Origin of the sequence: Sellimonas sp., assembly GCF_047234585.1 — a bacterium.
GTDB lineage: Bacteria > Bacillota > Clostridia > Lachnospirales > Lachnospiraceae > Sellimonas > Sellimonas caecigallum.
The window spans coordinates 57,672-105,234 of record NZ_JBKSWG010000008.1 but is presented as its reverse complement, the minus strand read 5'-3'; the positions used below and the strand labels follow the sequence as shown (position 1 = coordinate 105,234).

Below are 47,563 nucleotides of genomic sequence, written 5' to 3'. Positions count from 1 at the left end.
AGCGCTTGCTGAACTGCGGAGCGCGACGGGCAGCCTTGAGGCCGTATTTCTTACGTTCTTTCATACGTGGATCACGTGTTAAGAATCCGTTTGCTTTGAGAACCGGTCTGTAATCAGCATCTGCTTCAAGCAGTGCTCTGGAGATTCCGTGACGGATTGCTCCAGCCTGTCCTGTGTATCCGCCGCCGTGTACATTTACAAGTACATCGAATTTGTCTGTTGTCTCTGTTGCTACGAGCGGCTGACGAACTACTACTTTCAATGTTTCAAGTCCGAAGTATTCGTCGATATCTCTTTTATTTATTGTAATTTTACCTGTTCCCGGTACTAAGTATACTCTTGCGATAGATTTTTTTCTTCTTCCTGTTCCGTAGAATTTTGCACTAGCCACTGTAATTTCCTCCTCTCAACCTTTCCTTAAAATGTTAATACTTCCGGTTTCTGAGCTGCATGAGCGTGTTCTGCACCTGCATAAACGTGAAGTTTCTTAATCATTGCTCTTCCTAAAGGTCCTTTCGGAAGCATTCCTTTCACAGCAAGTTCAATCACTTTTTCCGGCTTTTTAGCCATCATTTCTTTTAATGTTGTTTCTTTCATACCACCAACATATTCGGAGTGATTGTAGTAGATCTTCTGATCCATTTTCTTCCCTGTTACTTTTACTTTTTCAGCGTTGATCACGATCACGTAATCACCTGTATCAACGTGCGGTGTAAATTCCGGTTTATTTTTTCCTCTTAATACGTTTGCAATTCCAGAGCAAAGACGGCCTAATGTCTGTCCTTCTGCATCAACTACATACCATTTTCTTTCAATCTTATCTGGATTAGCCATGTAAGTTTTCATTGGTTGACCTCCTGTTTACAATCTTCTACATTAAATAATGAACTTTATTATAATTATGGAAATCAGTCCGCTCCGGGGCTATGGTGCAAACTGTTTTCTTCTCATGTCATACTGTTTTAGTATACGCTTTTGGTCTTTGTCTGTCAACCGTTTTTTATAAAGTTTTTTGCCTTTTTTTGCCGAATTTTTTCTGTTTTTTAGCCATCGGTTCTATATTGAATCTCTGATTGTTACGTGATAAACTATGAATGTTCTGACAATAATAATTGTACGTATAGAAAGGGGATATTTTCATGTGGGCTTACAATGGAATTTTTTATCAGATATATCCGATCGGCTTTTGCGGTGCTCCTGTTCACAATGACGGACAGACGGTTCCTAGAATCCGAAAAATCATCGATTGGGCGGATTACATCCAGAGTCTTGGTGTCGACTCCATCCTTCTGAATCCGATCTTCGAATCCGACAATCATGGATACGACACAAGAGATTTCCTGAAAATCGACTGCCGTCTCGGTACCAATGCGGATTTTGCAGATGTATGCCGCGAGCTTCACAGCCGAGGTGTGCGTGTCGTCCTGGACGGCGTGTTCAACCATGTCGGGAGAGGATTCTGGGCATTTCGCGATGTCCAGGAAAAGAAGTGGGACTCTGCTTACAAAGACTGGTTTCACATCAATTTTGACGGCAACAGCGGATACAATGACGGCTTCTGGTACGAAGGCTGGGAAGGACACTTTGAGCTAGTGAAACTGAATCTTCAGAACCCTCATGTAGTGGACTATCTTCTGAACTGCGTCCGGACATGGATCCAGGAATTTGATATTGATGGACTGCGTCTTGATGTGGCATACAGTCTGGATCACAATTTTATGCGGAAGCTTCGCAGTTTCTGCACGTCTCTGAAACCGGATTTTGTTTTGATCGGAGAAGTCCTTTTCGGGGACTACAATCTGATCGTCAACGACGGCATGCTCCACAGCTGCACAAATTACGAGTGCTACAAAGGTCTTTTTTCCAGCTTTAACGATATGAACTTATTTGAGATCGCACACTCCCTGAACCGTCAGTTCGGACCGGAACAGTGGTGCATCTACCGCGGTAAACATCTCATGACTTTTGTGGATAATCACGATGTCACACGGATCGCCAGCATCTTGAAGTGCCGTGAACACCTTCGTCCGGTTTATGGTACACTCCTTACCATGCCTGGTATACCTTGCATTTATTATGGAAGCGAATGGGGCGAAGAGGGGATCAAGGCGCCTGATAATGACTACGCACTTCGGCCGTGTTTTGAGGCTCCGAAACCAAATGAACTGACAGCGTACATCCGTCAGCTGATCGCTTTTCGGCAAAAGAGTGATGCCCTGTGCAATGGCACATACCGCAATGTCCTGATCATGAACCGTCAGCTGATCTTTGAGCGCAAGACAGACAAAGAACGGATCTTTGTGGCTGTCAATGCGGACAGTACGGACTATCAGGCAAATCACGGGGAACTTCAAGGGGAAGTCAAGGATCTCATTTCGGGAGAGGTGTTTTCCATGAACGGACAGCTTTCCATGCCTCCATACAGCGTCCGGATCCTCGTATTTGATCACAGAAACCACCCAGAGTACGAAGAAGACAGGAACGTATCCGTCCAGTTATCTGAGAATTCCATTTCGGAAGACAGATCTTTTGATGAAAAGGAAGTGCTTTTGCTCCCATCCTTTTCTGATCTGACTTGCATCCTTGCTTCTGCTTCTCCGAGAAGAACGGAGCTTTTATCCCAGGCAGGCATCGTTCACACCGTCATTCCGTCATCCTGTGAAGAACATGCCAATTCCTGTATTCCGGAAGAGGTTGTGAAAGAACTTGCCTCACAGAAGGCTGATGATGTCTTCCACACTTACCGCAAAACACATCCAGACGATGATGTGCTTGTCATCGGCGCAGATACGGTAGTTGCGTTTGACGGACAGATCTTAGGAAAACCTTCCGGAAAGGAAGATGCGTACCGCATGATTTCTTCCTTGCAAGGTCATACCCACCAGGTGTACACCGGAGTTTGTCTGATTCTTTCCTGCGGTTTAGAGAAACGTACCGAGACATTTAGTGTGAAAAGCGATGTAGAAGTGTATCCGATGACAGAACAGGAAATCCAGGCTTATCTTTCTACCGATGAGCCATACGATAAGGCTGGTTCTTACGCAGTCCAAGGGCATTTTGCAGTCCATGTCAAAGGTATCCGGGGCGATTACAACAACATCGTCGGTCTTCCGATTGCAGAAATCTATCAGAAATTGAAAAACTGGATCCAATTTTAACGCCAACACCCCGGTTGGAAAATCAGTAATGCAGAACACTGATCTCAACCGGGGTGTTTTCTATTCCTTCTCATCCCATACTCTCTTATTTTCTTCTATCGCAGTTTCGGGAATCCTCCTGCGGGCACTTCTTCCGACACCGAAAAACTCTGTCCTACTGTTTATACCAGATCATCGATTCATATGGCTTTAAGTTCCATTCCCCATTTTCCGGAGCCGAGTGGTTGTCATAGTTTCCGAGAATGCATTCGTATCCTGTCAGGTCAATATCCGTCTTCCACTGCGTCTCTTTGCCGTAAAAATTATTTACTACCAGCATATGTTCGTCTTTGTATGCTCTTTCATATGCAAAGATGGACGGATGTTCTTCTGCCAGCGGAACGATACTTCCATATGCCACAACATCCAGATCTTTTCTGATCCTGATCAATTGCTTATAATAATGGAAAATGGAATCCTCATCCTCCAGCTGCTGTGCTGCATTGATGGACACATAGTTCGGATTTACAGATATCCATGGCTCAGCTTCTGATCCACCAGCTACAAATCCCGCATGTTTTGTCTCATCCCACTGCATCGGCGTACGGCTGTTGTCTCTGGAATGGATTTGAAGGATCCGATATGCATCGGACTCGGTAAGTCCTTTCTCCTGAAGGATCCGGAAATGGTTTAAGCTTTCCACATCACGATACTGAGAAATATCCGTAAATCCTGCATTGGTCATACCGATCTCCTCTCCCTGATAAATGTACGGCGTTCCCCTCAACATGTGGATGATCGTTGCCAGCATCTTAGCAGATTCTTTCCAGTATGTGCCTTCGTTTCCGAATCTGGAGACGACTCTCGGCTGGTCGTGATTGCACCAGAAAACCGCATTCCACGCATGATGTTCCGCCATTTTCGTCTGCCATTCAAAAAGAATCCGTTTGAGTTTCTGGAAATCTGCAGGTACAAGTACCCATTTTTCATTCCCCATGAAGTCCACTTTCAGATGGTGGAAACTAAATACCATGGACAGCTCCTTCGTATCTTCTCCTGCGTACTGATAACAGTTATCAATGGATGTGCTGGACATTTCTCCAACTGTCACGATCTCTGTGTCATTTCCGAACGTCATTTCGTGAAGCTCTTTTAAATATTTATGGATATTCGGCCCGTCGGTATAAAATCTTCTTCCGTCCCCTTCGTGATCATCTTCAAACCGCTCTTTGCTGATCAGATTGACCACGTCAAACCGAAAACCTTTAACCCCTTTTTCCATCCAGAATCTGACTACTTTCTGTACTTCTTTTCTCACATTTTCATTATCCCAGTTCAGATCCGGCTGGGATACATCAAAAAGATGCAGATAGTATTCATCAAATTTTTCTACATACTCCCAGGCATTTCCTCCGAATTTACTTTCCCAGTTGGTAGGTGGTTCCCCGTTTTCTTTCCCTTTCCGGAAGAAAAAGAAGTCCTTGTAATACGGATCACCCTCAAGTGCCTTCCGAAACCAGATATGATGGCTGGATACATGGTTGAAAACCATGTCAAACATAAGTCTGATTCCTCTTTTATCTGCTTCCCGGATCAGTTCTTCCACATCCTCCATCGTGCCGTAACGCGGATCTATATTATAATAATCCTCCACGTCGTATCCATTGTCATTTTGAGGGGATACGAAGAACGGCGTCATCCAGATATAATCTACGCCCAATTCTTTGATGTAATCAAGCTTCCCGATGATTCCTCTCAGATCGCCGAGTCCATCGCCGTTGCTGTCGTAAAATGATTTCGGGTAAATCTGATACACCGTACTTTTTCTGAAATCTGCAGTTTTCATCTCGTTCTTCCTTTCTTTGTTATGTCCTATTCAAATGAGATGACGGTAGTTTTCGCAGCCTCCGCCGTCATACCTGCTTTCATTTTAATATTCTTGGCACTTCCTTCCCCGGTAACAATGAGCATTGTCGTTGTCGGGTGTCCTGCTGCCCGTATCTTTTCCGGATCAAAACGGATCAGCGGAGTGCCTGCTGATACTTTATCTCCCTGGGATACGAGAAGCTCAAAACCATCTCCTCCCATATCTACGGTATCAATGCCGACATGGATCAATAGTTCCATGCCATTTCCCAGTGTCAGTCCACAGGCGTGTCCTGTATCTGCCATAACGATAGCCACTTCTGCGTCAGATGGCGCCACTACAGTTGTGTCGGTCGGTTCGATGGCAACACCATCGCCCATGATCTTTTGTGAAAATACATTGTCATCTACTTCCTCGATCGGAATCACTTTTCCGCTTAAAATCGCTTTGACTCCCTTTTCCGTTTCAGTATTTTCTGTCTCTATCTGTTCTGTTTCAATTTTTTCTGCTTTGACTTCTGTTTTGCTTTCTGATTTCGCAGTGCCTCGCTCCTTTGCGGAAAGTTTCCTGCTTCCCACGATAAAGGTAAGTGTGAATGGCACTACAATGGCAACTGCCATCGCGATCAAAAACTGTACATAAAACTCCGGTTTGATGGAAATAATACCCGGAAGTCCCCCTACACCGATGCTGAGAGCCATAACACCGGATCCAACGGAGATCATAGCCGCGATCGCAGATCCGGTCATTCCGCAGATGAGCGGAAATACATATTTCAGATTGACACCAAAAAGAGCCGGTTCTGTTACTCCAAGGTAACAAGAGATACATGCTGGTATATTGACCTGCTGTGCTCTTTCATTTTTCTTCTGAAGAATGGACATGGCAAGAACACTGGATCCCTGGGCAATGTTGGAAAGTGCGATCATCGGCCAAAGAATGGTGCCGTCGTAAGTATTTACAAGCTGCGTATCGATGGCATTTGTCATATGATGCAGACCTGTCATAACAACCGGCGCATATAAAAGTCCGAAGACTCCTGCGAACAGCCATCCAAAATCAGACATGAGTCCGCCGTAAACAACACTTGCAATGGCATCGCCGATCTTCCATCCGATCGGTCCTACTACGGTGTGTGCGATAATAACCGCCGGAACAAGGGAACAAAAAGGTACAACGATCATACTGACAACTTCAGGACAATGCTTTTTAAAGAATTTTTCCAGATAGACGAGGACGAATCCTGCCATCATAGCTGCGATGACCTGTCCCTGGTATCCGATCATATCTACCTGCGCAAAGCCAAAATCCCATACCGGAATCTCTGATGCAGGTGTATCTGCCACACTAAACCCGTTGAGGAGCTGCGGAGATACAAGAGTAAGCCCAAGAATAATTCCGAGGATCTGGGTCGTTCCCATCTTCTTTGTGATGGACCATACGATACCTACCGGCAGCAGATGAAATACCGCTTCGCCGATGAGCCACAGGAAATCATATGTCCCCTGCCAGAAAGGATACAAATCCGCAAGACTTTGTTTGCCATTGTTAAAAAAATTGATCTCTCCTATCACGTTCCTAAATCCCAGGATCAAACCTCCGCAGATCAGGGCCGGGATGAGCGGTGCGAAAATCTCGCCAAGCGCACCCATAATTTTCTGTGCAAGATTCTGATTGGTCTTTGCCGCTGCCTTTGCAGCATCTTTGCTTACTCCTTCAATACCTGCATAGGAAGTAAACTCGTTGTAAGAGACAGATACGTCATTCCCAATGATGACCTGATACTGTCCTGCCTGTGTAAATGTCCCTTTCACAGACGGGATCTCCTCGATCGCTTTCTCATCCGCTTTCTTTGGATCAACAAGTACGAAGCGCATTCTCGTCATACAGTGTGATACAGCCTGAATATTTTCTTTTCCGCCGATCAGTGTAAGAAGCTGCTTCACGTCATTTTCGTATTTCGCCATTCTTCTCTCTCCTTTACTCTTTCTTTTTCCGAACTTGTTTGAACAACTTAAATATACCATGCTTGTTTAAACATGTCAAGAAGCTGTGTGAAAATACTTGCTTTCTTTTTTTTTACTCTTTATAATATAAAGAAAAGATGTTTAAACAAGAAGGAGTGGATAGAAATGCCAAAAGCAAAGTACGACTGTATATACAAAGATTTAAAGCGGAAAATAGAAGACGAAACTTTCTCATATCAGGCTCTGCTCCCATCTGAACATATGCTCGTAAAGGAATACAACTGTTCCCGCAACACCATCCGCCGCGCCCTTTCCGAACTCACTGCGGATGGCTATGTAAAGCCCATGCACGGCAAAGGTGTGCGGAATATCTTTCAGCCTATCGAGCAGACAGCATTTACCGTGGGCGGAATCGAATCCTTCCACGAATCCGCCCTTCGGAACAAAAAGAAACCCTTTACAAAAGTACTGCAGTTTTCCGAGCTGACAGCCGATGCCAATATCGCACGTAAAACCGGATTTCCAGAGGGAACGCTTCTTTATTACATTCAGAGGCTTCGTTACCTGGACGATATCCCTCTGATCCTCGACCATAACTATTTCCGTACGGAACTTACAAATGGATTAACACCGGAGATTGCTGCCTCTTCCATCTATGCTTATTTGGAAAATGATCTGCACCTTACTATTTCCACAAGTAAGCGCTCAATAACTGTTGAGAAGATGACCCAGGTAGACGAAAAATATCTGGATCTGAAAGATTACAACTGTCTGGCCGTCGTCACAAGCCAGACATACGATGATAACGGGATCCTGTTTGAATACACACAGTCCCGGCATCGTCCGGACTATTTTCGCTTCCTGGATGTTGCGGCACGCAAAAAAGGATAGGAGATTTTTCTGATCTCCTATCCGGTAACTTAATTATTTACATGATGATGAGGGGCGTAGGAATCTACAGTCAGAGCTTTAAATACATATCCCTGTGCCCTGTAATGCTCGATGATTTTTGGGAGTGCTTTTACAGTCGTATCTTTTGCATCCGTATCGTGCATCAGAATATTAATGTGCTTGCCCTTACCCGATGTGGCATTGGCTACGAGCTTTTCCACCGGAACATGATTGCCGCTCGCATCTGTAGAGTCACAGTTCCAGTCAAAATACTGATATCCTTGTTCCTGGACCTTCTTTGTGATCTCCGTCATGATCCCTTTTGTGTAATGAGCGCTGATAGTGTTGCTGGAGCCTCCCGGGAATCGGATCAGCTTTGATTTCTCTCCGGTCAAACTTTCTACCATATCGGAAATCTTCTGAAGATCTGAAAAGTATGCATCCAAAGAAGAGTACACAGACGCGTAGTCGTGAGTGTATGTATGAAGTCCGATGGCATGTCCTTTCTTGTGCGCTTTCGTGATCAGATCATTTTTCTTTTTGTTGTTTCCTGTCACAAAGAACGTCGCCTTGGCATTGTATTCATCAAGAATATCAATTATCTTTTCTGTATTGTCTGAAGGGCCGTCGTCAAATGTCAGATACACAATCTTTTGATTGAATTCTTTATTTTCCTTTACAACTATCTTACGTTTGATCTCGTTTACATTTCCGGACCGGTCCTTTGCTTTGTAGACTGCCTCATATGTGCCGGGTGTGTTGAAATCTACTGCCGTCTGGTCAACACTCAGTGAAGGATTCGGATCCATATCGTCCTTGACCGTGACGTCTTTCTGAAGATCCAATATCTTTCCCTGCAGGATTTCCACGTCTTCGATGCCCTGTATTTCCGGTTTTGTTTCATCTTTTTTACGGATCAGCTTTGTCTCCTTGACCGTCTGGTTACCGCTTGCATCTTCTGCAACAATGGAAACCGTATACTCCTTTGCCTCCTGAAAATCCGGCTCTTCCTTAAATCGCACTTTTACCTCGGAGAAATCCTTCACTTCCTTTACGAACAGCTCCGGCTTGATCTCTTCTGCCATATCTGTCGTGTAAGGCTGAAGCTCCAGGGATGGCGGTGTTGTATCCTGTACTTTGACAATCGCCTTTTTCTCCTGTCCCCGGAATTTGTAAGTGATCGGATATTCTCCTTCTTTCGACAAATCGGCGTCTGTCTGTATCTCTACCTGAGATTTTTTCCCTCCAAATACAAACCGGACATTTTTTGTCGGATCAAATTCTTCATTCAGTTCTGCCTTGACCACATCGCTTTTCAAAAACAGGGGATGTGTGTAAAGGTAGATCACACCTCCGAGAATCAGAGAGAGAAGCAAAGCAAAACTTCCAAGAAGGATCCTTCTTTGTCTTCTGCGCCTTTTTCTCCGTATTGCCTGCCTTCTTCTCTGTCTTTCACGCTCTTCCATAAGATTTTCCCACATCTCTTTCGTATATATCTAATAACTTTTCCCTTGTGTCCCTATGAGAATATCATCAGACAATACCACGGTCAAGGCCACTTTGTCGAATTTTATCATTATTTGTATTTTATTCAATGAATCTTAAAATTTTTAAATATTGCTTAATAGACTGTAAAACCCAGAAGCTTTTTCTACGCTTCCGGGTTCCCGATTTTTTCAAGTATTCGCTTTTTATACTCCAGGAATTCTCCTGTGAGATTAAAGTCTTTCCGCCTTGGTTTCGGCTCTGTAATGCGGATCTCATCAACGATGCGTCCAGGTTTTCCTCCAAGAATATAGATCCGATCTGACAAAAGCACGGCCTCATCGATATCGTGAGTGATAAAGATGGTAGAAAGGTGGATCTGCTCCATAACATCCAGATACCATTTGTGCATGGCTCCCTTTGTCAAAGTATCCAATGCAGAAAACGGTTCATCCAAAAGAGCCAGTTTATCTGAGAACATATACGTTCTCAGAAGGGCAGCTCTTTGCCTCATTCCACCCGAAAGCTGTGCCGGGTATTTTTTCTGCGTCCCGGAAAGCCCAAATTCCTCGAAATATGGCTGCACTTTTTTTCTTGCTTCTTTCTTGTTCATTCCGGCGATCAGAAGAGGAAGCGCCACATTGTCCTCTACTGTCCGATAGGGAAGAAGAAGATCTTTCTGAAGCATATAACTTACTTTTCCCGGCTGTCCTGTGATCTCCTTGCCATCCAGAAATACTTGTCCTGCATCTGGAAGGATCAGACCGGAAATAACGTTGAAAAGCGTCGTTTTTCCTCCGCCGCTTACTCCCAGAAGGCTTACCAGTTCCCTGTCATGTATCTCTATGGACACATCTTCTATGATCTTTTTTCCGTCAAAAGATTTTGATACATTTGATACGATTAATTCTGCCATCTGTTTTCTCGCTATTTTGGAAGATACTCATTGCTGAATCCTGTATTTTCCGGGATTTCAGTCTCAGTAAGACCGTTTTCATTCAGCCAGTTATAGAAGGAATTCCATCTCTCCGGATCGATATATCCCCAGCTGTCTGCATCTGCGATATACTGATCTTTCAGGTATTCCTGGCTTGCAAGGACAAGATCTTTATCCAGCTCCGGAGATGCTTCACAGAGAATGTCGGCTGCCTCTTTTGGATCCTCTATAGCATCCTCATATCCTTTCTTAACCGCATTCAAAAACTTCTTCGCTGTCTCCGGCTCGTCTTTCAGGAAGTCATTGTTTGCAATAATAACCGGTGTATAGTAATCAAAGGCCGGGTTGATATCTTTGAATGCAAAATAATCAGTCTCAAGTCCTGCCACTTCTGTTGCAATCCCTGCCCATGCATAGAAAATCCAGATAGCATCCACGGACTTGGACTTGAGGGCGGATACCTCATCAGTAACTGTACTCGGGATCAGCTCGACTTTGCTGAAATCTCCTCCGTCCGCCTCCACGACATTTTTCATCATCGCTTTCTCGATAGGGGCATCCCATGTGGCATATTTCTTTCCTTCCAGTCCTTTTGGTCTGTCCATTCCTTCCCCTTTCCGGGAAATGATACCGGAAGTATTATGCTGGACAACCGCTGCCACAGCTGTCGTCGGGAGAGCATCCTCGCCTGTTACGCCCGGCGCCATTGTATCCTGGAAAGAAATTCCAAACTGGGCTTTTCCGGAAGCCACGAGTGCGTCTGCTCCATCCTCCGGCGGCTGTACAATCTCCACTTCCAGTCCTTCTTCGTCAAAGTAGCCTTTCTCCTGAGCCACATACAGACCAGTGTGGTTTGTATTCGGTGTCCAGTCCAGGACAAATGTTACCTTTTCTTTCTTTTCTTTTTTATCCTGACTATTGTTTTGTTCAGAGCCACAAGCTGCCATGGAGAATACCATGCAGCCAGCCAGCACCATTGCAAGTATTTTCTTTTTCATATTTATTTCTCCTTACTTTTTCTGTTCCCAGGACATACAGCGCTTCTGGAGCATATCCACAAGTTTCATGAGAATCAGGCTGATGGCGGAGATCAAAAAGATCACAGCGAACATTTTGTCAAATGAAAACGCCTTCTTTACCCTTGTCATATAAACTCCAAGACCATTGAACCCTCCAAGCCACTCCGAGATGACCGCGCCAACTACCGCGTAAGACGCAGAAATCCGAAGGCTGGAAAAAAACTGTCCCATCGCTCCTGGAAGCTTTATGTACCGGAAAATCTGGAGTCTTCCGGCCCCCATAGACCGCAAAAGATTCATCATATCTCTGTCCGCAGAGCGGAATCCCGTGAGAAGTCCTACTGTGATCGGGAAAAATGTGACGATGACGATCAGAATAACTTTCGGAAGCATTTCGTATCCGAACCAAAGTACGAGAAGCGGCGCGATCGCTACCGTCGGTACTGTCTGCGTCACGACGATCAGCGGATACAGTGCTTTATAAAGCCGGTCAAACCGGTCCATGATCACGGCCATCAAGAAACCAAGCGCCACCCCGCATCCGAGTCCGATAAACGCTTCCATAAGCGTCACTTTCGCATTCTCCATCAGAAGCGGGAACTCGGAGATGAACGCTTTTATCACATCTACCGGCGATGGGAGCATATATCCCGGGACTAACCCTGCCATGGAAACTCCCTGCCATGCTATCAAAATGACAAGAAGCGCTGCCAAAGACCACAATTTACTGGTGATGTTTTGTAACTTTCTTTTCAATAGACAGCACGTCTCCTTCCGGTCTGTAGCTTACCTTGATGTAGGCTGCCACATGAGGTGCACCCGCGCGGACCGCAATATGCTGACATTCTTTTACGATATCCATCAGCTCATCGTAATCTCCCTCGATGGTTGTCTCAAAAGGCCCAACGTAATAATTCAGCCCTGTGCTTTTGATGTAATCGATGACCTCATCTACAATACGGATCAGCTCTTCGTCGTTTGCCGCATCCGGCAATGACTGGATTGCTACACTTGCGTTCATTTTTTTCTCCTCCTTGAATCTGTTTTGCTATAGTCGAGTCTCAAAGACTTTCTATAGAATAAAAAAACCTTCCGTCGGATCTTTCCGACAGAAGGCATCATGTCCTACACAACATATCTTTTTTAAGATATGTAATCCCACTATGATTCCTACGCCGGCATTATCCGGATCAGGTCCAGGGTCTAAGGCGAATCTGTCCTTACTCTCAGCCGGATTCTCTCCAGCTCCCCTTTTCTTATCGTTTTACAGTTTACGCTTTTTTAATTTCGATGTCAAGATATTCTTTTCCTCATGATACATTTCTTTGATTTTTTTACACGAATTCCGGAAATGTTTTCATGGAATACATCGGTATGTAAAGCTCCTCTTTCTCCATCATCTCTTTCAGGACTTCCATGAAAATCCCCGATCTTTCTTTTCTTTTGAGTGTGCCGACTGCTTTTTTTACTCTGTCCATATCCTGGAACTCTCCTCCCCAGTCGCCGTCATACGTAGCGTTTATTCCGCAGCTTGGGCTTCCGTCAATCCCGACAATGCCAATGATTTCAAAGCGGTCTGGAAATGCACTGTATTCCTTCCACTGCATCACAAAAGGCTCCAGCATCTTTTCGCACTCTTTTCGGAAAAACGGAGTGTCAAACTGGCTGGATGCATGCCCCCATCTCCTGCTTCCATAGAGCAAAAATTCCGGGCACGGAAGCTGCATGATCTCCGCTCCCTGTTGGAGAAGCTTCTGCAGAAAAATGCGTTTCTCTTTTCTTTCCGCCTCCTGCTCTTCCCTGTTCTGATGGCTTAGTTTACTTGCGTCATTGAAAAAACAATGGCTTACGATCACTATCTTCTGTTTCATCTTTTTTTCCTCCGGACATAGTATACCATTTTCCCACATGGCCTTGTCATTGCTTTTTTCTATAATTTTGGTTATACATGAAAAATACTGATTTTATCTTCTTTTTTCTATCTGTTAGACTGTCTGTGTACATATACCACAAAGGAGGAACTATGAATAAACAACTTTCCAAAACAACAACACTTTTATTCTGCGCACTTTGTATCGCGCTGAACATCGTACTTGGCATTGTCATGGCGGCAATCAAGTTCCCAGTCTACCTGGACACGATCGGCACTATTTTTACAGCTGTATGCTTCGGCCCGGTATACGGTGTCTGTGTAGGCGCCCTTACCAATTTTTTGACTGCCATTATTTCAGGCTCTCTTGGAGGAATGCCGTTTATGCTTGTCAATATCGCTATCGGTCTTGTCGTAGGTCTGATCTTCCGCAAATTCCGGCTTACACTTGCCTCAGCCATTATTACCGGCATCATCATCGGCATTATCGCACCGGTCATCGGCACACCGATCGGTATCGTCGTTTACGGTGGACTTACCGGTACGGTATCTGATATCGCGGTAGCAGTGTTAAAGCAAAGCGGTATGGGCATTTTTGCCGCTTCTTTCATCCCGAAACTTTTTAACAATCTTCTGGATAAGACGCTTTCCGTTCTGATCGTCTTTTTCCTGATCAAGGCACTTCCGGCATACATGAAGCCTACCTGCCTGAAAGCAAAAGCAAGAAAATAATTTTAAACATATAAACAGGCAGTTCTGTGATGTTTCTTTAGTTAGTTTTTTCTAACCAAAACGATATCACATAAACTGCCTGCTTGTCAATTCCTGTTCTTTTTTCTACGCTTCTTTTAAAAGGATTTTTTCGATAGATCCGATGTACATCGTGTGGTAATCTCTGTCTGCATACCACTTTGCATTGTTTTCTTTCACGTCGAATCCTTCTGGATTCATATACTGATGATACTGTTTCCGACAGACAAGAATCACATCCGCTTCCTCAAAAGCTGCTGTTTTATCCACAGCCATCGGAGTAAGTCCTGCCTCTTTGATTTTATCCCGATCTCTTCCGGAAACCGTTCCGCAAAGGTTCAGCGCATCTCTGTGTGATTTGTCAAAAAACGACAAAGTAAAAAATTCGCTGTTGTCAATGAATTCCTTTGTATAACGTGTCTGACGGACATATGCTGTAGCGGAAGGCTTTCCCCAGATAACACCTACGCCGCCCCAGCTGGCGGTCATCGTGTTGAGATGTTCTTCTGTGCCTGCCGTCACAAGCATCCAATCCTTTCCGATAGCTTCAAACGGGTTTTTGTCCCATTCTTCCGGTTTGATCTCTTTAAAACTCATAAAGCCCCTTCCTTTCTGCTTTGTTCTCTTTTTTACAGGAGAAACATTTTGTCCTTCAGTTCTTTTTCGATGGCATCCAGGATTTCTTCACTGTCCGCCAGAACCGTATGGTAGTGCCTGCCGGATGTAATATTTTTCAGAGGTCCTGATCTTCCGGTTTTGATCTCATTTAGGAATTCCTGCACCTCTCTTCGGGAATGGATATCCAGTACCGCCTTCAATTCTCCGTACACTTCATGTCTGATAAACACATCTTTTATCATCCCCCCGAAATCCACGATGAGATTCAGTTCTTCTTCAATCTCTTCATCTGTATGTGATACAAAAAAGATACGCTCTGCCTTCCTGTCTTCGCGGCAGATATATCCCCGGTATGTCGATACGATATCGTACCCGGATGCCCGCAGGACCGCCATATCCTGCACGATGACCTGTCTGCTGACAGAGCACATCTGTGCAAGCTTTGTCCCGGATATAGGAGTGTCGCTTTCCTGTATCTGCCTTAATATTTCCTGCCTGCGCAATTCTCCGTCCATACATTTCATCCTTTCCACTTTGTCCTTAAACAGTTATATCACATTTCCTCCACTGCGTGAAGATTTTTCAAGGAAATATCAAGAATCGGGGCGGAGTGTGTCAATGCTCCACTGGAGATATAGTCGACACCGATCTCGGAAAGCATCTTGATCTTCTCTTTTGTCACATTGCCCGAGCACTCTGTCTGGGCTCTCCCTGCAATGAAATTTACCGCTTCTTTCATCTGATCCGGAGACATATTGTCAAGCATAATAATGTCGGCTCCTGCCTCAACCGCTTCTTTTACCATCTCAAGATTCTCCGTCTCAACCTCTATCTTGCGGACAAACGGGGCGTATTCTTTTGCCATCTCTACCGCCTTCTTTACACTTCCCGCAGCTCCGATGTGATTGTCTTTCAGAAGGATCCCGTCAGACAGATTGTATCTGTGATTGTATCCTCCTCCCGCTTTCACTGCATATTTTTCAAAAATACGCATGTTCGGCGTCGTCTTTCTTGTATCGAGAAGCTTTGTCTTCGTCCCTTTCAGCAAATCGGCTGCCTGTCTTGTGTACGTGGCGATCCCGCTCATCCTCTGAAGATAGTTCAAAGCCGTCCGCTCCCCTGATAAAAGAACACGGATATCCCCTCTTACAACTCCCATAAGCTGGCCGCTCCTTACCTTCTCTCCATCTTCTACATAAAACTCTGTCTTCGTCTCCGGATCCAGCAGGGTAAACACGCGCTCAAACACCCAGAGTCCTGCGATGATTCCGTCCTGCTTACAGATGAGTTCCACTTCTCCTTGCTTTTTTTCAGGCATTACCGCATTTGTCGTGATATCCTCACTTGTAATATCTTCCCGGAGTGCCTGCATGATCAGCTCATCGGCCTGTATTTTCATCGTGATCTCATTCATCTTGCTTTTCTCTCCTTTTCAATTTCTTCTAACACCTGCATTTTGTAAATGTGTGAAAGATCCGTCCTGTCTTTTTCCAGTTCCCGCAATGTCTCTTCTGCCAGACAGTCGACCTCACAGTCTTCTCCATCTTCTTCCGTGAATGTCGCTGCAATCTCCTGTGCTGCCCTCTTTGCAAATACAAGGCTTTCCAAAAGAGAATTGCTGGCCAGCCTGTTCGCCCCGTGAACGCCATTGCAGCTCGTCTCTCCTGCTGCGTAAAGACGCTCCATCGTCGTCTTGCTGTTCTTGTCCACGTGGATCCCGCCCATGAAATAATGCTGTGCCGGCACGACAGGAATCCAATCTTTTGTCACATCGTACCCTTCTTCGAGACATCTCTCGTAAATATGAGGGAAATGCGCCTGGATCTCATCGTTTCCAAGCATCGTCATATCCAGCCATACATACGGTTTTTGATCTTTTTCCATCTGTTTTTTGATCTCTTCAGTCAAAAGATCTCTCGGGAGCACCTCATCGGCAAACCGTTTCCCGTCTGCTCCATAAAGCTTTGCCCCTTCTCCCCTCACAGACTCAGAGATGAGGAACCTGCGGCCCGGTTTTTTCGAATACAGCGTCGTTGGGTGGATCTGTATATAATCAATATTTTCCAGCTGCACACCATGCTTCAGCGCAATGGCAAGGGCATCTCCCGTAAGATGCGGGTAATTGGTAGAATGCGTATACAATCCCCCGATTCCTCCGGTAGCCAGGATCGTGTACGGTGCTTTTAAAAAGCAGACTTCCCCATCTTTTCCTGAAGCCATGACCCCATAACAGCAATTTTCTTTTTCGACAATATCGATCATTGTCGTATATTCCAAAAGTTTTATGTTTTTCCTCTTTCTCACTTCCAAAAGAAGACGGCTTGTAATCTCCTGACCGGTAATATCTTCGTGGAAAAGGATCCTTGGTTTTGAATGGCATCCTTCTCTTGTGTAATCCAGCTCGCCATTCTTTTTCGCAAAATCAACCCCGTATCCGATCAGCTCATCGATGACTTCTCTGGAAGACCGTATCATGATATCTACGGACTCTCTTCTGTTTTCATAGTGCCCTGCCTTTAGTGTATCTTCCATAAAACTGTCATAGTCTTTTTCATCGCGCAGTACGCAGATCCCTCCCTGTGCCAGAAAGGAATCACTGTGTTCCGCACAATCTTTCGTGATCATTACGATCTTTTTGTCTTCCGGAAGATGCAAAGCCGCAAACAGACCGCTGGCCCCGGTCCCCACGATTACGATATCTGCCTGTATTGTATCCATACTCTTTTCCTCCGTTTATTTTGCAAGCTCCAGCATCCGTTCCATGGCCTTTGCCGCCTTTTTGCTTACCTCTTCCGGCACGTGTACTTCATTGCTTTCATCTCTTAAACAATCCCGGATCTTTTCAAGAGTCACTTTTTTCATATCATAGCAGCACTGTTCCGGCGTGACGAGATGGAATATCTTGTCCGGATTGTTCTTTTTCAGCTCATACAGGACGCCTGCCTCTGTTCCGATCAGAAATTCTTTCGCATCAGACTGTTCCACCGCTTTTATGATTCCGGATGTACTTCCGGCATAATCCGAGAGCGCTACTACTTCTTCCGGACATTCCGGGTGTACAAAACAAAGCGCTTCCGGATGCGCCGCTTTCGCCCATCTCACATCTTCCGGCGTGATCTTATGATGCACTGGACAATACCCGTCATTTAGAAATATCTGCTTCTCCGGCACTTGCTCAGCGACAAAACTTCCAAGGTGTCTGTCCGGTATAAAAAAGATCTCCTTGTTCGGCAGCGCCTTTACGACCTTGACTGCATTGGCTGATGTCACGCAGACATCCGAGTATGTCTTAAGCTCTGCTGTCGAATTGATGTAGCAGACTACCGCCAGATCCGGATGTGCTTCCTTCATCTCCTGTATCTTTTTCGGATCCGCCATATGTGCCATGGCACAGTCTGCCGTCGGATCCGGCAAAAGGACTTTCTTTCCCGGATTCAGGATCTTGGCGCTCTCTCCCATAAAAGAGACGCCTGCAAATACAATGATCTGGGCATCTGTTTCCTTTGCAGCCTTGCTCAGATAAAAGGAATCTCCTATGCAGTCGGCGATTTCCTGTACATCATCCGGCACATAATAGTGCGCAAGGATAACAGCCTTTTTTTCTTTTTTTAATGTCTCTATCTCTCTTTTCAAAGAATGCATTGCGGTTTCCCCCTGTTTGTTTACTCATTTACACCGCATTATACACCTGTTTCTTACATGTGACAAGACACCTGTTTATCTTTTTGCTTTATAGGAGAGTCCAGAGAACTTTTCTACACAAGAAAGAAGTTTCCTATGACATAAAACATCCCTGCCGGACGATCTTCCAGCAGGGACATTCCCTTTACGCGCTTATTTCTTTTTCTTAATGTGCATGCATGAACATCATGCCCAGCAAAATGCCAAGAACCGTGAAGAATGCCGGCATCTTCCCCCTGTAGAGGGCATTGGCTTCCGGAAGGATCTCCCCAAAATTCACGTAGAGCATGGCGCCGGATGCAAAACTCAGGCTGATCGCAAGTCCCATCTGCCCCATATCTCCGATCCAGTATCCGAGAAGACCGCCCACGATGATGGCTGCTCCGCTCAAGGCTGTGAGAAGAACTGCCTTCCCTTTTTTCATCCCTGCTGCAAGAAGAGGCGCACAGATGGCCATCCCTTCCGGTACATTGTGGATACCGATGAAGATCGCAAGTGTGAGCGCCGGACTTCCCCAAAGTGTTTCGTGGGTTACTGAAGATGCTCCGATAGTCATCCCTACCGGAATGTTATGACACGCCACGGCAAACATCATTGCCACACCTGCCATCATCATCTTCCTGCTCATCCTGTTTCTGGCCTGCTCAGCCTTCTTGTCCATCACTCTCTCCAACAGATATACCGTCAGAAAGCCGATGATCACAAATAAAGCGATTCCTTCTTTTGCCATCCCGGTCTCCAGCGCATCGTGGAACAAATCCAGACAGACGATACTGATCATCGTCCCGGAAGCAAAGCTTAAGAGAAGGCTCATAGCCTTGTCGGATCCCTTTCGCACTGTCGTACTGATGGCCGCTCCGATTCCGGTTCCTCCGATTCCGGACAATGCTGTCAACACAATAATCGTAATAAGCAGATTCATACTATTTCACCACGATCTTTCGGAAGTTCTTCTTCCCACGTTTCAATACAAAATCTTTTTCGAAATCTTCCTTAGTGTAAGATGTGTAGGTATCCGTCACTTTTTCGCCATTTACAGTCGCCCCGCCCTGCTGCACGGCACGTCTCGCCTCGGATTTGGACGGCACGAGTCCGCTCTTAAATAGAATGGTAAGAATGTCGATTTTCCCATCTGTGAAATCTTCTTCAGCAAGTTCATATGTCGGCATATCTGCCGCGTTTCCGCTTGTAAACAGTGCTCTTGCGCTGTCCTGCGCTTTTCTTGCTTCCTCTTCTCCGTGTACCAGCTTCGTAAGTTCAAATGCGAGAATCTCTTTTGCCTGATTAAGCTGGCTTCCTTCCCATTTATCCATGGCGTCGATCTCCTCCAGCGGAAGGAATGTCAGCATACGGATACATTTCAGCACGTCCGCATCTGCAATGTTTCTCCAGTACTGGTAGAATTCAAACGGAGACGTTTTCTCCGGATCAAGCCACACAGCTCCGGACTGTGTCTTTCCCATCTTCTTTCCTTCGGAATTCAGAAGGAGAGTGATCGTCATGGCACATGCGTTCTTTCCTAATTTTCGGCGGATCAGCTCGGTACCGCCAAGCATATTGGACCACTGATCGTCTCCGCCGAACTGCATGTTGCATCCGTATTTCTGGAATAACATGTAAAAATCGTAGCTCTGCATGATCATGTAGTTAAATTCAAGGAAGCTGAGTCCTTTCTCCATCCTCTGTTTGTAACACTCTGCACGGAGCATGTTATTGACGCTGAAATGCGGTCCCACTTCTCTTAAGAAATCTACATAGTTGAGATCTAAAAGCCAATCCGCATTGTTGACCATCAGAGCTTTTCCCTCAGAAAAATCAATGAATTTGCTCATTTGTTCTTTGAAACGGTCACAGTTGTGCTGGATCTGTTCCGGCGTCATCATGGAACGCATATCTGTCCGGCCGGACGGATCTCCGATATAGCCGGTTCCTCCGCCGATCAGGGCGATTGGTCTGTTTCCTGCCATCTGGAGACGTTTCATCAGGCAAAGCGCCATGAAATGCCCCACGTGAAGGCTGTCTGCGGTTGGGTCAAATCCGATGTAAAATGTAGCTTTTCCATTGTTGATCAGTTCTCTGATCTCTTCTTCGTCCGTAACCTGTGCGATCAGGCCGCGGGCTTTCAATTCTTCGTAAATCTGCATCTTTCTCTCCTCTTCTTTCTCTTTATTTTTTCTTCTGCTTTTTGTAGTTTCCTTCGACAAAACGGCCTTCCTTTTCCACTTTTTCTAAAAAGCGGCCGACTTCCCGTCTTGACTTCAGAACGATCAGCTTCGTGTCACTCAATGTTTCCATGTATCCATAGTAGTGCGCTTTGCTCCGCCTGTCAAAATTCCAGATCCTCTTAAGGAATGACGGATCGAACTTCTCCGGGCAGCCGGGATTCATGCTTTCCCTCGGTTTTCCGTAGTTTTTGATCACTCTTTTCAGAACGCTCAGAATACAAAACCACCTTTTGAAATCCAGATAGATGACCGTATCGCATTCATCCATGCGGTGTTCTACAGTCCTTGGAAAATTCCCGTCGATGATCCACTCCTCTTTCCGGATCTCTGCTTCTGCAAGCCGGTCAAACTCTTCAAAAGGCTTCCTCTTCCATCCTGCATCCCAGGAAAGCGCATCCAGATAGACGACTGGAAGGGACAGCTGTTTCCCAAGCTTGGCAGCCAATGTGGACTTTCCGCTTCCGCTGCATCCAAGAATGATGATTTTTCTGGATTCCGACACCTTGCGGATCCCAAGAAATTTTATAAGTTTTGGAGCAAGTGTACGCATACGGCGATAGATAGGCGGGGCAATCTCTCCGCATCTTCCCATCTCAAGCATCTCCCGGAATGTGACCCATCTGGCATCTGTCGTCTCTCCCTTCTGAAGAACAATTTCTTCCAGAGGAACATCCTTTTTTACTATATAAAAATCAATGAACGCGTATTCTTCTTTTTGAGAATCCAGCATAGTCAGGTCATCTTGTGCCACTTTGATGCCAGTCTCCTCAAAAAGTTCTCGGACTGCTGCCTCCCTGCTGCTCTCTCCTGCCTGCAGAGCTCCTCCCGTATTCTCCCATGTCCCCGGATACTTTACTTTATTTCGGTCCCGGAGTGTCAGAAGGATCTGATTTTTAGAATTGACGACACAGGCTACCACAACAATATGGTATTCTCCTTTTTTCACAGGCGCTGCCCTGCTCTCGGTCCTCCCAAGCGGTATTCTGTTCTCATCAAATAAATCCCAAACTTCCATCTGTTTTACCTTTAGAATGTAGAATCAAGAAAGAAGCCTGCTTTTCAGGCTTCGCCGCCTGCGGCAAGTCGCTCCAGCGACATCTTCCGCTTTGCCGCAGTTCGATCCTCGCGGAGCATTTTTTATGTCACAGGAAGGAAGTTTCCTATGACATAAAAAAGCCCCGTCCTTCATAAAGGACGAGGCAAAATCCCGTGGTACCACCTTTTTTCCCGGAACTGATCCGGCTCAGCAAAATCTCCGTCTGTCTCTCACAGATGGAAATCTCTCCGCACGGTAACGTGTGCGATCCCGTCACAGCCTACTTTCTTTTCGGTGTGAAGCTCCAAGATGTATTCACAGCAAACTTTTCGTGCACCTCTCATCAACCGGTTACTTTCTGTATGAACCTGATCTGCTGTTACTTCTTCTCTTCATTGCTTTTCATATATTTTGATGCTTATCTATGATAGTAGCGTATTCTTTTTTTATTGTCAACCCTGATTTTTTTAGAAATTCAACTCAGGCTTATACTTCCTGAACAGACTCCCGGAGGGCTTCTGCCGTATCCTGCAGAAATGCTTTTGTCATGCTCTGATCCTGATCAAGATAACAAGCATACAGGATATCCATCATAGCAAGCATTGGAAACTGCGGAGAGATCAGATCACCGTTGTCCAGATTATCAAGGCCGGGTACGAGAATGATCTCATCACAAAATTCCCGAAATTCCGGGTTGTTCCTGGCAGTGACAAGCACACACTTTGCTTTTCTTTCATGTGCTTTTCTCAAAATGTAGCGGACTTCTTTTGTCTCCCCTTTCATGCTCAGCCCGATAACCATGGAACGCTCGTCCTGAAAGACGGCACGCATTCGGATCATATCCCGCTCAATCAAGGAATTGATATTCATTCCAATGCGCATGAACCGAAGTTCTGTCTCCCTTGCCACAATACCGGAACTTCCCACCCCGCACACAAAAATCCGCTCCGCCTTTCTCATCATCCTGCTGATCCTTCGAAGTTTTGCCTCATCCGCCAGATTATATGTCTTGTTCAGCACTTCCTGGTAACAGTCCAGTACGCGGGCTGTACTTCCCTGAACCGGTTTCTTCCTTCCGTCCTGAAATGTCTCTTCGTATTGATAGATAAATTCCCGATACCCTCTGTACCCGCATTTCTTTGCAAAGCGGGAAAGCGAAGCTTCGGACACAAAAAGCCGCTCTGCCACTGCCTTGGCCGAAAAATCCACTCGCTTTTTATTTTTTATAAAAAAATCGGCTATCGTCTTTTCCATCGTTGTGAGATTCTCATAATTATACTCAATGACGGGGATGATCGATCTCGTATATTTTTCCATTTCTCCGTCTCCTTTTCTCTCTTACCAGATGCAGATACAAACATTCTGCCCTCCTGTAGATCTCAGAATAAGTATCTCATACAGAGAAATATTGTCAATACAGTATACTTGTTTTTCCAATTTTGTGTTATAATAGACGTGCTTGAATTGGTATTCAATTTTATTGCTGAAAATGAAGGAGGTTTTCAACCATGAACGTACCAGAAAGAATTGCGAAATTACGCTCACTGATGGAAGAAAAAGGAATTGACATTTATGTTGTTCCGACAGCAGATTTCCATCAGAGTGAATATGTTGGGGAACATTTCAAAGCAAGAAAATTCATCACAGGATTTTCCGGTTCTGCCGGAACCGCTGTGATTACAAAGACAGAAGCTCATCTTTGGACAGACGGCCGCTACTTTATCCAGGCAGCAAAACAGCTTGCGGGATCAACAGTCAATCTGATGAAAATGGGAGAACCAGGTGTTCCGACTATCCTTGAGTACCTTTCCGACAAACTTCCGGAAAACGGTACACTTGGCTTCGACGGCCGCGTCGTATCCATGGGCGAAGGACAGGACTATGAAGCGATCGCATCCGCAAAACACGGAAAGATCATCTATGACTATGATCTCATCGACGAAATCTGGACAGACCGTCCGGAACTTTCCACAGAGCCGGTATTTGCTCTGGATTTAAAATACACTGGAGAGAGCGTTGCATCCAAGCTTGGACGTATCCGTGAATCAATGAAAGAATGCGGCGCAACTGCCCATGTACTTACGACACTGGACGATATCTGCTGGACATTGAACATCCGCGGAAATGATATCGAATTCTTCCCGCTTGTTCTTTCCTACGCTGTCATCACAATGGACAAAATGGATCTTTATATCAATGAAGCAAAACTGAGCGATGAAATCAAAGCAGATCTCGCGAAAGATGGAGTGGTTCTTCATCCGTACAACGATATCTATGAAGATATCAAGAAAATCAGCACAGATGAAGTCCTGCTCATCGACCCGGCAAGGCTGAATTATGCTCTCTACAACAACATCCCGGAAGGCGTTGCAAAAGTAGAAGAACGCAACCCGGAAATCCTTTTCAAAGCCATCAAAAATGAAGTAGAAATCGAAAACATCAAAAAGGCGCAGATCAAGGACAGTATCGCCCACATCAAATTTATGAAATGGCTGAAGGAAAATGTCGGCAAGATCACGATTACAGAAATAAGTGCTTCCGAAAAACTTGACGAATTCCGTGCAGAACAGGGCAACTTTATCCGCCCAAGTTTTGAGCCGATCAGCTCATATGGCGAGCACGGGGCTATCGTCCACTATACATCCTCCCCTGAAACAGATGTGGAGGTAAAGGAGGGCAATTTCCTTCTTACCGATACAGGAGCAGGATTCTATGAAGGATCCACAGATGTGACTCGTACTTACGCATTTGGCGAAATTCCGCAGATCATGAAAGATCATTTTACTCTCGTAGCCATCAGCAACCTTTCTCTTGCAAATGCAAAATTCCTGAAGGGCTGCACTGGAATGACACTGGACATGCTTGCGAGAAAGCCATTCTGGGACAGAAATATGAACTTCAACCATGGAACCGGACATGGTGTCGGATATCTTCTGAACATCCACGAAGGTCCTGCAGGATTCCGCTGGCAGTACCGCGCAGGTGAGATCCAGCCATTTGAAAAAGGAATGATCATCACAGACGAGCCAGGCATCTACATTGAAGGAAGCCACGGCATCCGCCTGGAGAACGAACTTCTGACATGTGAAGGCGAAAAGAATGAATACGGACAGTTTATGTATTTTGAACCGATCACATTCATTCCGATGGATCTGGATGCCATCAATCCGGATCTTATGACAGAAGTTGAAAAGAAGATGCTCAACGATTATCACAAAGCCGTTTACGAAAAAATTTCTCCGTATCTTGACAACGAAGAAAAAGAATGGCTCAGAACATACACAAGAGAAATCTAAAGTATTTTCTGCAAAAGAGCTCCCGGTATCCAATTGGAATCGGGAGCTATATTTTTCAAACATTTAAACTGCCCTTAACATAATCTCTGCTTTTTCTATGTTATCATCTCTGTAATGAAAAAAAGTGAGGTGTTGGATATGAAAAAAGAAAGAAGAAGCCGAAAACAGATCAAATATGACATCAAACTTCAGTATTATAAGATGGAAACATCTGTCAGCGAAAAAGCAGCAGAAATTTTCAGGCGTAAGCCCTATTCCTCACTTCGTTAAGGCAGAATAATCATATCGGGAGGTTCTTTATGCCTGCAATTTATGCACACTATATATTCGGGGAAAAGATGAAGCGAGCGTTCTCCCCTGAGATCAGGGCACTTATCCGCAAAAATCCTGATCTGTTTGAGATCGGTCTGCACGGACCGGACATTTTATTTTACTACAGAGCTCTCCAGAAAAACAAAGTCAATCAGACCGGATTTGGCATGCATTCTCAGCCGGCCGGCCGTTTCTTTGCACGTGCCGCCTCTGTGATCCGCAATACAGAAAATGAAAATGACAAAGATGCACGAATTGCGTATATACTGGGCTTTTTATGCCATTTTGCGCTGGATCTTTCCTGCCACAGCTATGTCGAACAGAAAATTCGTGTCAGCCACGTATCCCACTCCCTGATCGAGTCAGAATTTGACCGCTATCTCCTCCTGAGAAACAGGAAAATCCCGCTTCATGCTGAAGTGACCGGACACCTGTTTGTCACACCGGAGTACGCGTCCCAGATTCACTCTTTCTTTCCTGCCCTCTCGGCGGAGGAGATCGAGTCATCCTTACACTCTATGATCTGGTACAATGACCTTTTGACGACGCCAAATCCATTCAAGCGCACTGGAATTGCTCTTGTTCTTCGCATTTCCGGAAAGTATAAAAGCATGCGCGGTTTGATGATGAACAAAAAAGGAGATCCAAGATGCCGGGACAGCAACCTGCGTCTCCACAAACTGATGAACCACGCAATAGACATATGTCTGGATCTTACAGATAATTACGTCCGCTGCCTTTCCGCCCCTTCTTCTCTGGATCCGCTTTTTGACCGTACCTTTGGTCCTCGCCCTGGTTGGAAGGAAATTCCTGTATTATCTTATGAAAAGGAGAAGACTTATGAAATTCCAGACGACTTCGCTTGAAAAGAAATGGATCCTGTATGATGTGGCCAACTCGGCATTTACCCTGCTTGTATCTACCATCATGCCGATCTACTTCAATTATCTGGCAGAACAGGCCTCCGTCTCTGAGGTCAACTATCTGGCCTTCTGGGGATATGCTACTTCTGCGGCCACCATCATCACTGCCGTGCTGGCTCCTATTCTTGGCACTGCTTCGGATTTCAAAGGACGAAAACGGAAATTCTTTATGGCTGCCCTCCTCATCGGTGCGCTGGGATGCGTATTTCTCGGATTTACTACATCCTGGGTATGTTTCCTTTTCCTGTTTGTCCTTGCAAAATCTGCCTACTCGCTAAGTCTTGTCTTTTACGACTCAATGCTTGTAGATGTGACTACAGAAGATCGGATGGATGCCATCTCGGCAAAAGGATATGCCTGGGGTTATATCGGAAGCTGCATCCCTTTTATCTTGAGCCTCCTTCTCGTCTTGCTGTACGAAAAACTGGGGATTACCATGAATACGGCCATGAGCATCGCCTTTCTATTGATCGCGCTCTGGTGGGTAATGCTGTCCATCCCGCTTTTAAAAAGCTATCAGCAGACCCACAGTGTACAGCGGGAAGCTCATTTTGCGTCCGCTTCCTTCGGGCGGCTTTGGCACCTGTTTAGGGAACTTGGGCAAAACAGGCAAGTTCTCTACTTTCTGATTGCCTTTTTCTTCTACATTGATGGCGTCTACACGATCATCGATATGGCGACCGCTTACGGAACTGCACTTGGACTTGATACTACCGGACTTTTACTTGCTCTTCTCACGACCCAGATCGTCGCTTTTCCGGCGGCTCTTCTTTTCGGGCGGCTGTGCAGCAAATACAAAAATGCATCTTTGATCAAAATCTGCATTTTTGCCTATTTCCTCATCGCCCTTTACGGAATCACACTGAAAGAACAGTACCAGTTCTGGATTCTGGCAGTCTGTGTCGGAATCTTCCAGGGTGCCATCCAGTCCATGTCCCGCTCTTACTTTGCGAGAATCATACCGGCTGAGCGCTCCGGAGAATACTTTGGTATCTACGATATCTGCGGAAAAGGGGCATCATTTGCCGGGACAACACTCGTCTCCCTCATCAGCCAGATCACAGGGCAGATGAACATAGGCGTCGGCTCTTTGGCCGTCCTCTTTCTCATAGGATTTCTATTCTTTCAAAAAACGGAAAGGAAAGGACAATAGCGCCTTTCCTTTTTTGTATTCTGCATTACAGAGCAGTTCCTTTCTTCGGTACAAAAAGTCCCGACATGTCCGTCTTTTCCAGTGTCAGAAGCCTGATTTTCCGGTCAATCCCACCTGCATATCCGGTCAGGCTTCCATTTGTCCCTACCACTCTGTGGCACGGCACGATGATAGAAATTGGATTATGACCGACCGCCCCTCCGACTGCCTGGGCGGACATCCTTGTTTGCCCCTGCTCTTTTGCAATTCTGCGGGCAATTTCCCCATAACTCATCGTCTCCCCGTACGGGATAGTAAGCAGGATTCTCCACACTGCCTTTCTGAATTCGGATCCTTCCAGCAAAAGGGGCAATGTAAAATCCGGCTCTTTTCCCTGAAAATATATCGAAAGCCACCTTTTCGTCTCCTGAAAGACGGGCGTTTCCTTTTCTTCACGCTCTTTTGGAAGCCCGCTCTCAAAATATTTCTGTCCGTCAAACCAAAGTCCAGTCAGTTCCTCCCTGGTTCCCGCCATCGTAATACCGCCAATCGGCGATTCCCATTTGGACATATATATCATAAACATTCTCCTTCCAAAGTTCCACAGACTTCCCAAAAGTATTTTTTATCGGATCAACCGCTGGATTGCCTTTGCCTTTGGCGTCCCGGCTTTTCCGAGCAGTTCAAAAAGCAGTGCCTCGTATGTCGTGAGAACAGCTCCTTCTATCCTTGCTCTTTCCAGAGCCATCTCCTTGTCCCGGTGTTTCCGGCTGGAAATGCAATCCGTCACAAGTACCGGAATATATCCGTTTTCTTTCAGATCGATAACCGTCTGAAGGACACAGATATGGGATTCTATTCCACACACAACAACATAGGTTTTCCCCTCGATCAGGGGCGACAGTTCCTCATAGGCACTGTAACTTATCTTTTCCTGATAGTCCTCTGTCCCTGCCGCATCTGTAATCTCCTTTACCGTCATCCCAAGTCCTCTTGTGTACTGCTGTGTGAGGATGATCGGGATTTCCAGTGTGCGAAGCCCTTTGAGCAAAATTTCAGAGTGCTCCAGCAGTTCTTCTTTTCCCTCCATGACCGGCATGAGCCGTTCCTGGTAATCGACAGCCACTGCTATCGTCTTATTTGCGTCTATCTTCATCCAATCTTTCCTCCGTCTGTTCTAATGTCTTGTATCCATACTGTGCAATCATGTTGTTTAGGATCATCTCTGTATAATTTTTCCCTTCCCGCTCAAATCGGCAGATCATGGCATAGTAAAGAGCCAGCGTTTTATCTGAATAAGTGGAAATCTCGCCGCGAAGATAAGTCTCCTGTGATGTCTCCCATTCGGTGTCTTCGGATGTGCGGATCTTCCGTCCGGTAGCCCCAAGTTTTGGGTACTTTGCTGCAAATTCTTCCGCCCACTCCATCTCTTTTGATATGATATCTTCCTGGATCCGGATTCTGGCTTCCTCCCGTTTCGGGAGCACATCTGCAAACCTTGCATACTGCTCTGGTGCTGTGCTTTCCATCATACGGGCATACTTCTCTGTGATCAGATTCCATCCTTTCTCCCGCGCCTCGTTTAAATCGTCGAGATAACTTACGATGACCTCCTCATCCCAGGCAAGAAACTGACTTTTCCTCATGATCACAAACGTCTCCTGGTCGTCCTGGCAGGCGGCCCGCCCGCCTTCATTCGAGACTTCCTGAAACTGGAGCCATTCCATCTTGATCGTCTCCTCGATCACTCGCTCTTTTCTTTCCATTGTTCCTCCTCTTTTTCCATCCTCCGGATATCCGCTGTACGGCGTACTTCCGCTTTCTGAATTTCCAGGAATGGATCATCAGATTTTGTGAGTCCGCTTTCTTTCAACTCCTGCACTATGAGCTGACAGATCGCTTCCATCTGTTCTTCCGCTTTTTCTTCGACACCTTGTCCGGCCATCTGCCCATTCATCAGTTCCTCGATCTGTTTCCGGATCTTTTGGCCTTTTTTTAAAGAGCGCATCCCTCTCATTCTCCATTTATAAAACGGCATGTACGTTCCATTCAAAAGATACACTGCTTCGCAGGCAGCTTTCAGAAACTCTGCCATGGCAAAATACATTGACCCTATATCTTCTCTCTTTTTGGCTCGTCCAAAATTGTACTGTCCAGCCTGTGCCATTTTCCCGAGAGACACTGCCAGCTTTTCAAGACGTACTGTATCTGGACGATCCAGGAAACGCGCTCTTCGCTTTGTAAATTTGCCAAGAGGATCCGAAAAGATTTCCCCGCTTGTAGCTGTGCGAAGCGCTTCTTCCGAAATGGAATACCATTCCTCCTCCGTCTTTGGCGCTTTCGCGTACCCAGTCAGATACTGGAAAAAACTTCCGATCTCGAACACTCCGGTACGCTCTTTTCCCTGTTCTGTCCGATGCTTCGCCGGAAATCCCATGAATTCTCCGGGAAGTTTTTCATACTCTTCCTGAAGTCTCTTCCCTATTTTCCGATAATCCTTTTTCGTGAGCCAGATGCAGAATCCCGGTCCATAGTCATGATCCGCGGAGACCGCGTCGTCAAATCCAAGACACTCAGACCCTTCCCCTACAAGACCGACGGCAATCCGCCCTGCATAATCAGGAAATTTTTCTTCGATCATCTTTTTCCCGTATGCCTCGTAGTATGCCTTTGCCATCTCAAGTCCTGTCATCTCGCTGGCCGCTGCCGCCTTCTCCCTTTTCAGAAGATCTCTTACCGTCTCCAGATTCCGTTTTGTGATCTGATAGTAATCATTTTCGCCGTAGTACGCTTCGATCTCACGAAGCGCCTTCTCATAACATCTTGCAGATTCTTCCAGCTCTCCCTCGTGATAATACGCTTCCGCAAGCCCTGAGAGAGCGGACGCATAGTGGGAATCTTTTCCGTCCGGCATTCTCTCAAAGATGGACACCGCCTTTTTCATGTGTTCGGCTCCTTCGGAAAACCGATTCATCTGAAAACAAAGATTGCCGAGATTCGTGTGGGTAATGGCCGTCTCGATATCTGCATCCGGAAGCTTTGCAATCGTATCCATGGCAAGCTCCAATTCCTTTTTTGCATCTTCCAATCTTCCCGTCTCGCTGTAGAGCAGACTCAGATTATTGTGAAGGGATGCCATCCGGTAATCCGGTCCGGTCATGTGCTTTCGGAAAATCCGATATGTCTCCTCGTAAAGCCTCTCGGCCTTTTCAAATTTCCCCGCAGCCCGGTACCCGGTTGCTGCATTCAGAAGCATCGTTCCGTAGTCCGCCGTGCCGGAAAGGCCCATAGCATCAGCAAGAGACAGGGCCTGCTGGCTGCACAGAATACATTCCTCATACCTGCTGGCTGCCCTGTAATATCCCATCAATTCATTTAATACCGCAAGGATGGCTCCATCGTCTTTTTCGGCCGCTGCATTTTTAAGCCCTTGCTTCAGATAGCTCTCCGCTTCTTTTGCGCGCCCAGAAGCGTAGAGGAAATCCAGTCCCTGCAGAAATTCCTGTAAATCAAACATTGCTTTATCCTTCCATATCAAGTTCTACCGGACAGTGGTCACTCCCCATAATGTCCGTCAATATCTTCGCATCCTGAAGCCGGTCTTTCAGACACTCTGATACCAGGAAATAGTCGATACGCCACCCTGCATTTTTCTTTCTGGCACTGAACCGGTACGACCACCAGGAATAGATCCCTTCCTGATCCGGATAGAAATGCCGAAAGGTATCGATAAATCCAGCTGCCTTCAGTGTCCGGAACTTGTCCCGTTCTTCATCTGTAAATCCTGCATTCTTTCTGTTCGTCTTCGGATTTTTTAAGTCGATCTCCTCAGCCGCCACATTCAGATCCCCGCAGAAAACGACCGGTTTTGTCTCTTCCAGTTTTTTCAGATAGGCAAGAAAATCCTTTTCCCACTGCATCCGGTAATCCAGCCTTGCAAGTTCATTCTGAGAGTTTGGTGTATACACAGTGATGAAATAAAAATCTTCAAATTCCAGAGTGATAACACGCCCTTCCTGATCATGCTCCTCGATGCCAATTCCGCGGGACACTTGGATAGGTTCCTTTTTTGTAAAGACCGCTGTCCCGGAATACCCTTTTCTCACAGCAGAATTCCAGTACTGATGATATCCCGGAAGATCAAGCTCCAGCTGCCCTTCCTGCATCTTCGTCTCCTGAATGCAGAAAATATCTGCATCCGTCTCTTTGAAAAAATCCAGGAATCCTTTCTGCACACAAGCCCGGATACCATTTACATTCCATGATATGAATTTCATTGTCCTTCCTCCTCTTTTCTGTTGTCCAGATAATATACTTCTTTTAAAAACAACCCCTGTGCCGGTGCGAGAAAACCTGCTTTCTGCCGGTCTTTTGCCTTCAGAATGCCATCCACATCACTTGCTCTTTTCTTCCCGCTCCCTACTTCCAGGAGTGTCCCGCTTAGGATGCGGACCATATGGTACATAAACCCGTTCCCCCGAAAGGACAGGATAATCTTATCTTTTTCTTCTTCGATTCGGATCTCATCAATCCTTCTCGTACAGCTGATCTCATCTTTGCGGTCTGTAAAACTCGTAAAGTCATGCCTGCCGCACAGGTGTGACGCCGCCTCCCTCATCGCTCCCACATTTAGCTTCTCCGGATAATGGCATGTGTACTTTCTTGTAAAGACATTTTGTTTCTCCCGTGTATCCACATAGTATACATAGCATTTTCCTTTTGCACTTCGCCGCCCGTGGAAGGTATTGGGAACAAGTTCCATGTCAAGGATGCGGATGTCTTCCGGCAGGAGAGTATTGAGTTTATTTTGGAATTCCGGGATCTCTACTTTCCCTGAGAGGCGAAGGCTCGCTGTCTGCCCAAATGCATGTACTCCGCCGTCCGTCCGTCCCGATCCCTGGATCTTTACTTCATATCCTGTGACGGAGCAGATCGCTTTCTCTACCACATGCTGGATCGTGTTGGATACTCCCGCCTGACGCTGCCACCCTTGATATCTTGTGCCGTCGTATGCGATCGTCAGTTTATATGTTCTCATAAATCGCGCCTTTCCTTCTGTCGTTATCACGCCTCTATTGTATGGTATTTCCAGTTCATCCGCAAGGGTAAAAAGAATCCTGAATAAAGGGTAGAAGCAAACAGGAGAGCCGTCAGCTCTCCTGTCCTTTTTTATCCAGTATATTTTTCAGTTCATCCATAAAGGTATTTACATCCTTAAATTCCCGATATACAGACGCAAACCTCACATAGGCGACTTCGTCCAGATCTTTCAGCTTGTGCATGACAATCTCCCCGATGACACTGCTGGAAATCTCTTTTTCTTCCCTGTTGAAGATGTCTGTCTCCACCTGCTCTACTGTCTTTCGGATCTTATCTGCTGATACGGGCCGTTTGTAGCAGGCCTGCAGAATCCCCTTTTCGATCTTTCCCCTGTCGTACTGCTCCCGGTTATTGTCTTTCTTTATCACTATCAGCGGGATCGTCTCCACTTTTTCATAGGTGGTAAACCGTTTCCCACATGCGTCACAAGATCTTCTCCTCCGGATAGATGAACCGTCTTCTGCCGGACGTGAATCAACGACACGGGTATCCGGATGATTGCAGTAAGGGCATTTCATCTTGTGTACCGTCCTTTCCCCATTTTTGGTTTAAGTATACCATCCGTCCAAAGACCGGTCAACTGTTCCCTACACGCATTGATGCAAAAATTTTTCTTCGCAGATATCCACGAGAATAATATCCGGCCCTACCTTGCAGATACATTCGAACGGGATGATAAATTCGCTGTCATGACCGAAAAGTCCTCCGAACCGTCCAGGTCCCGGTACAACAATCGCCTGGACACACCCTTTATTCATATCCACGATCAGATCCACGACGCAGCCAAGCCTCCGACAGTTGCATGTATTGATCACTTCCTTTTCCCTCAGATCGCACAGCCGCATGATCCCATCCTTCATTTTCCTCTCTCCTTGCACCTTGTGCCCTTCGCTTCAAATTAAGAAAGGCACACATACCAGTTTCATACCAGTATATGCGCCTTATATATATCATTACACATTACATGTTCATCACTTTTTCGCTTTCGAATGCCTTTGCGATGGCTACTGTGAGGACTGCGCCAAGAACAAGTGTCACTCCAAGCGTGATGCCGTACTGTGCCATCGTCACTTCATTTACCAGGATTCCCTTCAATGCCAGTGCTGTATTGTAAAATGGAATCATATATTCCATCGTACCTGCATCTTTCGTTGTGAACATCGTCATAAGTCCGATGACAAGAACGACCATATAAGCAGGCGTAATATATGTACTTGCTTCTTTTGTGTCTTTCGCAAATACAGAAATCAGAACTATGATGGATGAATAAAGGAAAGCGATAGCCACAAGGAGCACCCCGATCATTACAATCTGCCCCACTGTCACTTCAAAGTTCAGCCCACTGTCCCCTCCCAGAATCTTCGGGAAAGAAACGCCCATTACTACGATATAGATAACAGACGAGATGCCGGATAACGTCATAAGGGCAAACACTTTTCCGAGCACAATAGACTTTCTCTTAACCTGGGTCACAAGAAGGCTCGCCATTGTCCCTCTCTCTTTTTCCCCAGCCACCATATCTACGCCAAGTCCCATCGCACCTGCAAAAAGAAGGATGGTAATAAAGTACGGAAGCATCATGCCAAGCGCTTTGCCGCTTGCCTTCTGATCATCCTGAACGACCATATCCGGATTGTCGGTGTTTACCGTAAAGATCTGTATGCCGTTGAGATCCCCGATCCGCTGAGACAGAAGTATCTGCCGGTACGCCTCAAGTCCCTGTGTGGAAATGGTCTCATATGCGCTGGATGAATAGTCTTCCGACGGATTATAATATGTCTTGATCTGCGGTACATCCTGTCCTTCTTGGTATGACGCGATGACCTGATCAAAATTATCCGGGAATTCGATGATCAGATCTGCATCCCCATCTCTGAGTTTCGTTTTTGCATTTTCAAATTCCGCATCTGTCGCAATGTCTTTCACAGAAATATTGAAATCTGCCGCTTCCATAAACTGAGCAAAACTGTCCGGTTGATTGATCATGTATACGATCGACTTATGCTCCTGTATCTTTTCCATCTCGCTCTTCGAAAGACTTCCGACCAGAGCCATGATCCCCACCATCAAAAGTACCGGCAGGAAAAAAACAGAAAAAATCATTTTCTTATCTTTGAAAATCCGCGCAAGCTCTTTTTTATAGATTGTCTTCATAACTATGCTTCCCCCTTTGCCGCTTTGTAGTACTCGAAGAAAGCATCCTCCAGATCTCCTGCTCCGGTGGCTTCAAGAAGTTCCTTTAATGTTCCTTCCGCTGTCTTTTTCCCATCGATAATGATGCCGATCCTGTCGCAAAGTTTCTCTGCCTCTGACATGATATGCGTAGAGACTATGACGAGTTTTCCGTCATCTCTTAACTTTCTGAGATAGTCTGTCACACTTCTGGCTGTGATAATATCCAGTCCGTTCGTCGGTTCGTCAAAGATGATAATCTCCGGGTCATGCACAAGGCTTACTGCGATAGCTGCTTTCTGTTTCATACCGGTGGACAATTCCTTGATCTTCTTGTGGGCAAAATCCCCAATCTGGAAGTAATCAAAAAGTTCCTTTTTTCTCTCCTTGATCTTCTGCCGAGGCAAGCCTCTGAGTTCTCCAAAAAAATCAAACATGTAGTCTACCGAAAACTGCGGATCCAGCTTGATATCACTGGTAAGGAATCCAATACATTTTCGTACTTCCTCCGGTTCTTTTTGAACCTCATGCCCATTTACATATACCTGTCCGGCTGTCGGTTTGATGATCGTTGCGATACAGCGAAGAGTTGTCGTCTTCCCTGCTCCGTTTGGTCCCAGCAGTCCATAAATCTCTCCCTGTCTGGCAGTAAGGGACAGGTCGTCAACTGCTGTTTTTTTCGGGTTTTTCGTATGAGATTCCTGCATCTGTTTCTTGTTAAGCTTGTAGACTTTCGAAAGACCCTGAATGTTGATCTCCACTACCTGATCCATAACTTATCCTCCCTCTTCTAAGATGTCATACTTTTTTGTGTACATGGATATCTTTGCACTATAAAAGCAGATTGTCAAGTTAATCTTACGTTAATTTTACCCCCCCCCCCCGGAAAATTTTGTCAAGTTTTTTCTGTTGCTTTTTACAGTGTAAATTTGTGGTTGCGCATCCTATAAAAACTGGCTTTCATACAGATTTTTATAAAATCCACCCTGTGAGAGGAGCTCATCGTGTGTTCCCTGTTCGATGATATTTCCGTCTTTCATGACAAGTATCCTGTCTGCGGTCCGTATCGTTGAAAGACGATGTGCCACAATGAAACTTGTCCTTCCTTCCATAAGTTTTTCAAAAGCTTTCTGTACCTGGATCTCCGTCCTCGTATCAATGGAGGATGTGGCTTCATCCAGAATGAGCACCGGAGGCAGACGGAGCATGACACGGGCGATACAAAGGAGCTGCTTCTGCCCCTGGGAAAGACTTCCACCTTCCTCTGAAATCATTGTGTCGTAGCCTTCCGGCATTCTCATGATAAAACTGTGGGCGTGAGCCTCTTTTGCCGCCACCATGATTTCTTCCATCGTGGCATCTGGCTTGCCGTATGCGATATTTTCCGCGATGGTAGCTGATTTCAGCCACGTCTCCTGCAGGACCATGCCGTAATTTTCTCTCAGACTCTTTCGTGTAAGACGGCGGATATCGATCCCCTCCATCCGGATCTCTCCCTGATTTACATCGTAAAATCTCATCAGGAGATTGATAAGAGTCGTCTTCCCGCATCCTGTCGGCCCTACGATGGCAATCTTCTGCCCGGGCTTTACCTCCAGGTTCAGATCTTTCAAAAGTGGTGTTTCTTTTTTATAAGAAAAACTTACATTGCAAAGGGAAAGATTTCCTTCCACTTCTTTCAGAACAACGGCATCTGCATCGTCCGGCGTTTCCGGCTCTTCTTCCATAAAATCGAACACTCTTTTTGCACAGGCAAAGGCGTTCTGCAGCTCCGTCACAACACCTGATATTTCGTTAAATGGCTTTGTATACTGGTTCGCATACGTAAGGAAGCAGGAGAGCTGCCCTACGCTGATCGCTCCCGTGATGGCGCTGAGAGCCCCTGTGATTCCGACGCCCATGTAGACCAGATTGTTCACAAACCGGGTGCTCGGATTTGTAATAGATGAAAAGAATATTGCCCTGAGGCTGTATCCTTTCAACGTGTCATTGATCTCGTCAAACCGCTTTGAGGCACGTCTCCCATATCCAAATGCCTGCACGACCTTTTGATTTCCCACCATCTCATTGACAAGAGACGTCATCTTTGCCCTTGTCTCAGACTGTTTTTTAAACATCATGTAAGTACGCTTTGCGATAAAGCCAGCCACGAAAAAAGATAGCGGCGTAATAAGGACTACAACAAGAGAAATCTTTACATCAATGGAGAGCATAAACAGCAAGGTGGCCAGGATCGTTACCGCTCCTGTGAAAAACTGGGAAAATCCCATCAGAAGTCCGTCTGAAAACTGTTCCACATCCGTGATGATCCGGCTGATCGTATCCCCGCTTGCATGACTGTCCACATAAGAGAGCGGAAGATTTTCCAGCTTCTTAAAGGCCTTCAGGCGGATATCCTTGACAACCCCGTATGTGATCTGATTGTTGCAAAGATTCATAAGCCACTGGGCAATTCCTGTGACAATGATAACACAAGCTGTTTTTTCCAAAATCAGAAAAATCTCTCCAAAGTCAACATTTCCCTTGCCGACGATACAATCGATAGCCTCCCCCAGAAGAATCGGTGCATACAACGTCAAAATAACGGACAGGGCCGCAAAAAGCAGAGATAAGATGACATAGTGCATGTATGGACGAATATAGCGAAGCACCTTCATAAGCGTTCCTTTTTTTCCTTCTTTATGCATGATACCCTGCCTCCTTTTCTGACAACTGGGAATAACAGATTTCCTCATATACCGGGCAGGTCTTTAAAAGCTCCTGATGTGTCCCGATACCTGCTATCCTGCCGTCTTCCAGAACAATGATCCTGTCTGCCTGCATGACTGATGCTGCTCTTTGGGATACGACAAATACCGTCATATCTTTCAATCCGCGGACTGCCTTTCTAAGTCTCGCATCCGTGGCAAAATCCAGTGCAGAAGCGCTGTCATCCAAAATAAGGATCTCCGGTTTCTTTACGATAGCTCTTGCGATCGTAAGCCTCTGGCGCTGCCCACCGGAAAGGTTCTTCCCACTTTCACTTATCATATGATCCAGCCCTTCCGGCTTTTCTCCTACAACTTCCCTGGCCTGAGCAATCTTAAGAGCTTCCATGATAGCCTCGTCATCTGCATCCTCATTTCCGATTTTCATATTGTCCCGGATGGATCCCTGAAACAGTACTGCTTTTTGCGGTACGATCCCGATCTTCTTCCTGAGTGTTTCCAGACGATATTCCTTTACATCCCGTCCATCCACTTTCACGCATCCTTCGGTCACGTCATAAAACCGCGGGATCAGATTGACAAGTGTGGACTTTCCTGAGCCAGTACCTCCGATGATACCGATCATCTCGCCTTTTTTTACGGAAAACTCAAGATCTTGTGCAGCATAAGCCTTGCTTTTTGGATAGGCAAATGATACATTCTCGAACGCCACTGCCTCATCCGTTCCTGTCCCTTCCGTCTCCTGTCCTTCTGTGATGGATGGGCGAAGCGCAAAGACTTCATTGACACGGTTGGCACAAGCCAGTGCTTTTGTAAAACTTACGATAAGATTGGAAAGCGCTACAAGGGCAAGGAGGATCTGAGTCATGTAGTTGACAAGGGCAATGACTTCCCCTTGCGTGATCCCTCCTGCATATACTTCCTTTCCGCCATACCATACGATTGCGATGGCCGCCGCATTGACAATGATGTACGTGACTGGGTTGAGAAGCGCGGAAATCTTTCCTACCAGCATTTGCGCCGCCAGAAAGAATTCATTTTCCTTCTCAAACTCTTTTTTTTCCTTTTCCTGCATGCCAAATGCACGCACGACCCTGATTCCTTCCAGATTCTCTCTTGTAGACAAAAGGATCCGGTCAAGCCCTTTCTGAACCCTGCGGTACAGCGGGATGGATACAACCATAATACCGTAGATCACAATAGAAAGAAGAGGGACGGCCACAGCAAAAATCAACGCGAGCTTCACACTGATGGTAAATGCCATGATCATGGCTCCCACGACGATAAACGGGGAACGAAGGAAGAGACGCAGTACCAGATTGACTCCCGACTGAACCTGGTTGATGTCACTTGTGATCCGTGTGACAAGAGTGGCACTCCCTGCCTGATCAATCTCAGAGTAGGAAAGTTCCTGTATATGTACAAACATGTCATGACGCAGTTCCGTTCCAAACCCCACAGATGCCTTCGCCGCAAAATACTGGGCTGTCAGTGAACATGCAAGTCCCAGCACGGCAAAAAGAATCAGGATGCTTCCCATCCCAAAGATATATCCGGTATCTTTCTTTGCAATCCCTACATCGATCATACTGGCCATGATGAGCGGCACCAAAAGCTCAAAGCATGCCTCCAGAAGCTTAAAAAGCGGACCGATGATACTTTCTTTTTTATATTTGTTCAGATATTTCAGAAGTTTCCTCATTTTTTCTCTCCCATTTTCTTTTTCATATTCTTTCATTATAATGTCTTCCCACATCTCCTGCAATACCCGTATTTTCCAAAGACTTTTTTTATTTTCTTAAAACTTTTTTATCTTGCTTGTCTTTCATTTGGATTCTTTTTATACTGTATATATCTGTTTCCACCGATGACTGGTATGTTTAACTTGCCGGATCATATCCGGAAACAATGAACGAAACATATACAGGAGGATTTTGCCATGGCAATACATGTAAACACAACGCATTTTACCGAAAAACCGGACTGCACCGGAAGACTTGAGAAAGAAAGAAGAGTCTATGATCTGCTTGATCAGCTTCACATCGCTTACGAAGGTGTGGACCACGATACCGCGGACACGATCGAAGACTGTGCCGCTGTAGAAGACGAGCTCGGCGTCAAGATCTGTAAAAATCTTTTCCTTCGTAACCGCCAGAAGACAACGTTCTTCCTTCTTTTGATGCCAGGTGACAAAAAATTTCTCACAAAAGATCTGTCCGCCCAGCTTGGTATTTCCCGCCTCTCTTTTGCAGAGCCGGAATTCATGGAACAGTATCTGGATATCACTCCTGGTTCTGTAAGTGTGCTCGGTCTGATGAATGACAAAGACTGGGATGTATCGCTTTTGATTGATGAAGATTTACTGAAAGATGAATATATCGGCTGTCATCCGTGTATCAACAGCTCGACTCTGAAGATTCGTATGAATGATATCATGAATAAATTTCTGAAACACACCGGTCACCGTCCAACACTTGTTCGTCTGTAAACCGACATCCAAAAATATGGAGAAATACAAATGATTGCTTTATTTTTAAGCCCCGTATATCTGCTCGTAAACATTTATATCCTGCGATGGCTGATGCGCTGGATGGGTGCGTGCCATCATCACTTTAAAAAGAAATGGGTCCGCACGCTCATCATCACAATGTACATGCTCGTATCCTTTTCCCTCGTGATCGCCTTTGTCTGTCCGCCGGGAAAACTTCAGAGAATACTGAAATTTATCAGCAACTACTGGCTGGGCGCTATGATCTATATCGTACTTGTCGTCATCATTGTAGATGTCATCCGCCTGATCCTCAAACGGAGCAGGCGCGTAGACCAGGCGAAGCTTGCCTCGCGCCGCACCTTCGTCCTAAACGGCACATTCTGTATCATCCTGATTTTTTCTGTCTGTCTTTATGGTGCTTTGAATGCCCGCCATATCCGGGTAACCAATTACGATGTCGCCATAGACAAAAAGGCCGGAGATCTCACTTCTCTCAACATCGTCCTTGCAGCCGATCTCCATCTCGGCTACAGTGTAGGGACTGCGCAGATGAAGCAGATGGTACAAAAAATCAATGCACAGAATCCTGATCTTGTTGTTATTGCCGGAGATATCTTTGACAATGAATATGAAGCACTGGACGATCCGGAAGAACTTGTTCGCATCCTGGCGGGCATTCAAAGTACATATGGCACTTATGCATGCTATGGAAATCATGATATCCAGGAGCCAATCCTGGCTGGCTTTACTTTTCACTCCAAAGGGAAGAAAGTCAGTGATCCCCGTATGGACGAACTTCTGGCTGCCGCTAATATCCGTCTCCTGCGTGATGAGACAGTAGAGATCGCAGATGCTTTCTACCTGCACGGAAGACCAGACTATGAACGTCCTGGCCGTGGCATCACAAAACGAATGTCTGCTGCCGAGATTACGAGTTCTCTCGATCCGGAGAAGCCAATCTTCGTTATTGACCACGAACCCCGGGAACTCTCCGAACTGGCGGATGCGGGAGTGGATCTGGATCTGTGCGGTCATACTCACGACGGACAGCTTTTCCCGGGAAATATCGTAACCAAGTTCTTTTGGGAAAATTCATGCGGATATTTGAAAAAAGGGGATATGCACAATATCGTAACGTCGGGAGTCGGGGTCTACGGACCAAACATGCGCGTCGCCACAAAAAGCGAAATCTGTACGATCAAAGTGCATTTCAATTCTTAACCTGATGCTTCTGGAATCCTTAAAGGCCTTCTTTTTATAAAACGGTATTTGTCCCTCTGTTCGGGACATTATAAAACGGAGGCGCCGCAAATTGCGGTGCCTCCGCTATTTTATATATTTTTATTTGCCACAGATTTCAGGGGCAACACCCACTTCATGCGGATTTTCATCTACTACCACATGGATATATTCCGGCGGTTCCCACAGAATCGGGCGACCTGCCTCGAGAGATTTTCTCACTTCAATGATCCTCTGATTTTCGGATCCACGGAAAAGGAGATTTACTTTCTTTTGCTCTTCCACAAATCTGCCGTCCACAATAACATCAATGTATTTCAGCATCTCGGCCGTCTCCGCCCACTTTGGAAGCATCTTCCCTGTAATCTCTTTGTCAAAAAGATATCCGGAATAACACCAGATGGAAATATCCGGAAATTTCTCCCTTACTCTTTTCAAAAACGGGGCCAGCACCTTCTGATTGCTGTATTCAAAAGGCTCGCCGCCAAGGAGGGTAAGTCCTTTATAATAGCTTTTTTCCAGCTCTTTTAAAATTATATCTTCCGTCTCTTTTGTAAATGGTTTTCCATACTCGAAATCCCACGCTTCTTCGTTGAAGCACCCTTTACAGCGGTGTGTACAGCCGCTCACAAAAAGTGAGACGCGGATCCCCGGCCCATTTGCCACATCCCACTTCTTGATATCTGCGTAATTCATTTTTCAGATCTCCTTATTTTTATAAATGCATGACTCTGCTTTTGATCTCTTTCGTTTTCCCCGGATTCCAGAAATTCTCTCCGAGATATCCACATGTTCTTCTCGTCACATTCATCTTTGACTCATCTTTGTTGTGGCATACCGGGCATTCCCACTCAAAATCATCGTTGATCATAATTTCCCCGTCGTATCCACAATTCTGGCAATAGTCTGATTTTGTGTTGAACTCCGCATACTGAATATTGTCGTAAATAAATTTCACAACTTCTTCTACCGCTTCCAGATTGTTGTTCAGATTTGGAATCTCCACATAAGAGATGCATCCGCCGGAACTGATCTTCTGGAACTGGCTCTCAAACTCAAATTTATCAAATGCATCGATCTTTTCCCGGACATCCACATGGTAAGAATTTGTATAGTATCCTTTGTCCGTCACATTCTCAATACTGCCGAATTTCTTCTTGTCAATCTCCGCGAACCGATAGCAAAGACTTTCTGCCGGTGTACCGTAGAGGCCAAATCCAAGTCCTGTCGTTTCCTTCCATGTATCAGTCGCTGCACGGAGGCGTTTCATGACTTTCAGTGCAAATTTCTGACCTTCTTCCGATGTCTGGCTCTCTCCAGTCATGATATTCGTCACTTCGTAGAGGCCGATATAGCCAAGGCTGATCGTAGAATATCCATCGTGCAGGTATTTGTCGATCTTCTCGCCTTTTCCAAGTCTTGCAATTGCACCGTACTGCCAGTGAACCGGGCTTACATCGGAAGATGTGCCTTCCAGTGCCTTATGCCTGCACATCAAAGCTTCAAAACACAGAGCGAGACGCTCATCCAGGATCTGCCAGAAACGCTCCATATCTCCCCCTGACACGATTCCGATCTGCGGAAGGTTGAGACTTACGACACCTTGATTAAAGCGGCCTTCCCACTTGTAATTTCCTTCCTCGTCTTTCCATGGAGATAAGAAAGAACGGCATCCCATCGGAGAGAAGACATTCCCTTCGTAGTTTTCTTTCATTTTCTTTGCGGAAATATAGTCCGGATACATTCTCTTGGCCGAACATTTTACCGCGATCTTTGTGAGGTAATCATATTCTCCGCCTGTCATATTATTGTCTTCGTTTAACACATAGACAAGCTTCGGGAATGCCGGCGTCACGTAAACGCCTGCTTCATTTTTGATCCCCTCGATCCGCTGACGCAGGATCTCCTGAATGATCATGGCGTTTTCTTTTGCATACGGGTGTGTCTTGTCCGGATTCAGGAACAGTGTCACGAACGGAGACTGTCCGTTTGTCGTCATGAGCGTGTTGATCTGATACTGGATCGTCTGGACACCGGAACGGAGTTCATCTTGTACTCTGTCGTCCGCAAGCTGTTCCATCATTTCTTCCGTGAGCATACCTGCATATTTCGCTCTGTATTTTTTCATATATTTCTCCCGGCTCCTTCTCAGATATTTTCCAAGATGCCGGATATCCACAGACTGTCCTCCATACTGACTGCTTGCCACAGATGCAATGATCTGCGTCATAACCGTACATGCCACATGGAAACTTTTCGGAGACTCGATCAATTTTCCATTCATGACCGTGCCATTGTCCAGCATATCTCCGATATTGACAAGACAGCAGTTGAAAATCGGCTGCAGGAAATAGTCCATGTCATGGAAATGGATGACTCCGTCTTCGTGGGCTTTTACGATCTTCTCCGGAAGCAGCACTCTCTTTGTGAGATCTTTTGATACTTCCCCCGCAATGTAGTCTCTCTGAGTAGATGCAAGCGTCGAATTTTTGTTGGAATTTTCTGTCTTCAGCTCTGAGTTTTCCCCTCTGATCAGACGAAGGATGGAATCGTCTGTCGTATTGGATTTCCTCACAAGCGCCCTTGTATACCGGTAAATAATATATTTCTTGGCAAGATTATATTTGCCTTCCTCCATCAGCTTCTGCTCGATGATGTCCTGGATATCCTCCACAGCCATGCTTTCCAGCTTCCTGTTTTCGATAGAGGCAATGATGTCGTAGATCTTTTCTTCGGAAATCTTATCTGCTTTCTCCACTTCATTGTTGGCTTTGTGGATCGCATACACGATCTTATTTCTGTCATATGCGACTTCCCGTCCGTCTCTTTTTATTACCTTCATGCTGTCCTCTCCATTCGTTTCTATTTTCTTTCTGTTTGTTAATTGCGTTCAAAATGCTGCCCTCAGGCAACATTCATAATTATAGCAGAGACAAACCCATTTTTCTACTACATCTTGTATTTTTTTTATTTTCCTACTATATGTGGTATTATCTGTCTATTCCTATATTATTTGACAGGCTCCCAGAAGCCGACTCTATTTTTTATTTGATCCAGCCGGTTTTCCAATGCAGAATCCATTGCGAAAGCCGGAAACGCGCAAACGGGGACGTGTTCCGATGCACCGGAACACGTCCCCAATGATGCTAATTCCTATCTTTTTGATAGAGTTTCTTTAGATTTTGTACTTTGCCCAGGTGTTCGGCGGACCGGGATGCCATGCGTTCGGAGAGGGCGAGTACCATGGCGTCGATCATGGCGACGGCGGTGGTCATGGAGTGATATTCTTCTTTTTCTCCGCGGTATACGTAAATGTTGATGTCTGCCCGCTGGTCGCTTGGTGCGTAGAGTCTGCTTGTGAAGGCAAGTGTCTGGTAGCCTGCGGTCTGTGCGTAGTCCAGGATAATCCTTCCTTCTGTGGATACTTTGGAGTAGCTGAAGATGATGACGAGGTCGCCTTCGCCGGCGTGCGCGATCCCTTCGATCACTTCGGAGCCGCCGGATGGCACCATGATCACATGAAAGCCAAGTCTTCTAAGCCGGAAGAAGAGCAGCTGTCCGGCAGAGGTGGATGCGTTTTTGGCATGGATATAGATTCGTCTGGCTTTCTGAATTGCGGTCAGCGCCTTGTCCATCTCGCCGATATCGATCTGATCCTGAGTCCGTTCCAGACACTCCTGCTGATAGGAGAACCATTTCCGGATGTCAAATCCCTGGATTTTCATCAGGGTGCCTGCTATTTTTCTGGCCGGCCCTTTCCCTACTTTGCGGGAGGCTACGTGATTTTTCATTTCTTTAAAATCGGTATAGCCGATATGTCTTGCGAATCTGGAGATGGTCGCTTCGGACATGTCCAGCCGTTTTGCAAGCTGTCCGATGCTCATAAAAAGGAATTCATCCGTATAGTTCTCAATAAAGTCCATAATCTTTAAATCCGATTTTGTATACTTGCTGTCCTCATCCGGCATCAGCCATTCCATCTTTTCTCCTCCGTAATCTTAAGTAGTTTCTGAAATTCTTCCCGGATTTTTGGTGTGCATGCCATGGTATCCGGTCCCTCTATAACTGTCGTTCCGCCCGCTTCTGTGACCAGAAGGCTTCCGGCCGCGTAGTCCCAGATTTTCAGGTTCTCTTCATAAAATCCATCCAGACGCCCGCATGCCACATAGGAAAGTTCCAGTGCCGCGCTCCCGATTCTCCGGATATCCTGGCATCCATCATAGACGCGCCTCATTCTGGCAAAATTCTCGTCCGCGTGTTCCCGGCGTCCCGGGGAGGTTCCGATTGCAATCAGGCAGTCGCCAAGCCGTTCTTTTTTGCTTACCTGGACCAGTCTGCCATTTAAATATGCGCCTTTCCCGAGTTCCGCAGTAAAGCATTCTTCATGAAATGGATCATAGACGACCCCGAACCGGATCTTTCCTCCTTTGGCATAAGCAAGAGAAATGGTGCTGTGCTGAAAATCATGAATCAGGTTCGTTGTCCCGTCCACCGGATCCAGAATCCAGATGCTCCCCTCCCGGTCGATTTCCTCATTCTCTTTCTCTTCTCCAAGAAGCTGAGCTGTTGGATCCAGTTCTTTTAACGCCGCAAAAATCTGCCGTTGTACCCGGACATCCACTTCTGTCACATAGTCGGTCCGTCCTTTTTCCCGGATGTCATCCGCCCCGTCTCTTCCGGTAAGCTCCGCCCCGTTTTTCTTTACAATCTCCACCGCTTTTTCAAACAACATTTGCATTTTCCTGTTTCTCCACCAACACGCTTACATAATTTCCGCCAAGGGCATCGATTTCTTTCAGCGCTTTCTTCAAAATTCCTGCTGTCCGGACTTTGAAAGAAATATTGTCAGATATGAGAATCTCATACGCTCCTTTTTTCATCTCTGCATAAAGATCGCCTACCGTAATGGTTTCTTTTTCAAATTTTGTCCGGATGCATCCGTACTGGACTGCCTGATGGGTGTCGCTTCCGCTTACCACCGGGATCCCGAGCCGGTTTCCGAGCCGGTATGTCTTTTCTTCGGTACCTTTCCGGTCCTGTGCCACATCCTTCCCGTTCAGATCCAGAAAATGCAAACGGCCAAGCTGTCCCATTGAAAGTTCCGGAATGTGTCCTCCCTCCCGGAACGGATGCCCTGCTCCTACTATTATAGGATATTCCTCGAATAAATTCATCAGTTTTTCGAACGGGAGAAAGGATCCTTTCTTCTTATTCGGTTCCAGTCTCCGGTTCAGCTCCAGAATGTTCTCCGGTGTCCCGATCGATAAAATGTGACCGCCTTCTGCAATATCTGTCTCCATTCCGGCAAAAATCCGAAGCCCGCCTTCCGCGACCAGCGTATCCCCGTCCCTCCGGCATGTTTTCATCAGATAGCCATAAAGTTCGTCAAACTGCAAGGTGTTAAAATGTTCAGTCAGGCAAAGTGCATTCAGTCCTGCGCCCTTTGCCTCTCCAAACAGCCAGTCAGTATATACCGTAGAAAACGGCAGCTTTTTTGCCAGTTTCCCGTGGGTGTGAAAATCAAGATACATGTGCTCCTCCTATATCATCGCCATAACCAGTACAACGACTGCGATCCACAGAAACGAGACCGCTGCGAACAGCATGTCATTGTACGTCACTTTCATAGATGAAAGTTTCATCTTTTTTACTTCCTTATTTACCGCCGCATAACGGTACCCTTTGATTTCCAGGGCTTCCACTGTGGTCCTGGACCGTTTTGCCGTATTGAGCATAAGCGGATAAAAGGAATGGATAATGACCTTTACCTGGTAAATCAGATACCGGATCTTTCCCGTCACTCCTTTGCTCTCCGGTGCGTTTCCCCTCAGCCGGTAAGAAAGGAGTACGTTCTGAAACTCCTCCATCAGCATCGGAAGCATCCGATATGCATAAGAAATGGAAAAGGACAGCTTTTCCGGGCATCCATACCACATCAGTCCATTGGACAGACGGTCCGGGTCCAGACCGGAAAATACGGTAATCGAAGCCAGTGATACCGTTGCCACCTTTAATGTCAGTACAAGAAGCGGCACAATTGTCTCCGCATTGCCCCCAAAAAGCAGGGATACGACAAACAGATACCCGGTCTGAGAAAACACTCCCAGACCGAATAAAACCAGAACCAATCCTGCCACCCGTGCCATGATGGTGGTCACCGCCACCAGAAGAAAGGATCCAAGCAGAAATACCAGATCATTCATGAACCATGGTACGATGGCAAAAAACAGGTACCAGACGAGCAGCACTCTCGGATCCGTCTTTGCAATCAATGTATCATCATTTCCATACGCATTTTTCAGAACCTGATTCCGCAGAAAATCCATGGAAAACTTATCCAGAATGTTCTCGGACATCTTCTTCATCATTCCACTCATCTTAGTTTCCTCCAAATCCCTGTACAAATTCGTCCACCGTGTAACAGAATGCGTCCGACTGAATCTCCTGTCCAAGGGTAAAAATCTCCGGCGGCCGGATTCCGGATCTTTGTACCACTTCCGGATCCCCGAAAATCTCATCCCGCGTTCCGTCCGCAATGACTTCTCCTTGACACAGTACAATGATCCGTTCCGCCCACTCACATACAAGCTGCATATCGTGCGTCGCGATCATCACTGTCTCTGTGATCTCCTTGATATCATTCAGCGTCCGCATAATCTCTTTTCTCGTCGCAATATCCAGATTGGCCGTCGGCTCATCCAGAAGCA

The 47,563-nt window shown here is 46.0% G+C and carries 47 protein-coding genes, 1 pseudogene, 1 riboswitch and 1 other annotated feature (1 of these 50 running past the window's edge); of the genes and pseudogenes, 10 read left to right on the top strand and 38 right to left on the bottom strand.

What is annotated here, in order from left to right:
• Both rpsI and rplM read right to left on the bottom strand, forming a co-directional pair.
• A partial coding sequence (gene rpsI / locus ACLROL_RS04950) for a 30S ribosomal protein S9 (RefSeq protein WP_087201957.1) occupies positions 1–391 on the bottom strand: 391 nt, incomplete at its 3' end.
• Between the two features lie 26 nt (positions 392–417).
• Positions 418–846, bottom strand: a complete 429-nt coding sequence (gene rplM / locus ACLROL_RS04945) for a 50S ribosomal protein L13 (protein WP_087210333.1) — start codon at positions 844–846, stop codon at positions 418–420.
• A gap of 293 nt (positions 847–1,139) precedes the next feature.
• On the opposite strand from rplM, the pseudogene ACLROL_RS04940 reads away from it, so the two are divergent.
• Together ACLROL_RS04940 and ACLROL_RS04935 are read left to right on the top strand one after the other, a co-directional pair.
• Positions 1,140–2,438, top strand: a pseudogene (locus ACLROL_RS04940) (alpha-amylase family glycosyl hydrolase); the annotation flags it as partial.
• Positions 2,412–3,158, top strand: coding sequence for a Maf family protein (locus ACLROL_RS04935; protein ID WP_318256986.1), 747 nt, complete (start codon positions 2,412–2,414; stop codon positions 3,156–3,158). The pseudogene ACLROL_RS04940 and the gene ACLROL_RS04935, both read left to right, overlap by 27 nt.
• A 154-nt stretch (positions 3,159–3,312) precedes the next feature.
• On the opposite strand, the gene treC is transcribed toward ACLROL_RS04935, so the two are convergent.
• The gene (gene treC, locus ACLROL_RS04930; protein ID WP_413067426.1) at positions 3,313–4,983 is read right to left on the bottom strand and encodes an alpha,alpha-phosphotrehalase; all 1,671 of its coding nucleotides are present in this window, start codon (positions 4,981–4,983) and stop codon (positions 3,313–3,315) included.
• A gap of 26 nt (positions 4,984–5,009) precedes the next feature.
• Positions 5,010–6,971: a PTS system trehalose-specific EIIBC component gene (treP, locus tag ACLROL_RS04925; RefSeq protein ID WP_413067425.1), complete on the bottom strand. Its 1,962-nt coding sequence runs from the start codon at positions 6,969–6,971 to the stop codon at positions 5,010–5,012.
• Between the two features lie 165 nt (positions 6,972–7,136).
• On the opposite strand from treP, the gene treR reads away from it, so the two are divergent.
• Positions 7,137–7,862 carry a trehalose operon repressor gene (treR, locus tag ACLROL_RS04920; RefSeq protein WP_087201965.1) on the top strand — a complete coding sequence of 242 codons (726 nt, stop codon included), beginning with the start codon at positions 7,137–7,139 and terminating at the stop codon, positions 7,860–7,862.
• Between the two features lie 29 nt (positions 7,863–7,891).
• Here treR and ACLROL_RS04915 read toward each other — a convergent pair whose 3' ends face one another.
• The 6 genes from ACLROL_RS04915 to ACLROL_RS04890 all read right to left on the bottom strand — a co-directional run bounded on the left by ACLROL_RS04915 (position 7,892) and on the right by ACLROL_RS04890 (position 13,174).
• Positions 7,892–9,328: a polysaccharide deacetylase gene (locus ACLROL_RS04915; RefSeq protein ID WP_158095404.1), complete on the bottom strand. Its 1,437-nt coding sequence runs from the start codon at positions 9,326–9,328 to the stop codon at positions 7,892–7,894.
• A 185-nt stretch (positions 9,329–9,513) separates the two neighbouring features.
• A complete protein-coding gene (locus ACLROL_RS04910) occupies positions 9,514–10,263 on the bottom strand; it encodes an ABC transporter ATP-binding protein (RefSeq protein WP_087201969.1) in 750 nt (249 codons plus the stop codon).
• 11 nt (positions 10,264–10,274) lie between these two features.
• Positions 10,275–11,231 carry an ABC transporter substrate-binding protein gene (locus ACLROL_RS04905; RefSeq protein WP_413067427.1) on the bottom strand — a complete coding sequence of 319 codons (957 nt, stop codon included), beginning with the start codon at positions 11,229–11,231 and terminating at the stop codon, positions 10,275–10,277.
• Positions 11,232–11,294: 63 nt separating this feature from the next.
• On the bottom strand, positions 11,295–12,059 hold the full coding sequence (locus ACLROL_RS04900; RefSeq protein WP_087201973.1) for an ABC transporter permease: 765 nt from the start codon (positions 12,057–12,059) through the stop codon (positions 11,295–11,297).
• Positions 12,028–12,324, bottom strand: a complete 297-nt coding sequence (locus ACLROL_RS04895; protein ID WP_087201975.1) for an MTH1187 family thiamine-binding protein — start codon at positions 12,322–12,324, stop codon at positions 12,028–12,030. Before ACLROL_RS04895 ends, ACLROL_RS04900 begins: the two co-directional genes overlap by 32 nt.
• 129 nt (positions 12,325–12,453) lie before the next feature.
• A riboswitch (TPP riboswitch) is annotated at positions 12,454–12,565 on the bottom strand.
• Between the two features lie 72 nt (positions 12,566–12,637).
• Complete coding sequence (locus tag ACLROL_RS04890; protein WP_087201977.1) at positions 12,638–13,174, bottom strand: CD3072 family TudS-related putative desulfidase; 537 nt, start codon at positions 13,172–13,174, stop codon at positions 12,638–12,640.
• Between the two features lie 152 nt (positions 13,175–13,326).
• On the opposite strand from ACLROL_RS04890, the gene ACLROL_RS04885 reads away from it, so the two are divergent.
• Positions 13,327–13,905 (top strand): CD3073 family putative ECF transporter S component, encoded by a 579-nt coding sequence (locus tag ACLROL_RS04885; RefSeq protein ID WP_087201979.1) that lies wholly within the window; start codon positions 13,327–13,329, stop codon positions 13,903–13,905.
• 105 nt (positions 13,906–14,010) lie between these two features.
• Here the strand turns inward: ACLROL_RS04885 and ACLROL_RS04880 are convergent, their stop codons facing one another.
• From ACLROL_RS04880 to ACLROL_RS04840, 9 genes are all read right to left on the bottom strand, one after another.
• Positions 14,011–14,520, bottom strand: a complete 510-nt coding sequence (locus tag ACLROL_RS04880; RefSeq protein WP_087201981.1) for a flavin reductase — start codon at positions 14,518–14,520, stop codon at positions 14,011–14,013.
• Between the two features lie 32 nt (positions 14,521–14,552).
• Positions 14,553–15,056 (bottom strand): transcription repressor NadR, encoded by a 504-nt coding sequence (locus tag ACLROL_RS04875; RefSeq protein ID WP_087201983.1) that lies wholly within the window; start codon positions 15,054–15,056, stop codon positions 14,553–14,555.
• A 38-nt stretch (positions 15,057–15,094) separates the two neighbouring features.
• Positions 15,095–15,955: a carboxylating nicotinate-nucleotide diphosphorylase gene (gene nadC, locus ACLROL_RS04870; protein ID WP_087201985.1), complete on the bottom strand. Its 861-nt coding sequence runs from the start codon at positions 15,953–15,955 to the stop codon at positions 15,095–15,097.
• Positions 15,952–17,259 carry an L-aspartate oxidase gene (locus tag ACLROL_RS04865; protein WP_087201987.1) on the bottom strand — a complete coding sequence of 436 codons (1,308 nt, stop codon included), beginning with the start codon at positions 17,257–17,259 and terminating at the stop codon, positions 15,952–15,954. The genes nadC and ACLROL_RS04865 overlap by 4 nt, the downstream gene beginning before the upstream one ends.
• Positions 17,260–17,274: 15 nt before the next feature.
• Complete coding sequence (nadA, locus tag ACLROL_RS04860; protein WP_087201989.1) at positions 17,275–18,183, bottom strand: quinolinate synthase NadA; 909 nt, start codon at positions 18,181–18,183, stop codon at positions 17,275–17,277.
• A 205-nt stretch (positions 18,184–18,388) separates the two neighbouring features.
• Positions 18,389–19,144, bottom strand: a complete 756-nt coding sequence (locus tag ACLROL_RS04855) for a ZIP family metal transporter (protein ID WP_087201991.1) — start codon at positions 19,142–19,144, stop codon at positions 18,389–18,391.
• 1 nt (position 19,145) lies between these two features.
• Positions 19,146–20,366, bottom strand: coding sequence for a tyrosine--tRNA ligase (gene tyrS, locus ACLROL_RS04850; protein ID WP_087202086.1), 1,221 nt, complete (start codon positions 20,364–20,366; stop codon positions 19,146–19,148).
• Between the two features lie 22 nt (positions 20,367–20,388).
• The gene (locus ACLROL_RS04845) at positions 20,389–21,393 is read right to left on the bottom strand and encodes an NUDIX domain-containing protein (RefSeq protein ID WP_158095405.1); all 1,005 of its coding nucleotides are present in this window, start codon (positions 21,391–21,393) and stop codon (positions 20,389–20,391) included.
• Positions 21,394–21,634: 241 nt separating this feature from the next.
• Positions 21,635–21,888, bottom strand: a binding site (T-box leader).
• A gap of 81 nt (positions 21,889–21,969) precedes the next feature.
• Positions 21,970–22,800, bottom strand: a complete 831-nt coding sequence (locus ACLROL_RS04840) for a MurR/RpiR family transcriptional regulator (protein WP_413067424.1) — start codon at positions 22,798–22,800, stop codon at positions 21,970–21,972.
• A 191-nt stretch (positions 22,801–22,991) separates the two neighbouring features.
• Between ACLROL_RS04840 and ACLROL_RS04835 the strand changes: the two genes are divergently transcribed.
• The 4 genes from ACLROL_RS04835 to ACLROL_RS04820 all read left to right on the top strand — a co-directional run bounded on the left by ACLROL_RS04835 (position 22,992) and on the right by ACLROL_RS04820 (position 27,167).
• Positions 22,992–24,779, top strand: coding sequence for an aminopeptidase P family N-terminal domain-containing protein (locus ACLROL_RS04835; RefSeq protein WP_087201997.1), 1,788 nt, complete (start codon positions 22,992–22,994; stop codon positions 24,777–24,779).
• Positions 24,780–24,917: 138 nt separating this feature from the next.
• A complete protein-coding gene (locus tag ACLROL_RS04830) occupies positions 24,918–25,049 on the top strand; it encodes a hypothetical protein (RefSeq protein WP_275952208.1) in 132 nt (43 codons plus the stop codon).
• Between the two features lie 29 nt (positions 25,050–25,078).
• A complete protein-coding gene (locus tag ACLROL_RS04825) occupies positions 25,079–25,957 on the top strand; it encodes a zinc dependent phospholipase C family protein (RefSeq protein ID WP_087210312.1) in 879 nt (292 codons plus the stop codon).
• Positions 25,932–27,167, top strand: a complete 1,236-nt coding sequence (locus tag ACLROL_RS04820; RefSeq protein ID WP_288722917.1) for an MFS transporter — start codon at positions 25,932–25,934, stop codon at positions 27,165–27,167. Before ACLROL_RS04825 ends, ACLROL_RS04820 begins: the two co-directional genes overlap by 26 nt.
• Positions 27,168–27,192: 25 nt before the next feature.
• On the opposite strand, the gene ACLROL_RS04815 is transcribed toward ACLROL_RS04820, so the two are convergent.
• The 12 genes from ACLROL_RS04815 to ACLROL_RS04760 form a co-directional block, all read right to left on the bottom strand.
• On the bottom strand, positions 27,193–27,726 hold the full coding sequence (locus tag ACLROL_RS04815; RefSeq protein ID WP_087202003.1) for a methylated-DNA--[protein]-cysteine S-methyltransferase: 534 nt from the start codon (positions 27,724–27,726) through the stop codon (positions 27,193–27,195).
• A gap of 45 nt (positions 27,727–27,771) precedes the next feature.
• Positions 27,772–28,302, bottom strand: coding sequence for an isochorismatase family protein (locus ACLROL_RS04810; RefSeq protein WP_087202005.1), 531 nt, complete (start codon positions 28,300–28,302; stop codon positions 27,772–27,774).
• Positions 28,283–28,912, bottom strand: a complete 630-nt coding sequence (locus ACLROL_RS04805) for a DUF4125 family protein (RefSeq protein ID WP_221919905.1) — start codon at positions 28,910–28,912, stop codon at positions 28,283–28,285. Before ACLROL_RS04805 ends, ACLROL_RS04810 begins: the two co-directional genes overlap by 20 nt.
• Entirely contained in the window at positions 28,891–30,663 is a 1,773-nt protein-coding gene (locus tag ACLROL_RS04800; protein WP_413067423.1) for a DUF4037 domain-containing protein, read from the bottom strand. The genes ACLROL_RS04805 and ACLROL_RS04800 overlap by 22 nt, the downstream gene beginning before the upstream one ends.
• 4 nt (positions 30,664–30,667) lie before the next feature.
• Complete coding sequence (locus ACLROL_RS04795; RefSeq protein WP_087202011.1) at positions 30,668–31,423, bottom strand: exodeoxyribonuclease III; 756 nt, start codon at positions 31,421–31,423, stop codon at positions 30,668–30,670.
• Positions 31,420–32,184, bottom strand: coding sequence for a tRNA pseudouridine(38-40) synthase TruA (gene truA / locus ACLROL_RS04790; RefSeq protein WP_287448102.1), 765 nt, complete (start codon positions 32,182–32,184; stop codon positions 31,420–31,422). Before truA ends, ACLROL_RS04795 begins: the two co-directional genes overlap by 4 nt.
• A 112-nt stretch (positions 32,185–32,296) precedes the next feature.
• The gene (gene nrdR / locus ACLROL_RS04785) at positions 32,297–32,764 is read right to left on the bottom strand and encodes a transcriptional regulator NrdR (protein WP_087202015.1); all 468 of its coding nucleotides are present in this window, start codon (positions 32,762–32,764) and stop codon (positions 32,297–32,299) included.
• 69 nt (positions 32,765–32,833) lie between these two features.
• A complete protein-coding gene (locus ACLROL_RS04780) occupies positions 32,834–33,091 on the bottom strand; it encodes a YlmC/YmxH family sporulation protein (protein WP_087202088.1) in 258 nt (85 codons plus the stop codon).
• A 115-nt stretch (positions 33,092–33,206) separates the two neighbouring features.
• The gene (locus tag ACLROL_RS04775; RefSeq protein ID WP_287448105.1) at positions 33,207–34,400 is read right to left on the bottom strand and encodes an ABC transporter permease; all 1,194 of its coding nucleotides are present in this window, start codon (positions 34,398–34,400) and stop codon (positions 33,207–33,209) included.
• A gap of 2 nt (positions 34,401–34,402) precedes the next feature.
• Complete coding sequence (locus ACLROL_RS04770) at positions 34,403–35,191, bottom strand: ABC transporter ATP-binding protein (protein ID WP_087202019.1); 789 nt, start codon at positions 35,189–35,191, stop codon at positions 34,403–34,405.
• A 171-nt stretch (positions 35,192–35,362) separates the two neighbouring features.
• The gene (locus tag ACLROL_RS04765) at positions 35,363–37,105 is read right to left on the bottom strand and encodes an ABC transporter ATP-binding protein (RefSeq protein ID WP_087210292.1); all 1,743 of its coding nucleotides are present in this window, start codon (positions 37,103–37,105) and stop codon (positions 35,363–35,365) included.
• Positions 37,098–38,828 carry an ABC transporter ATP-binding protein gene (locus tag ACLROL_RS04760; RefSeq protein ID WP_288722945.1) on the bottom strand — a complete coding sequence of 577 codons (1,731 nt, stop codon included), beginning with the start codon at positions 38,826–38,828 and terminating at the stop codon, positions 37,098–37,100. Before ACLROL_RS04760 ends, ACLROL_RS04765 begins: the two co-directional genes overlap by 8 nt.
• A gap of 237 nt (positions 38,829–39,065) precedes the next feature.
• Between ACLROL_RS04760 and ACLROL_RS04755 the strand changes: the two genes are divergently transcribed.
• Both ACLROL_RS04755 and ACLROL_RS04750 read left to right on the top strand, forming a co-directional pair.
• Positions 39,066–39,614 (top strand): prolyl-tRNA synthetase associated domain-containing protein, encoded by a 549-nt coding sequence (locus tag ACLROL_RS04755; protein ID WP_087202023.1) that lies wholly within the window; start codon positions 39,066–39,068, stop codon positions 39,612–39,614.
• A gap of 30 nt (positions 39,615–39,644) precedes the next feature.
• Positions 39,645–40,838, top strand: a complete 1,194-nt coding sequence (locus ACLROL_RS04750) for a metallophosphoesterase (RefSeq protein WP_413067422.1) — start codon at positions 39,645–39,647, stop codon at positions 40,836–40,838.
• A 120-nt stretch (positions 40,839–40,958) separates the two neighbouring features.
• On the opposite strand, the gene nrdG is transcribed toward ACLROL_RS04750, so the two are convergent.
• From nrdG to ACLROL_RS04715, 7 genes are all read right to left on the bottom strand, one after another.
• Entirely contained in the window at positions 40,959–41,552 is a 594-nt protein-coding gene (nrdG, locus tag ACLROL_RS04745; RefSeq protein WP_287448112.1) for an anaerobic ribonucleoside-triphosphate reductase activating protein, read from the bottom strand.
• Between the two features lie 19 nt (positions 41,553–41,571).
• The gene (gene nrdD, locus ACLROL_RS04740) at positions 41,572–43,698 is read right to left on the bottom strand and encodes an anaerobic ribonucleoside-triphosphate reductase (RefSeq protein ID WP_087210283.1); all 2,127 of its coding nucleotides are present in this window, start codon (positions 43,696–43,698) and stop codon (positions 41,572–41,574) included.
• Between the two features lie 304 nt (positions 43,699–44,002).
• Positions 44,003–44,836, bottom strand: coding sequence for a MurR/RpiR family transcriptional regulator (locus ACLROL_RS04735; protein ID WP_087202031.1), 834 nt, complete (start codon positions 44,834–44,836; stop codon positions 44,003–44,005).
• Positions 44,824–45,594, bottom strand: coding sequence for an inositol monophosphatase family protein (locus ACLROL_RS04730; protein ID WP_087202033.1), 771 nt, complete (start codon positions 45,592–45,594; stop codon positions 44,824–44,826). The genes ACLROL_RS04735 and ACLROL_RS04730 overlap by 13 nt, the downstream gene beginning before the upstream one ends.
• On the bottom strand, positions 45,578–46,387 hold the full coding sequence (locus ACLROL_RS04725) for a PHP-associated domain-containing protein (protein WP_087210278.1): 810 nt from the start codon (positions 46,385–46,387) through the stop codon (positions 45,578–45,580). Before ACLROL_RS04725 ends, ACLROL_RS04730 begins: the two co-directional genes overlap by 17 nt.
• 9 nt (positions 46,388–46,396) lie before the next feature.
• Positions 46,397–47,233, bottom strand: a complete 837-nt coding sequence (locus ACLROL_RS04720) for an energy-coupling factor transporter transmembrane component T family protein (RefSeq protein ID WP_087202037.1) — start codon at positions 47,231–47,233, stop codon at positions 46,397–46,399.
• Between the two features lies 1 nt (position 47,234).
• Positions 47,235–47,563, bottom strand: the 3' portion of a protein-coding gene (locus ACLROL_RS04715; protein ID WP_087202039.1) for an ABC transporter ATP-binding protein. 1,366 nt of this gene lie beyond the right edge of the window; only the last 329 of its 1,695 coding nucleotides appear in the window; the start codon falls outside the window, past its right edge — the gene reads right to left on this strand; the stop codon is at positions 47,235–47,237.

Bases quoted from the DNA above. Each gene is read 5' to 3' on its own strand.
- rplM (WP_087210333.1), bottom strand. From the start codon at position 846: ATGAAAACTTACATGGCTAATCCAGATAAGATTGAAAGAAAATGGTAT.
- ACLROL_RS04935 (WP_318256986.1), top strand. From the start codon at position 2,412: ATGCCTCCATACAGCGTCCGGATCCTCGTATTTGATCACAGAAACCAC.
- treC (WP_413067426.1), bottom strand. From the start codon at position 4,983: ATGAAAACTGCAGATTTCAGAAAAAGTACGGTGTATCAGATTTACCCG.
- treP (WP_413067425.1), bottom strand. From the start codon at position 6,971: ATGGCGAAATACGAAAATGACGTGAAGCAGCTTCTTACACTGATCGGC.
- treR (WP_087201965.1), top strand. From the start codon at position 7,137: ATGCCAAAAGCAAAGTACGACTGTATATACAAAGATTTAAAGCGGAAA.
- ACLROL_RS04915 (WP_158095404.1), bottom strand. From the start codon at position 9,328: ATGGAAGAGCGTGAAAGACAGAGAAGAAGGCAGGCAATACGGAGAAAA.
- ACLROL_RS04910 (WP_087201969.1), bottom strand. From the start codon at position 10,263: ATGGCAGAATTAATCGTATCAAATGTATCAAAATCTTTTGACGGAAAA.
- ACLROL_RS04905 (WP_413067427.1), bottom strand. From the start codon at position 11,231: ATGGCAGCTTGTGGCTCTGAACAAAACAATAGTCAGGATAAAAAAGAA.
- ACLROL_RS04895 (WP_087201975.1), bottom strand. From the start codon at position 12,324: ATGAACGCAAGTGTAGCAATCCAGTCATTGCCGGATGCGGCAAACGAC.
- ACLROL_RS04890 (WP_087201977.1), bottom strand. From the start codon at position 13,174: ATGAAACAGAAGATAGTGATCGTAAGCCATTGTTTTTTCAATGACGCA.
- ACLROL_RS04885 (WP_087201979.1), top strand. From the start codon at position 13,327: ATGAATAAACAACTTTCCAAAACAACAACACTTTTATTCTGCGCACTT.
- ACLROL_RS04880 (WP_087201981.1), bottom strand. From the start codon at position 14,520: ATGAGTTTTAAAGAGATCAAACCGGAAGAATGGGACAAAAACCCGTTT.
- ACLROL_RS04875 (WP_087201983.1), bottom strand. From the start codon at position 15,056: ATGGACGGAGAATTGCGCAGGCAGGAAATATTAAGGCAGATACAGGAA.
- nadC (WP_087201985.1), bottom strand. From the start codon at position 15,955: ATGAATGAGATCACGATGAAAATACAGGCCGATGAGCTGATCATGCAG.
- ACLROL_RS04865 (WP_087201987.1), bottom strand. From the start codon at position 17,259: ATGGATACAATACAGGCAGATATCGTAATCGTGGGGACCGGGGCCAGC.
- nadA (WP_087201989.1), bottom strand. From the start codon at position 18,183: ATGCATTCTTTGAAAAGAGAGATAGAGACATTAAAAAAAGAAAAAAAG.
- ACLROL_RS04855 (WP_087201991.1), bottom strand. From the start codon at position 19,144: ATGAATCTGCTTATTACGATTATTGTGTTGACAGCATTGTCCGGAATC.
- tyrS (WP_087202086.1), bottom strand. From the start codon at position 20,366: ATGCAGATTTACGAAGAATTGAAAGCCCGCGGCCTGATCGCACAGGTT.
- ACLROL_RS04840 (WP_413067424.1), bottom strand. From the start codon at position 22,800: ATGGAAAAATATACGAGATCGATCATCCCCGTCATTGAGTATAATTAT.
- ACLROL_RS04835 (WP_087201997.1), top strand. From the start codon at position 22,992: ATGAACGTACCAGAAAGAATTGCGAAATTACGCTCACTGATGGAAGAA.
- ACLROL_RS04830 (WP_275952208.1), top strand. From the start codon at position 24,918: ATGAAAAAAGAAAGAAGAAGCCGAAAACAGATCAAATATGACATCAAA.
- ACLROL_RS04825 (WP_087210312.1), top strand. From the start codon at position 25,079: ATGCCTGCAATTTATGCACACTATATATTCGGGGAAAAGATGAAGCGA.
- ACLROL_RS04820 (WP_288722917.1), top strand. From the start codon at position 25,932: ATGAAATTCCAGACGACTTCGCTTGAAAAGAAATGGATCCTGTATGAT.
- ACLROL_RS04815 (WP_087202003.1), bottom strand. From the start codon at position 27,726: ATGATATATATGTCCAAATGGGAATCGCCGATTGGCGGTATTACGATG.
- ACLROL_RS04810 (WP_087202005.1), bottom strand. From the start codon at position 28,302: ATGAAGATAGACGCAAATAAGACGATAGCAGTGGCTGTCGATTACCAG.
- ACLROL_RS04805 (WP_221919905.1), bottom strand. From the start codon at position 28,912: ATGGAAAGAAAAGAGCGAGTGATCGAGGAGACGATCAAGATGGAATGG.
- ACLROL_RS04800 (WP_413067423.1), bottom strand. From the start codon at position 30,663: ATGTTTGATTTACAGGAATTTCTGCAGGGACTGGATTTCCTCTACGCT.
- ACLROL_RS04795 (WP_087202011.1), bottom strand. From the start codon at position 31,423: ATGAAATTCATATCATGGAATGTAAATGGTATCCGGGCTTGTGTGCAG.
- truA (WP_287448102.1), bottom strand. From the start codon at position 32,184: ATGAGAACATATAAACTGACGATCGCATACGACGGCACAAGATATCAA.
- nrdR (WP_087202015.1), bottom strand. From the start codon at position 32,764: ATGAAATGCCCTTACTGCAATCATCCGGATACCCGTGTCGTTGATTCA.
- ACLROL_RS04780 (WP_087202088.1), bottom strand. From the start codon at position 33,091: ATGCGGCTGTGCGATCTGAGGGAAAAGGAAGTGATCAATACATGCAAC.
- ACLROL_RS04775 (WP_287448105.1), bottom strand. From the start codon at position 34,400: ATGAAGACAATCTATAAAAAAGAGCTTGCGCGGATTTTCAAAGATAAG.
- ACLROL_RS04770 (WP_087202019.1), bottom strand. From the start codon at position 35,191: ATGGATCAGGTAGTGGAGATCAACATTCAGGGTCTTTCGAAAGTCTAC.
- ACLROL_RS04765 (WP_087210292.1), bottom strand. From the start codon at position 37,105: ATGCATAAAGAAGGAAAAAAAGGAACGCTTATGAAGGTGCTTCGCTAT.
- ACLROL_RS04760 (WP_288722945.1), bottom strand. From the start codon at position 38,828: ATGAGGAAACTTCTGAAATATCTGAACAAATATAAAAAAGAAAGTATC.
- ACLROL_RS04755 (WP_087202023.1), top strand. From the start codon at position 39,066: ATGGCAATACATGTAAACACAACGCATTTTACCGAAAAACCGGACTGC.
- ACLROL_RS04750 (WP_413067422.1), top strand. From the start codon at position 39,645: ATGATTGCTTTATTTTTAAGCCCCGTATATCTGCTCGTAAACATTTAT.
- nrdG (WP_287448112.1), bottom strand. From the start codon at position 41,552: ATGAATTACGCAGATATCAAGAAGTGGGATGTGGCAAATGGGCCGGGG.
- nrdD (WP_087210283.1), bottom strand. From the start codon at position 43,698: ATGAAGGTAATAAAAAGAGACGGACGGGAAGTCGCATATGACAGAAAT.
- ACLROL_RS04735 (WP_087202031.1), bottom strand. From the start codon at position 44,836: ATGGAATGGCTGATGCCGGATGAGGACAGCAAGTATACAAAATCGGAT.
- ACLROL_RS04730 (WP_087202033.1), bottom strand. From the start codon at position 45,594: ATGCAAATGTTGTTTGAAAAAGCGGTGGAGATTGTAAAGAAAAACGGG.
- ACLROL_RS04725 (WP_087210278.1), bottom strand. From the start codon at position 46,387: ATGTATCTTGATTTTCACACCCACGGGAAACTGGCAAAAAAGCTGCCG.
- ACLROL_RS04720 (WP_087202037.1), bottom strand. From the start codon at position 47,233: ATGAGTGGAATGATGAAGAAGATGTCCGAGAACATTCTGGATAAGTTT.